The organism is Hymenobacter cheonanensis (assembly GCF_030581075.1).
Lineage (GTDB): Bacteria > Bacteroidota > Bacteroidia > Cytophagales > Hymenobacteraceae > Hymenobacter.
This window is the reverse complement of the sequence record NZ_JAUQSW010000001.1, coordinates 738,854-796,324: the sequence shown is the minus strand read 5'-3', so window position 1 is coordinate 796,324 and position 57,471 is coordinate 738,854. Positions and strand designations below refer to the sequence as shown.

Genomic DNA, 57,471 nt, shown 5'->3' with positions numbered 1-57,471 from the left:
GCCAATATGTGCTTAATGACCTTATGCAGATGCGGGAGTACCTGACTACGGCCAAGCCCGCGCAGGTGCCGCTTAAGTTCGAGCATAACATTACGTTTGATAACCTCTCCTTCACTTTCCCGGGTAGTGAAGAGCCAGTAGTTCGCGATATTTCTTTGCGTATAAAGCGAGGCGAAAAAGTAGGCTTTATCGGTACTTCGGGCTCGGGTAAAACGACGCTGATGAATTTGTTGCTGCGCTCGTATACCGAACAAAAAGGCGCCATTACGGTGGATGGAGTGCCCCTTACGCCGGAAAACGAAGATGCCTGGTTTAAATTGGTGGGCTACGTGAAGCAGGATACTTTTTTGATGGAAGCCTCCATCGGCGAAAATATTACGCTGCGCGATAAGCAGGTAGACCCCGAGCGAATGAAGTACGCGTTGGAGCAGGCTTCGCTGGCAGATTTTGTGGCTAGCCTGCCCGAGGGCCTGGATACGCCGATTGGCGAGCGCGGCTCGCGGCTATCGGGGGGGCAGCGCCAGCGCGTAGGCATTGCCCGCGCCCTCTACAAGCGGGCCGAGGTGCTGCTGCTGGACGAGGCCACCAGCGCCCTCGACAATGAGACAGAACGCGAAGTGAGTGAGGCGATTAATAAGCTTTCGCACACGAGTATCACCATCTTCATCATCGCGCACCGCCTGACTACGCTGCAAGACTGCGACCGGATATTTGAGTTGAAGGACGGCCGTATCTGGGCCGAGCACACGTATGAAAGCTTAATGCAACAGCACGCCTAAGGGCAGCGCACTGGCGGCGCTAGCCTGCCGACACATATCTCATGCACGACGCGAATAGCTCCTATTTAAAATTTTTGCAGGAAGAACTGGTGCAGACTCGCTTGCAGCGCCAGCAGCTGGAGGAAGAGCTGGAGCAGCATATGGGCTTTAGGAAATCGTTGCGCCATGCCTGGGCTTATGGCCTGGGCGCGCTTCGGCTTCGGGCCCAGCGGTTCTATCATCGGTTTTTCTCGGCCGAGCGCAAAGATATTCGGGCCCGGCAGCTGCCGGGGCGCGCCGATTACAAGCCTTACCAGATTGAGCTGCGCCCGCCGGCCGTGGCCCGGCGCAAGCGCGTGGTTCATGCCATAGCCTCGTTTGCGGTGGGGGGCTCGCAGCAATTAATAGTAGATATTATTGAGGGCAGCAGCGATTTGTATGAGCACCAGGTTATTTTGTATAACGACTACGAGTGGAAGTACTACGCCGGGGTGCCCATTACCGAGCTGGCGTACATGCGCCATACCGAGGAGGCCCTAGCCCTGTTTCGCGAGCTTAAGCCCGATATTGTGCACGTGCACTACTGGGGCAACCGGGTGAATGGCTATGAGCACTGGCGCTGGTACCACCAAATATTTGAGGCGGCATTTGCCTACGGGGCGCACGTAATCGAAAACTGCAACAACCCCATTGTGCCCTATTTGCACGAGAAGATTGAGCGGTACGCCTACGTAAGCAAGTATGCGCAGGACTATTTTGGCATTCCCTCGCCCAACAACCAGGTAGTGTACCCGGGGTCTAACTTTTCGGTGTTTACGCGCCCCGAGGAGCCGATGCCGCAGGACTGCATTGGCATGGTGTACCGGCTGGACCGCGACAAGCTGAATGCCGAGTCGATAGACGTCTTTATAAAAGTTATTCAGCGCCGGCCGCAAACCAGGGCCCTCATTGTAGGCAAAGGCTATTACGATGAGTTGTACCGCCAGAAAGTAGCCGAGGCGGGCCTCACGGATAGGATTGAGTTCACGGGCGTTATCCCGTACAAAGACCTGCCTGAGTACTACCGGCGCATGTCGGTATTTGTGGCGCCGGTGCACAAGGAGAGCTTTGGGCAGGTAACGCCGTTTGCCATGAACATGCGCATTCCGGTGGCGGCCTACGAGGTAGGTGCCCTGCGCGAAATACTGGTGAGCGACGACGTTTTTGCCCCGGCCGGCGATAGCGATGCCCTGGCCGATACCATTGTGCGGCTGCTTGACCAGCCCGCCCGCCTGAAAGAGCTGGGGCAGTTCAACCGCGAGCGGGCGCAACGCTTGTTTTCGCTCGAAGCAATGGTGGAGGCCTACCGGGAGATGTATGCCGAACTGCTAGGCCAGGCTAAAACCAACTAAGCGCCATGCCAAACGACCAGCCCCTTATCAGCGTTATTATTCCGTGCTACAATTATGCAGCCTACATCCGCGATGCCATTGAGAGCATTTTAGCCCAGACGCATGAAAACTGGGAAATGCTCATCATCGACGATGGCTCGAAGGATAATACGGCGCCCATTGCGCAGGAATATGCAGCCCGGGATGCCCGCATTGCCTACCACTACCAGGCCAACCAGGGCCTGTCGGCGGCACGCAACACCGGGCTAGGCCTTGCCAAGGGCGAATACGTGCAGCTGCTGGACGCCGACGACTACCTGGCGCCCAGCAAGCTGGCGCTTCACGCGGCGGTGCTGCGCGAGCGCCCGGAGGTAGCACTGGTGTTTGGCGACACGTATAATTTCCAGCACGCCGAGGTGGTAGCCGAGCGCACCATCGTGCCGTTGCACCTGCGAATGGGACCTGTTTCGGGGCAGGGCCAGGGGCTAGCTCTGCACATGGCCCACGACAACATGTTTTTGCCCGGCAATCCGGTTTTTCGTAAGTCGCTGGCCGACCAGATTGGCAAGTTCAGCGAACAGTTGTTTTCGCTCGAAGACTGGCATTTTTGGTACCGGGGCGTGCTGTTAGGAGCGGCTTATGCCTATGACAACCGCCCGGGCACCGAATTTTACGCCCGCACCCACGGCAATAATATGTCGGGCAATCGGTACAAGATGTGGAAGTATAAGATTCACGCCCGGCAACTACTTATCGACCAAATCCAAACGCAGCTAGATACCAAGGCGACTACCACCTTACAGCTGCAGCCGCTGCTGGCCAAGCACCTAATGCTGCTTTATGAAGAGCAGGCGCGCTTCAACCTGTTGTTTGAGAGCGTGGGCCAAGGGATAGCGAATACCTTTCGCTATTTTTTGAAGGGGGAAAAACCTGGCCATATCTGGTACGACAGTGCCTATTGGCTGAAGGAGCGCCTGCTGGGGCGCAACAAAATCAGCGCGTAAACGCAGTAGAACACGTAGTACCATTACGAATTGAACAGGCATGATTAACTGGCTGAAAAACCACTGGCTACTCGCCGACGGGGCCCTGTTTCGGCAGTTGCGCGTTGTGCCCGATTCGCTGGTGCTAACCGAGCACGGTCGCATCTGGCTGCACAACTGGAAGGGGCTGCTGCAAATTCGGCTGCGCTTCCAGAAAAAGCGCCTGCCCGCCGGCAAGCCCTACGTGCGGGTGCACACCTCGTACCGCGGCTATTACCACTGGCTGCTCGAAAGCGTGCCCAAGCTGCTGGAGGCCCAGCGCACCATCTCAGATTTTACGCTGCTGCTGCCCGCTTCCTACACCGATACGTTTTACGCCGATACGCTACGCCTGCTTCGGCTCACGGCAATAGAGCGCCTGCAGCCCCAGACTATGTACCGGGTGCCGGAGCTAGCCCTGCCGCTGCTGCCCGAGGCCCAGGGCAACTACTCGGCCCAGACCATGCGCGAGATAAAGACCGTGTTTCTGGCCGCTGCCGGGGTAGGCGCCGAGGCGGCGGCGCCGGCCACCCGCCTGTACATCAGCCGGCGCAAGGCGCCGCGCCGCAAAGTGCTGAACGAGGCCGAGGTAGAACAGCTGCTAGGCCGCTACGGCTTTCAATGCGTGTGCTTCGAAGACTTTGCGTTTGAGGAGCAGCTGCGCCTGTGCGCCAGTGCCAACGTGCTGGTGAGTATGCACGGCGCCGGCCTGGCAAACATGATATTTATGCCCGAGCAGTCGACGGTAGTAGAGTTTCGCAAGTTCGACGATGGTCAAAATTACTTTTTCACGCAGCTGGGCGAAACGCTGGGCTACCAGTATCACCTGCAATATTGCCCCGCAGCCGATGAGCAAAAATCGGTGCAGGATGCTGATTTATACGTAGATATTGCCGCGCTCGACGCCGTTTTGCAGCAGCTGCCTGCCTAGCTGCCCCATCCCCTCTGGCCATGACCCCGGTAAAAGTCTCCGTCTTAATCCCAGCCTACAACGCGGCGCCTTACATCGAGCAAACCCTGGATTCGGTGCTGGCCCAAACCTGGCCGCACCTGGAAGTGATAGTGGTCGACGACGGCTCGCGCGATGACACCCTGGCCAAAGCCCGGCGCTATGCCAGCGATAAGGTGCAAGTGGTGTCGCAGGCCAATGCGGGGGCTAGCGCGGCGCGCAACCGGGCCTTTGCCCTGGCCACCGGCGACTACATTCAATACCTTGATGCCGACGACCTGCTGCACCCCGACAAAATTCGGGCGCAGCTGGCCTGCCTGCGGCAGCACCCGGGCGCCCGGCTCGCGGCCTCGGCCTGGGCCATGTTTTACCACGAGCCCGACGAGCAGGCCCTGCGCCCCACCGTGCTGTGGCAAGACTACACTGACCCCGTGCAGTGGCTCGTAACGGCTTGGGAAAACAGCGTGTGGATGCAGCCCTCGGCCTGGCTCACGCATCGCACGCTCATTGAGGCAGCCGGCCCCTGGAACGAGCGCATCTCGCTGCACGACGATGGGGAGTTTTTCAGCCGGGTGCTGCTGAAAACCACCAACATCATCCCGTTTTGTGCGGCCGCCAAGTCGTTCTATCGCAAGGGCTTAAGCGACTCGCTGAGCAGCATTGTCAGCGAAAAAGCCGTGCAGTCGCACCTGGCCGTGTGCCAGTCGTATGAGGCCAGCCTGCTAGCCCAGCGCGACGATGCGCAAACCCGGCAGGCCTGCGCCAATAATTACCAACGCCTTATCTACGAGTACTATCCGCACTACCCGGCGGTGCGGCAGCTGGCCGCCGCCCGGGTGCGGGCGCTGGGTGGCAGCACCGCGCAGCCGTTTAGCACGCCCATGTTCCGGGTGCTCGATAAGCTGCTGGGGTGGCGCTTGTCCAAGCGCGCGAAAAATTTCGTTTACCAACAAGGGCTGAACCCTGCGGCGTGGTTGCGCCGCCGCTAAAGCAGCTTTCTCTTTATGCCCAGAGTTTCCGTCGTGCTACCCGTCTACAACGTGGCGGCCCATATTCAGCAAACCATTGAAAGCCTGCTGCGGCAAACTTTTACCGATTTTGAGCTGCTGGTGCTCGACGACTGCTCGACCGATGATACTGTGGGTAAGGTGAGCGCCCTCGCCGACCCGCGCCTGCGCCTCATCCGCAACCCGCGCAACCTGGGCCGCGCCGGCACCGATAACGCGGCCCTGCCGCACGTGCAGGGCGAGTACATTGCCAAGATGGACGGCGATGATATGTGCCACCCCGAGCGCCTGGCCCGGCAGGTCGCTTTCCTCGACCAGCACCCCGAGGTGAATATCGTGGGCAGCTTTATGCAGAATTTCGGGGCTAGCACGTTTCTCAACCGCTATCCTGCACAACCGGATGACAGCAAGGTGCTTACCTTGTTTACGCTGCCCACCGGCAACCCTTCGATGATGATGCGCGCCAGCCTCTTCAAGGAGCAAGGCATGCACTACGACGCCACGCTGCGCCAAACCGAGGACTACGATTTTTGCGCACGCTACATCCGGCAGCTGCGCATTGCCACCATCCAGGCGCCGCTGATTGAGTACCGCGTGCCGGCGCGCACCCAGAAGCACGCCATTCTGAGCGAGCGCGAGAGCGTGTCGGATGTGGTGCGCGAGCAGCTGCTGCGCGCCTGGGGCATTCCCTTTACCGCCCGCGAGCTGCACGTGTACAATACCATCGCCATGCTGGAGCGCCCTAGCGGCAGCGTAACCCTGGCCGAAGCCGCTGCCTGGCTGCAAAAGCTGGTGGCCTACAACGAGCAGCAGCCGCTCTTCGAGCCGGCGGCGCTGCGGCGCGGGGTGGGGGAGCGGTGGTTTGAAGTGTGCTTTACCTACCAGCAGCCGCGCCTGCGGGGCCTGGCCCAGTATTACCGCAGCCCGCTGGCCAGCTACTGGCAGCCCACGGCCAAGCAGCGGCTGAGCCTGGCCTTGCGCGCACTGCGCGGGTTCTGAGCCGGCTGCTAGCCCTCGCTACTATGAGCAAGCTTGGCGGGGTGCGCAACTAAAGGCTGACGCCTGCTTTGGGGCCGACGAGCGCTGGCCTGTTGGTAATAAGCTGATTATCAAAAAAGTGTAACAGCATTGCGGCACCCTGGGCCGCCAGATGAAGCAGGCTTGTTTATCTTTGAGGCCCACTACGGGCGAAAATTTTGTTTTGAGTGGCAACAGTGGCAACGCCTTTCGGGCGAATGGCTCAATTTGTGGTTGCCACAAGTCCTTTCAACGCTACCGGCCAATGCCCACATCACCTCGGAATATTATGCTGCTGATTCCAAACTTCGGGTTTGGAGGGGCTCAACAAGTATTCCACGACCACAGTGTGGAACTCACGCGTTTGGGCTACCACGTCACGGAGTGCGTTTTCAACCTCGACCAGGCCGATGCCTACCCTAGCGGCAACCCGGTAATCAACCTCGACGTGCCCGGCCACGGCTCGGCCCTCACCAAGATGCAGCACTTCTGGCAGCGCTGCACCCGCGCCCGCAGCGCTAAAAAGAAAACCCATACCGATGTATGCATCAGTCATTTGGAAGGGGGCGACTACGTAAATCTGCTTAGCCAGAGCGGCGAAAAAACGATTCTTTGCATTCACGGCTCCAAGGTGCACGATGGCGAGATACTGGGCTGGGTGGGCTGGTTCCGGCAGAAGGTATTTATGCCCTTCCTCTACCGGCGCCCCGACCATATTGTGACGGTGAGCCGTGACATCCGGCAGGAGCTTATCGAGCATTATCAGCTGGACCCCACGCGCATCACCACCATCAACAACTTCTTTCATCCGGCCAAGATTCTGCGCCGGGCTGCCGAAGCTATTGACCCCATCTACGAGCAGCTATTCAGCCACCCGCACCTGATGATTTCGTCGGGCCGGCTCGCCAAGCAAAAAAACCAAGCCCCACTGCTCGACGTGCTGGCCGAGCTGCTGAAAGTGCAGCCCGACGCCAAGCTGGTTATCCTGGGCGATGGCGAACTGCGCAACGACCTTGTGGCGCAGGCGCAAGCGCTAGGCCTGAAATTTTACCAGGCCTGGAACAACGACTCGCTGGCCGAGGAGTACAGCCTGTACTTCCTGGGCTACCAGGCCAACCCGTTTCCGTACATCCGGCGGGCCAAGCTATTTGTGTTTCCCTCGGGTTGGGAGGGCTTCCCGATGGCGCTGGGCGAGGCCATGATTTGTGGCCTGCCGGTGGTTTCTACCGATTGCCCCACCGGCCCGCGCGAGATGCTAGCCCCCGCCACGGCCGCCGGCACCCGCCTCGCGGCCGCCGAATACGGCGAATACGGCGTGCTCATGCCGCTGCTAAAAGACGATTACCGCCAGCACGTGCGCCAGGTGTGGGTAGAAACCCTGCAAAAAATGCTGCTTGATACTGCCTTGCGGGCTCACTACGCCCAACAAGCGCAGAAGCGCATGGAAGACTTCACGGCCGAGCGCATTTTTCAGCAGTGGGAGCAAGTCATTCAGCAGGTAGCGGCCCAATGAGCAACGCGCTAGCCCCCACCCGTGCCGGCCAGCCCAAGCGCGTGCTGGTCGTCGACAACTGCGTAGCCCTGACCGGAGCGCTGAAGGCTATTCTGAATTCGCTGCGCGATATCCGCGCTGAGTTTCCTGGCCTATTAGAGTTCGAGTTTGTGCTGCCGGTTGGCAGCACGGCCATCGAGCCCATCAGCCGCGAAGGCTACGTGGTGCACACCATTCCTTTTGTGGAAATAAGTAAGCGCCGCAAGGACTTGCTACGCTACGCGCCCATGCTGCTACGCAACAGCTGGCGGCTGCGCACGCTGGCCCGGCAGCGCCAGGCCGGCCTGGTGCACCTGAACGACTTTTTCAACATGGCCGGCATTGTGGGCAAATGGCTGGGCGGGCCCAAGCTGCTGACCCACGTGCGCCTGCTGCCGCAGAACTTTCCGGGCCCACTGCGCAAGCTGTGGGTGGGCGCCGACGTGCGTTTTGCCGACCAGGTTATCTGCGTATCGGAGGCCGTGCAGGCCAGTTTCCCGCAGGCCGCCAATGTGCAGGTAATTGCCGACCCCATCCCTCAGGGCGAAAAGCACCCGCTGCCCGCCCCCGACCACGCCGAGGGCCGTGCCCGCACCGGCCAGCTGCGGCTGCTGTACCTGGCCAATTACATCCAGGGCAAAGGCCACGACCATGCCGTGGCAGCCTTCATTGCGGCCCACCGCCAGAACCCGCGCCTGCAGCTAGCCTTCTTCGGCGGCGACATGGGCCTGGAAAAAAACCGCGCTTTTCGCCGCCAGCTCGAGGCCGAGGTGCAAGCGGCGGGCCTAGCCGAGGCCGTGCAGTTTGGCGATTTTGTGCAGGATGTGGAGCAGGAGATTAAGCGGGCCGACATCGTGCTCAATTTCTCCGAAACCGAGTCGTTTTCCCTCACCTGCCTCGATGCCCTGTACTACGGCACCGCGCTTGTGGCCTCCGATTGCGGCGGCCCCCGCGAGCTGTTCGAGCACGAGCGCTCGGGGCTGCTGGTGCCTAATAAAGACCGCCCGGCCATGACGGCTGCCATCCTGGAGCTAGCGGCTGATGCCGACAAGCGCGCCCGCTTCGCGGCGGCCGGCCGCACCTACGTGCGCCAAAAATTCAGCCCCGACCACACGTACCGCAAGCTTAAAGACGTCTACCTGACGCTCCTCTCCTCATGAGTACCCTAGCCGCACCGCTCCCGCCTGGCGAGGCCAACGTGTTCGTTTTCGACGTGTGCGACACGCTGTTTTATTCCAACACTACCTTCGATTTTCTGCAGTTCGTGTTGCAGCAGCAGGGTGCCGCCGGCAAGCAAACTATCCTGAAGGCCCTGACCACGCGCTGGTCGCCGCTCTTCGTGGGCCTGGCCGTGTGGCAAAAAGCGGTGGGCGGCGACCCCATCAAAGCCGTGGCCCTGCGCCTGCTGGCCGGCACGCCCAAAGCCGAGCTGTACGCCCTGGGCCGCCGCTTCGTGGCCGAGTTTCTGCCCACGCGGCGCATTGCGCGCTCGCACGAGCTGCTGGCGGGCCTGGCCGCTACCTCCACGCGCGTGCTGCTGCTATCGGCTAGCCTCGACCCGATTATTGCGGCCCTGGCCGAGGCGCTGGGGCCGGTAGAGTTTGTGTCGTCGCAGCTGGAGTATGATGCGCAGGACCGCGCCACGGGGCGCCTCCAGCGCGAGCTTACCGGCCAGAAGCAGCACGCCCTGCAAGAGTTGCTAGCCCACCAGACCGAACCCGTGCGCCTGGCCGTAGCCACCGACAATTTCACCGACCTCGAGCTCGTAACCCAGGCGCAGGTGCGCTACGTGGTGGTGCACAGTGCCGCCGCCAAACAGTTCTGGCAAAAGCTGAACCCGCAATTTATCGAGGCTTACCACTAACTATGAGCTTTTTACGCTTTCTGCTGCCCTATACCTATTTCTACGGAAGCCGGGTAAAGCAGTTCAAGTACAACCTGTACTACCTGATTATCGACTGGGCCGTGCCCTTCGCTCTGCTGACGTACTTTACCAACTACGACTGGCAGCGCGCCCTCGTGCACTTTGTGCTGGCTTACCTGGCGTTTATTTCCATCTACGAGATAGGCTACCTGGGCAACGATGTCTACAGCGTGCGCAAGGAAGACAAGCCCCGGCGGCGGGTAAAGGACTTTGACCCTTCCGATGCGGTCGTGCTCCTCTGGATTGGCGTGCGGCTGGCCGCCTTCGGCCTGATTAGCTGGTACCTGCAGGTGCTTACCAACTCCCTTTGGCTGACTTTTTATGCGGTGCTAGCCATTTTCTTTTACCTGCACAATGCGCTCAAGGACAAGGAATTAAAGGTAATGACGTTCGTCAACCTGGCCTTTATGCGCTACTTTGCCCCCGTCTTTATCTTCCTGACGCCGGCGCAGCTTATGCTGCTGGCCGCCCCCATCTTTCTAAACTACGTGTTTTATCGCACGCTGATGTACATGGACAGCAAAGACCTGCTGAATATGCCCAGCCGCCGCGCCCCGGCCTATAAGGTCAACTACTATTTGCTGGCGCTGGGCGTAAGCACCCTGCTCTCGCTGATGGGGCATTCGTGGGTACCCGTTGCCATTACGGCCTACTATTTGCTGTTCTGGACCGCCGTTAAAGTCGCCGGGTTTCAGCCCCCACAGGCAGATAACTAGGCCTTGCACTGGGGAAAGGCTGCGCAATACTGCTAGCAGGTATATCGCGGCCGTAGCCATTAGGAAAGTGTTAACGGACTTAACTTTGACGTTACTACTCCTGAATTTTCTATATGGCCCCATCTTCTACGCTAGCCTTACCCGCCACGCATCATAAGCTAGCGGTAGCCCCACTCACGTACCAGCAGCTCGATATTCTGCACTGCCTGCGGGGGTTCTGCGCCTTGTACGTGGTAATATTTCACGCCAAGTTCATTTTGTGGGCGGGGGGGCGGCAGTACCTGGAAGCTCATCCGCGTGCTACCTGGGGAGTGACTGATTACCTGGCCTTTGCCCTCGATTTGCTGAGCGGAGCGGGCTATGAGATGGTGATTTTTTTCTTTGTGCTGTCCGGATTTTTTATTCGCTACGCCCAGCACAAGAAACATCGGAAAGCGGCTGATTTTTATCAGAACCGGCTGGTGCGCATTTACCCGCCCTTTTTGGTATCGCTTGTCCTGGCCGGCCTTGCGCTTACGGTCGTAGCTACCCAGGCGCCGCAGGCACTCGATGCGGGCGTGGGGCGAGAGCTAAACGCTACGTTGGCGGTGGCCTGGGCTGAGCTATGCAGCCTCAACGTCGTTGGTGCGCTGCGCGCAATTACTTTTCTGCACCTCGACCAGCATTACCTGGGTGACAACGTCGTTTATTGGTCGCTGCTACCCGAGGCGTTGTTCTACTTATTGGTGCCACTAGCCCTCTGGCGTGTGCGGTGGTATTACCTGGCCTCCGCGCTACTATTTGGCCTCGGCATTTACTTCGATTGGCGCGGAATACCAATGAGCAGCATCACGCGCTACCTGCTTTCTTATAACGCGTATTTTGCGGCGGGCATCGGCCTGTATGATGCCGTGGTGTGCACCAACTGGCTAGGGCAGGTACGCCGCCTGCCCAAATGGATGGTCCTAGGTGCGCTATTAGTGCTGTTACTTTTGCTGATAGAAGTAAGCCTGCTGAAAGTCAAAATCTTACCTACTCTACTGGCTGGTGTTTTAGCGGTAATGGCCGTGTCGGTATTGCTGGCGGGCTACATATCACCCCGCAACTGGCTGGTGCGGCTGTTGCACAAGATTGGCGAGTTCAGCTTCTCGTTATACCTCTACCATTACCCCCTGCTTCTGCTGCTCTACGCGGGGCTGGTGAGCTACACGGGCAAGCTGTTTATTTATCAGCGCATGTACTGGCTGGCCATCCCCGTAGTAACGATAGCGTGCTACGGCCTGTACATGATTACGGAGCGCCGGAGCGTCCAGTACTTTAGAAAATAAGCCTGGCTGCTAGGGGCGCTGCGGCCAGTAGTGGACCTTTTGCCCAGCTAACTACCAGCCGCGGCTAGGCCGCCGTGGCCAGGCGGGCACGCTGCACCGCTTTCTTGGCCAGCGGCTGCCCCATAATGAAGAGGGCGCTCAGGTAAAAGGGCATCAGGGGTATTTTATAGCGTACCAGGGTGCCGAAGTTGCCGCTGTTGGTGCCTACGCCTATCGCGAAGATGATGCTGAACAGAAAGCAAAAGGTAAGTACTGGCTGATTGGCAATCTGCCGGAAGCTGCCTACTATGCCCCGGCTCCATAACAGCCTGGCGGTGAGCCATAAAAGCATAAGCGCCTCCAGGGCCGAGAGCATCATGATGGGGTTGCGGGCTTCCCACAAAAAGGGGCGGAACAGCGTCACGATGATGGCCTGCGGGGCCACCTTCACCATAGAGCCCAGCGAGCCGTCGAAGCTGCCGATGTTATAAGATGAGCCCTGGTCTTTGGTGAGGGCATAAAGAAATTCCTGGTTGATTTTGGTGCGCTCGCCAATTTTCTCTACGTCATACTTGTCGTCGCCGGCCGTGAGGTTGGTAGCCCCCAGGTAGCCGGCGGCCAGGCCAAGCGCCAAAAAGAAAGGCCGCAGCATATTGCGCACCACGGCAGATTTAATATTCTGGTTGTATTCGTTGAAGGCCCAAAGCAGGGCTGGGGGTAAAAAGGAAAGTAGAATATAAACCTTCACGGAAGACAGCACATATACCCCCAGCAGGCCAACGAGCGCACTCTTTAGCAAGGTGCGCCGGATAATGAGGGCGCGGTAAAACCCGTAGAATGTCCAGCCAATGGCGCCGATGCACAGCGAATCTTTCATGAGCCCCGAGCCCCAGAAAAAAACGGAAGGCAGGAAAAAAACAGCAAAAGCCAGTTCCTTGTACGAAGCCGGCGCAATGCGCAGAAAAGTGACGTAGAGGCACCAGATGCCGCTAAAGCTGATGATGGCAAACATCAGCCCGATAACTGTATAAGTACAAAAGCAGAAAAGCGCGCAAAATGCCCCTACCCTGATAACGAAGTACTCGGTTGGCGAGCCAAACCAGTGCATCTGAGACGCATACTTGCTGATTGCCCCCGAATAAGTGCCATCGTTGCCGCCCAGCAGGCTCAGGCCCACACTAAAGCTGTCGCCAAAAGCACCGTAAATTACCTTGCTTTCGGAAAAGTAATTAAACGTATCGCCGGCCCCGTAATAAAACTGATAAATGAGCCCTAGCGCAATGGCACCCACAAATTTTACCGTGAGGGCCGGAATAAAATAGGGCTTCGTGTATTTATTGGTGAAGGAAGGGCGTACAGCAAAAGCTATGGCGTAGAATATCCCTAGGTAAATCGGCGTTAGGAATAAATCCTTCAGTTCCATCATGGCCGTAGTGCTTATTTAGTGGGATTCTTTTTGAGCCACGCTTTGGCTTCCTTGTACTGGTCCGACTTGCGGTCGGCTTTGTCGGCCACCACCTCGTAGTAGCGGTGCGCGGTGGCTATATCGCGGTCGCGGTCGGCCAGGCGGGCCAGGTTGGCGTTGGCAAATAAATAAAAGCCCCCGTCGGTTTCGCCGTTGCTTTCGGCAAATACGATGCAGCGCTGATAATAGTCCTTGGCTTTCGTTAAATCGCGGTATTTGTACTGCATGAGGTAGCCCATGAAGTAGCTGGCGTAGCGCCCGCTACTGGCCTCATAGCCTGGCATTCCCACGTTTATTTTATCCAGAATGTCCCTGCTGACTCGCTCGCACTCGGCAAAATCGGCCTGGTCGAAGCAGAGCAGGGCGTAGAAGCGGGCGAAGTAGCCATTGTCGGGATATTTGAGGGCTAGCCCGCGGGCAATGGGCATGGCGGCGGCCGTCTGGTGCTCGTCGTTGTGCAACAGCTTCATCAAGAACACCTTGGCCTCGACGCCGGTGTAGAAGCCGGTATTGGCCACCGTGCGTAATTGTGCCAGGCCTAGCTGCTTGTTGCCTTTGGGAAAAAACAGCAGCACGGGCTTGAGCAGCGGATAATTATCGGGAATCCAGACGGCATAATAATTAAACAGCGCCTCCCCGAATAAAAACTCGGGGCTGAGCCCGTTAGCTTCACTACTCTTCTGCAAGTAGTTGAGAGCCTGCTTGCTGTCTACCGTAGCCTTACGCCAGTTGTGGCGCTCCGAGTTGAGGCGCGCCGAAAAGCCGTTGGCCGCCGACAAAAAGAAATAGCCCTCGTAATTGTGCGGGTCGGCCTTTACCAAGCGCTCGCTGTAGGTATTGGCCGTATCCATGTAGGCAAAAAACGTCTTATCGTACTGCTTCGAGTCGAAGTTGGTCGGCATGATTTTCCACCACGTGCTCAGGCCCAGCAAAAAGTAGGGCATGGGGTGGTGGGGATAGCGGCGGCGCAGCGAGCGAAATTGCTTTTCGGCCTTGTCGTACTTGAAATTGTAGAGGTTTTGCACGGCCCCATCCAGCTCCAGCTGGATGTCCTTGTCGAGCAGCAGCCAGCCTTTGGTATCGGCCGTAGGCATCACGTTTACCGTGTCGATGGCAATGGTGCGCATACCTCGCACTTCGCCCACGCGCAGGCGGGTGGTATCGGCGGGCGTTTTTTGGGCCTGGGCCAGCAGCCCTGGCCCTAGCAAAAACAGCAGCACGAACCGACCACGCAAAAACCAATGAAGAACGGACATACAGGGCATGAAGGCAGAAAAAGGCGGGCTAGCCACCCGGGCAGAGCGGGTTTCAGCCCTACGAAAGTACGGCAGCGACTTTAGCTTTACCGGCTTAACGCCGTTAGCCACTGCCCCATGCAACTCCTGAAAACTCTTTGCCAGCTGCCCGCGCCCTCGGGCGAGGAAGCGGGCCTGACGCGCTTTCTGCTCGACTACGTGCGGCAGCACGGCCCTGGCTGGCGGCAGCCGCCGCTGGTGGTGCACGACGAGGCCCGGTTTCAGGACTGTCTGCTGCTGGTGTTTGGGCAGCCGCGCACGGCCGTTTTTGCGCACCTCGACAGCATCGGCTTCACGGTGCGCTACGGGCGCGAGCTGGTGCCCATCGGCGGCCCCGAATGCGAGGCGGGCTACGAGTTGGTGGGACGGGATGCGCAAGGGGAAATAGCGTGTACGCTGACGGTGGGGGCAGCGGCCGATGACGAAGAAACCGAGGCCCTGGGCTATGAGTTCAGCCGCGATATAGCGCCCGGTACCAGCCTCACGTTTGCCTGCGACTTTCGCGAAACCGACACCACCGTGCAGAGCTGCTACCTCGATAACCGCCTCGGCGTGTGGGCTGCCCTGCGCCTGGCCGAAACCCTCGAAAATGGCATTATCGCCTTCTCGTGCTGGGAAGAGCACGGCGGCGGCTCGGTACCCTACCTGGCGCGGTTTATCTACGAAACCTACGGCGTGCGGCAAGCCCTCATCTGCGATATTACCTGGGTGACCGAGGGCGTGAAGGCCGGCCAGGGCTGCGTCATCTCGCTGCGCGACTCGCTCATTCCGCGTCGCGCCTACGTCGAGCGCATCCGGGCCATTGCGCGGGCCAGCGGCATTGCGCACCAGGTCGAGGTAGAGGGCATCGGGGGCTCCGATGCCAAAGACTTGCAGCGCGCCGATATTCCCTGGGACTGGTGCTTTGTGGGCGCCCCCGAAGACAACGTGCACACGCCCCACGAAATAGTGGCTAAAGCCGACATTGCCAGCATGGTAGCGCTTTATGAAGTGCTGCTGCGCGAACTGTAAGGGCAGTCGCCTACATTTGCCGGGCCACGCTCAGTATCATGGGCTTAGGGGCACTTTTTCTTCCCACCCTCTTTCCCCCGCGCTTATGCATTCAAGTGTTTACGCCGTACCCCTGTTGGGCTTGCTAGCCCTGCTTTACACGTGGCTGCGTGCGGGCTGGGTAGCCCGCCAGGACGCCGGCGATGAGAAGATGCGCACTATTGCCGGCTACATCGCCGACGGTGCCATTGCCTTCCTGCGGGCCGAGTACAAGGTGCTGGCACTGTTTGCGCTCATCGCCTCGCTCTTTCTGGGCTACCTGGGCTTTACGGGCGAGAAATCGAGCCCCATTATCATCATTGCCTTTATTATCGGGGCGGTGTTTTCGGCCACGGCCGGCTATATCGGCATGAAAATCGCCACCAAGGCCAATGTGCGCACCGCCCAGGCGGCCCGCACCTCGCTCAGCCAGGCGCTCAAAGTGTCGTTTGCCGGCGGCTCGGTTATGGGCATGGGCGTGGCTGGGCTGGCGGTGCTGGGGCTGGGGTCACTATTCATTGTTTTCTACAGGCTATTTGTATTCCACAATGATGGAACGCCAACCCGCCCAGAAGATATGGAGAAGGCGCTTGAAGTGCTCACGGGCTTTTCGCTAGGGGCCGAAAGCATCGCGCTATTTGCCCGCGTGGGCGGCGGCATCTACACCAAGGCGGCCGATGTGGGCGCCGACCTCGTGGGCAAGGTCGAGGCCGGCATTCCGGAAGACGACCCGCGCAACCCCGCCACTATTGCCGACAACGTGGGCGATAACGTGGGCGACGTGGCCGGCATGGGCGCCGACCTGTTTGGCTCCTACGTGGCCACCATCCTGGCCACGATGGTGCTGGGGCGCGAGGTGCACTTGGGCAACCCCGACAATTTCGGGGGCCTCTCGCCCCTGCTGCTGCCGATGGCGGTGGCCGGGCTAGGCATCCTGGCCTCACTGGCGGGCATTCTGGCGGTGCGGGTGCAGGAGGGCGGCAACGTGCAGAGCGCCCTCAACCGGGGCAACAATATCTCCATTATCGTATCGGCCATCTTTTCTTATGGCCTGATAAAGTGGCTGCTGCCGGCCGGCGACCTCACCGTGCGCGGGTTCACCTTCGATGCCAACCACGTGTTCTACGCCGTGCTGGTGGGGCTGGTAGTTGGGTTCTTGATGAGCACGATTACCGAGTATTACACGGCTATGGGCAAGCGCCCGGTGCTCAGCATTGTGCAGCAAAGCAGCACCGGCCACGCCACCACCGTTATCGGGGGGCTAGCCGTGGGCATGGAAAGCACCGTGGCGCCCATTCTGGTGCTGGCGGCCGGCATTGTGCTGAGCTACAAGGCGGCCGGGCTCTACGGCGTGGCCATTGCGGCGGCCGGCATGATGGCCACCACCGCCATGCAGCTGGCCATCGATGCCTTCGGTCCCATTGCCGACAACGCCGGCGGCATTGCCGAAATGAGCGAGCTGCCCAAGGAAGTGCGCGAGCGCACCGACATTCTCGACGCCGTGGGCAACACCACGGCCGCCACCGGCAAGGGCTTTGCCATCGCCTCGGCGGCGCTCACCTCGCTAGCCCTGTTCGCCGCCTTTATGGGCACGGCTCATATCGACGCCATCGACATTTCCAACGCCAACGTGCTGGCGGGCCTGTTTGTAGGCGCCATGATACCGTTTATTTTCTCGGCGCTAGCTATTACGGCGGTGGGGCAGGCAGCCATGGCCATGGTGCAGGAAGTGCGGCGGCAATTCCGCGAGATACCCGGCATTATGGAGGGCACCGGTCGGCCCGAATACGAGAAATGCGTGGCTATCAGCACCGAGGCCGCTATTCGCAAGATGGTGGCGCCCGGCGCTATTGCGCTGCTCACGCCCATTATTATCGGCTTTGCCTTTGGGCCTGAGGTGCTGGGCGGCACCCTGGCGGGCGTCACGGTAAGCGGCGTGCTCATGGCCATGTTCCAGAGCAACGCCGGCGGCGCCTGGGACAACGCCAAAAAGTCGTTTGAGAAGGGCGTGCTGGTGAATGGCAAAATGGAGTTCAAAGGCTCCGACGCCCACAAAGCCAGCGTGACCGGTGACACCGTGGGCGACCCTTTCAAAGACACCAGCGGCCCGAGCATGAACATCCTCATCAAGCTTATGAGCATCGTGTCGCTCGTTATTGCCCCGCACATTGCCCGCGTGGGCACCTCTGCCGCGCGGGCCGAGCACACCACGCACGTCGAGCACAGCCAGCTGGGCGTGCGCTTTGCCCACCGCATTGCCCCTAGCGCCAAAGTAGTGCTGCCAGCTGCCTGGCAGTGGTTCTAGCAACAGATTGGTAGTCAATAAATAAGGCCGGCCGGCTAGCCTTCTGGCCGTGCGCTCCCCCGGGCGTTGGGTTGGCGGCCTTACCTTTGCAGCCCGAAACGGCTACACCGGTCGTTCATCCTTGCATGGGTCAGCCCCTTATCACGCTTCACGACAAGGCTTTCCGGCCTTACCTCTCGGCTTCCGAGATTGCCACGGCCATCGACCAGGTAGCCGTTCGCCTCAATGCCGACTACGTGGGCCGCCGGCCCTTATTCGTAGTGGTGCTCACGGGCGGCTTCATGTTTGCCACCGATTTGCTCAAGCGCTTCGCGGGCGACTGCGAGATTGTCTTCATCCGCGTGGCCTCCTACGAGGGCACGGGCAGCACGGGCCAGGTGCAGGAAATACTCGGCCTGCGCGAAGACGTGCAGGGCCGCGATATCATCCTGGTCGAAGACATTGTGGACACCGGCACTACCCTCAACCACCTGCTGCCCACGCTGCAAGCCAACCACCCGGCTTCCATCGAGATTGCGGCCATGTTCTTCAAGCCCGCCAGCCTGCGCTACCCGCTGGCGCTCAAATACATTGCCCGCGAAATTCCTAACGATTTTGTAGTGGGCTACGGCCTCGACTACGATGGCCTGGGCCGCAACCTGCCCGATGTGTACGTAGCCGTCTAGCACGCGCTCTTCGTAAGTTTCACTTAGTTCCCGCTCCGGCGCCCCCGCCCCAATTCTGTTTTCTATGCATAACATCGTCCTCTTCGGCCCCCCCGGCGCGGGCAAAGGCACGCAAAGCCAGAAGCTCATTGCGAAGTACAACCTCGTACACCTGAGTACCGGCGACCTGCTGCGTGCCCAGATTGCCGAAGGCACCGAGCTTGGCCTGCAAGCCAAAAAGCTGATGGACCAAGGTTTTCTGGTGCCCGATGAAGTAGTTATCGGCATGATTGGCAGCGCTTTGCAATCAAATAAGCAAGCCGCCGGCTTTATCTTCGATGGCTTTCCGCGCACCACCGCCCAGGCCGAGAGCCTCGACCGGCTGCTGGCCGAGCACGGCACCAGCGTGGCCTGCATGATTGCCCTCGAAGTAGGGGAGGAGGAGCTGGTGAAGCGCCTGCTGGAGCGCGGCAAAACCAGTGGCCGCCCCGACGACCAGGACGAAACCAAAATCCGCCGGCGCGTCACGGTCTACAACACCGAAACGGCGCAAGTGGCTGGCTACTACGCTGCCCAAAGCAAGTTTCACTCGCTCAACGGCATTGGCGAGATTGAAGCCATCTTCGCCCAAATCAGCGACCTCATCGACCAGCACAAGCCAGCTGCTGCCGAAGCACCTACCGAAGCTACCCGCGAGGTGAAGGCCTAGCGGCCGCGAGCTGCCAGTTAGGAGTTAAAAGTTGTGAGTTATGAGTTTCGGGCGCTCGGCTCGAAACTCATAACTCATTTACGTTAAGCGCGTCTGGCATCGTTCGGCCAACTCATAACTCATAACTTTTAACTTATAACTCAATACCGTGGCTAACAATAACTTCATCGACTACGTCAAAATTACCTGCCGCTCGGGCAAGGGCGGCGCGGGCTCGCACCACTTCTTCCGGGCCAAAGGCCTGCCCAACGGCGGCCCCGACGGCGGCGACGGCGGCCGCGGCGGCCACATTATCCTCGAAGGCAGCTCGCAGCTCTGGACGCTCTTGCACCTGCAGTACCGCAAGCACCTATTTGCCCAGGACGGCGAGGGCGGTGGCCCCAACCTGCGCAGCGGTGCGCAGGGCGAAGACATTGTGATTCAGGTGCCGCTGGGCACCGTGGCCCGCGACGCCGAAACCGGCGAGGTGAAGCTGGAAATAACCCAGGACGGTGAGCGCCAAATCCTCACGCCCGGCGGGCGCGGCGGGCTGGGCAACGACCACTTCAAAACCTCCACCAATCAGGCGCCGCAGTACGCCCAGCCCGGCGAGCCCGCCATCGAGGAGCAGGTGATTCTGGAGCTGAAGCTACTGGCCGATGTGGGCCTCGTGGGCTTCCCCAACGCGGGCAAGAGCACGCTGCTCTCGGTGGTGAGCGCCGCCAAGCCCAAGATTGCCGACTATGCCTTCACCACCCTCGTGCCCAACCTGGGCGTGGTGGCCTACCGCGACTTCAAGTCGTTTGTGATGGCCGACATTCCCGGCATTATCGAGGGTGCGGCCGAGGGCAAGGGCCTGGGCACGCGCTTCCTGCGCCACATCGAGCGCAACTCCATGCTGCTCTTTATGATAGCCTGCGACAGCCTCGACGTAGCCGCCGAATACCGCATCCTGCTCAACGAGCTGGAGCAGCACAACCCCGAGCTGCTCGACAAAAAGCGCCTGCTAGCCATCACCAAAGCCGACATGCTCGACGACGAACTCGAAGCCGAGCTGCTAGCCTCCCTGCCGGCCGGGATGCCGCCCACCGTCTTCATCTCTAGCCTCACCAGCAAGAACATTCAGAAGCTGAAAGACATGATTTGGGGCGCGCTGCACGAATAATTGACTTGTATTTTTCTCTATGCAGTGACCAGATAGTATGTGGCAAGAAAAAGTGATGAATCCTCAACTCATCAAAAGCCTCTTCAAGGACGATTACCTGTCTCTGGAAAGGATTAAAGTGAGCGACATCCGATTCGTTATTAGGGGTACCTTGATATGCATACTGAATTACGACCTAGAAAATTACCTGACAAGCCCACCAGCTAAATGGGTTGCTAAAGGTTATAATACAGTGCAGATGCAGTTGTCACTTATTCAAGCTACTGTCAGTATAGCAGAGCTTAGCGGTTCAAGTGCAGCGGGTACATTAAGTATCGAATGTGTAGAAGATGGGTTTGATGTTGCTTACGTAAACCACGAGAATGATAACAAGCTAGTGCTACATTGTAGCTGGATTCACGTTGACAAAGTGGAAGGTTACGCACAAAGCATCTGATTGTGACAGAATAAATATTGCGGCTAAACTTGAGGTGCCAACTTGGCAGCCTCGCCAGCTTTGGCAAACTCCTTGCGCCCGCCCCGGTACCCGTATGGGAAAGCCTTTCACTAGCCGATTCCGCCATTTTTTCCAGAAAATGACCGACGATAAAACCATGAATCCCGACGACCAGCCGCTAACCGACAATACCGCCGAGCATACCGCCGGCGAGCAGGATTTTGCCGCCGTGGGCGCTACCCCCGAAGCCGGCGCCAGCGAAGGGGCTAGCCGCACCGAAACCGAGCTGGCCGACCTCAAAGACAAGTACTTGCGCCTGGCTGCCGAGTTTGAGAACTACAAGCGCCGCACCGCCAAGGAGCGCGCCGACCTCTTCAAAACCGCCAACCAGGAGTTGATGGTGGCCTTGCTACCCGTGCTCGATGACTTCGACCGCGCTCGCCAGCACACCCAGGGCACGCAAGACCCGGCCGCACTGCAAAACGCGCTGGATATCACCTACAACAAGCTCAGCAAAACCCTGCAGCAGAAGGGCCTGGCCCCGATGGATACCAAGGGCGGCGCCTTCGATGCCGAGCTGCACGAGGCCATCACCCAGATTCCGGCGCCTAGCGACGAGCTACGCGGCAAGATTGTTGATGAGATTGAAAAAGGCTACTATCTGGGCGACAAGGTTATCCGCCACGCCAAAGTGGTACTAGGGCAATAGCAGCGTCCGTATTAAACCAGAACGGTTGTGCTGAACAAAGTGAAGCATCTTGCCCGGGAGCGTTGGGTAGTGAACCAACGAACCTGCCGAGGTGCTTCCCTTTGTTCAGCATGACGGATTAGATATCACCAAGCAATGGCAACTGTAAAGCGCGATTATTACGAAGTATTAGGGATAGCGAAAAATGCGGAAGGCGACGTCATAAAGTCAGCCTACCGCAAAATGGCTATTAAATATCACCCCGATAAAAACCCCGATGACCCCACGGCCGAGGACAAGTTTAAGGAGGCCGCCGAGGCCTACGAGGTGCTGAGCAACGCCGACAAGCGGGCGCGCTACGACCGCTTTGGCCACCAGGCTAGCGGCGGGGGCGGCGCGGCGCCCAACATGGAAGATATTTTCTCGCAGTTCGGCGATATTTTCGGCGGCGGCGGGGGCTTCGAAGGCTTCTTCGGCGGCGGGCGTGGCCAGGGCCGCCGCGTGAAGAAGGGCTCCAACCTGCGCATCAAGCTGAAGCTTGACCTGGAGGAGGTTGCCAACGGCGTGGAGAAGAAAATCAAGGTGAAGCGCTACGTGGCCTGCCAGCCGTGCAGCGGCACCGGCGCCAAAAACGGCACCGAGCTTAAAACCTGCGCCACCTGCCAGGGCAGCGGCCAAACCAAGCGCGTGGTGAATACGATGCTCGGCCAGATGGTGAGCGCCAGCACCTGCCCCACCTGCCACGGCGAGGGCAAAACTATTTCTACGACCTGCGACGTGTGCAAGGGCGAAGGCCGCCAGCTGAATGAGGAAGTAATTCCGATTAACATTCCGGCCGGCGTAGCCAACGATATGCAGCTGAGCATGAGCGGAAAAGGTAACTTCCCGGAGCGCGGCGGCGTGCCCGGCGACCTGCTCATTCAGATTGAGGAGGAGCCGCACGAATTCCTTAAGCGTGATGGCAACAACATCATGTTTGAGCAGTACATCAGCTTTGTGGACGCCGCGCTGGGGGCTAGCCTGGAGGTGCCGACCATTGAGGGCAAGGTGAAAATAAAGGTGGACCCCGGCACGCAGCCCGGCAAAATCCTGCGCCTGCGCGGCAAGGGTATCAAAGATTTGAACGGCTACGGCCGCGGCGACCAACTCATTCACCTGAATGTGTGGACGCCCAAGAACGTGAGCAACCAGGAGCGCGAGCTGTTGGAAAAGCTGCGCGACTCGGACAATTTTACGCCGCATCCCGGCAAGAATGAGAAAGGCTTCTTTGAGAAAGTAAAAGAGTATTTCCAATAGCAAGCCCCGCTTACCGAAGAGCCCGCCGGATATTTCTGGCGGGCTTTTTTGTGCCCGTACCCAGCGGCCGTTTTGCCGCAGCCGTGGTGAAAACAGCAGCCCGCCTGTAATGCTCCGCCGCCCCTCGCGATAGACCTTCCCGAAACCGCTACCCCAACCATGAGCGCTGCCCCGTCTGCCGATTTTCTGGCTGCCTTGCACGAGTACCAGCCGCTGGTACGGCGCGTGTGCCGGCTCTACTGCCAGGATGCCGACGACCGGCAGGACTTATTCCAGGAAATAGTGGTGCAGCTGTGGCGGGCGTGGCCGCGCTACGTGCCCCAGCCCGATGCCAAGCTCAGCACCTGGCTCTACCGCATTGCCCTGAACGTAGCTATTTCCAACCTGCGCCAGCGCACGCGCCGCCCGGCCGTGGTAGATGTAGAAGGTGAGGCCTGGCACCTGGCCCAGCCCGTGGAGGCTAGCGCCTACGAGCCCGAAGAAACCGCCGCCCTCTACCGCGCCATCGACCGGCTTTCGGACGTGGACAAGGCCTTCGTGCTGCTTTATCTCGAAGACCGGCCTTACGACGAAATGGCCGAAATCCTGGGGATTACTCAAAACAATGTGCGCGTGAAAATGCACCGCGTGCAGGAAAAGCTGCGTCGCCAACTAGTTCATAAATAACAGCTAAGCGCATCAGATTATGGAGCTTGATGATTTGCGCCGCCAGTGGCGGCAGCCCGGGCCAGCGGCGGAGCCGACGGCCCTGAGCACAGGAAAGCTACGTGAGATGCTAGCCCGGCAATCGGGCAGCATTGTGGCGAAGCTGCGGCGCAATGCGCGACTGGAGATGGCGCTCAATTACGCGCTGCTGCCCATTTCGCTGGCGGTGGCCTGGCTGGCGCCGGTGCTGTGGGTGCGCCTGTGGGGCGGGCTGCTGGGGCTGATAGCGCTGGTTTGCATCTTCTACTTTCACCAAAAGCTAGGGCTGTTGCGGCGCATGAGCGACCCGGCCAGCGACCTGCGGGCCCACCTGCTGCGCCTGACTACCGGCCTGCGGGCCCTCATCCGCTTCTACTACCGCCTTACGCTGGCAATGGTGCCGCTGGTGTGCCTGCTGATGGGCATTATGGCCCTCTCCACCACCACCAAGGCGGTTACCGCGTCCAAAGTCTGGCTTATTGCAGCGTTGCTGGCGGTATTATGCGTGGTGCTCTACCTACCTACGGCGCACACTACCAAGCGATATCTGCACTGGCTCTACGGCCAGCACCTCGACCGGCTCGAAAACCAGCTGCGCGAGCTTGATGACGTGCCGGAGGCCTAGCGCCCCGGCATCTCGGGGGCTTTTTTTACCGCTCGGGCGGCCTGTTTTGCGGTTTGGCGCGCGGCGGGTGGCTGGCAATACCGGCCGCGCCTACATTTACGCCACCTTCTACTCTTTCACCTTTTTCGCATGCAACAGTCTACTTCGAGGCCCATTCTGGAGGCCCGCGATGTGCGCAAGCAGTATGCCGCGCACACGGCCCTGAGCGGCGTGAGCCTGGCCGTGCCCGAAGGCAGCATCTTCGGCCTGCTCGGGCCCAACGGCGCGGGCAAAACCTCGCTCATCCGCATCATCACCCAAATAACAGGGGCCGACTCGGGCGAGATTCTGTTCCGGGGCGAGCGGCTGAACCCCAGCCACATCGGCCAGATTGGCTACCTGCCCGAGGAGCGCGGCCTCTACAAAAAGATGAAGGTGGGCGAGCAGTTGCTTTACTTAGCGCAATTGCGCGGCATGCCGCGCGCCGAGGCTGTGCAGCGCATCAAGGGCTGGCTCGAGCGGCTGGATTTAAAGCCCTGGGCCCAGAAAAACGTGGAGGACCTCAGCAAAGGCATGCAGCAAAAGGTGCAGTTTATTGCCACGGTGCTGCACCAGCCCAGCCTGATTATCCTCGACGAGCCGTTTTCGGGCTTCGACCCGATTAATGCTAACCTTATCAAGGACGAGATTTTGCGACTGCGCGACGAAGGCGCGACTATCATTTTCTCGACCCACCGCATGGAGTCGGTAGAGGAAATGTGCGACAGCATTGCCCTCATCAACCGCTCGCGAAAAGTACTCGATGGGCCGGTGTCGCAGATTAAAGACCAGTTTAAAACCAATACCTACGAGGTCGAGGGGCAGGGCCGCCTGCTGGTAGTGCACCCCGATTTTGAGGTGGTGGAGCAGAAAGAGCGCGCCAACGACCACTTCTACGCGCGCATTCAGTTGCACGCGGGTACCACGCCCAATGACCTGCTGCGCTTCCTCATCGGCCAAGTGCAGGTGCAGGCTTTCCGCGAACGCATCCCGAGCATCAACGAGATATTCATTCAGCGGGTGCGCGAAACCATGCCCGAGTCTTTAGTCGAAGAAGTAACCGCTAGCTAGCCCCCGCATCATGGATAAAATCTGGCTCATTCTCCAGCGCGAATACCTGACCCGCGTTCGCAAAAAAAGCTTCCTCGTCATTTCGTTGCTTGCGCCGCTGCTGCTGGGCGGCACCACCATTGCCGTAAGCAAGCTCAACTCGGCCTCGGGCCCTGATGTAGTGGCCGTGCACGACGCTAGCGGTCAACAAGTGGCTAGCCACTTGGTCGATACCGACGAAATTCATTTCGTGCCCGCTGCCCCCGGCTCGCTAACCGAAGCCCGGGCAGCCTTCGAAAAAGCCAAGCCCAAGCAGGCCGCGCTACTCAGCTTCCCGGCCAGCTTTGGGCTCGATAGCACTAAGGGCATTCAGATTCTGGCCAAGGGCAACGTGTCGCTGAAGCGCCGCGAAACTATTCGCAAGGCGGTGAACAAGGCCATTGGGGAGCTAAAAATGGCGCGCTCGGGCCTCAAGCAAGAAACCATCGATAATCTCCAGGCCAAAGTAGACCTAGCCGCCATCAACCTCGATGAAGTGGGCGGCAAGCGCAACGATGTGGGCACTACCACGGCAATGGCCTATTTCCTGTCCATCCTGGTGTATATGTTCATCTTCATTTATGGTGTGCAGGTGATGCGCGGCGTGAGCGAGGAAAAATCGAACCGCATCATGGAAGTCATGATTTCATCGGTGAAGCCGTTTCAGCTCATGATGGGCAAGATTTTGGGCATTGCGGGCGTCGTGCTCACGCAATTTGCGCTGTGGCTGGTGCTCTCGTGGGGCATCACCACCGTCGTAATGCCGATGCTGCTAAAAGCCGATAAGCCGGTGGCTGGCGCAGTCGCCACCCCAACGACGACGACCTCTGGCACCGCTACCGCTAGCCCGGCAGCCCCGGCCAGCAGCCCGGCCGTAGCCACCGCTAGCCCTACTCGCAACGACCAGGCGGCCACCGCGCCGCAGCCGGGCCAGCCGTTCAGCATTTGGAGCGTACTCGAAGGGTTGCCCATTGGCAGCATCATTGGCGGCTTCCTGTTTTATTTCCTGGGTGGGTACCTGCTGTACTCGGCCATGTTTGCGGCCATCGGCTCGGCTGTGGACGACCAGACCGATGCGCAGCAATTCATGTTTCCGGTAACTATCCCGCTCATTTTGAGCTATATCGTGAGTATTAACGTCATCATCAACGGTGACCCCAATGGCCCGCTAGCCTTCTGGCTGTCAATGATTCCGTTTACTTCGCCCATTGCCATGGTCATGCGCCTGCCTTTCGGCGTGCCTACCTGGCAGCTACTGCTGTCGGGCACGTTGCTCATCGCCGGTTTTGTGGGTGTAACGTGGGTGGCGGCCCGCATCTACCGTGTGGGCATCCTTATGTATGGTAAGAAAGTGACCTACGGCGAGCTGTCGAAGTGGATGTTTTATAAGGGCTAGCCCGGTACAAGAAAAAAGAACGTCAGGCACCACAATGTGGAGCATCTTGGCCGCTTCGTTGGTTATTTACCCAACGGCGCGAGCGAATTGCTCCACGTTGTGGCGCCTGACGTTCTTTTGTATGATGCTTATCCGTTTTCCGTACCGGTTCCTGTTGTTGCTTATGTTGCCGCTGCTGGCCTTCGCGCCGGCCGGCGAGCGGCCGGCCTACCGACTTTTCACCGCCCAGGGCCAGCCCGCCGACTACGACCAGATGCTAGTCCAGCTGGCCCAGGCCGACGTGGTGCTCTTTGGTGAGCAGCACAACGACCCCATTGCTCACTGGCTCGAAGTACAGCTGGCCAAAGACTTGGCCCAGGCTAAAGGGCCTGGCAAGCTTGTGCTCGGCCTCGAAATGTTTGAGCGCGATGTGCAGCCGCTAGTGGCCCAGTACGCCGCCGGCACGCTGCCCGACTCGGCCTTCGAGCGCCAGAGCCGGCCCTGGCCCAACTACGCCACCGACTACCGGCCGCTGCTACAGTTTGCCCGCAATCAGCACATTGCGGTGGTGGGTACGAATGCGCCTCGTCGCTACGCCCAGCAGGTGGCACGCGGCTCGCTGGCCGCCCTCGACAAGCTGCCTGCGGCTGATAAGGCTTACCTAGCGCCGCTGCCCCTGGCCGTAGATTATGAATTGCCGGGCTACAAAAACATGGCCGCCATGTTTGGGGGCATGACCTCGGCCCACGGCGGCGGGGCGCGCAATGTTATTCAGGCGCAGGCACTGAAGGATGCCACGATGGCCGCCACCATTCGGCGCAGCCTGGCGCCCGGCCAGCTGGTGCTGCACCTCAACGGCTCGTACCACTCCGACCACCACGATGGCATTGTGGCCTACCTGCGCGCCGGCCAGCCGGCATTGCGCATCCAAACGCTGAGCGTAGTGACACAAGCCCAGCTGCAACAGCTCGATAAAGAGAATGTTAGCCTGGCCGATTACGTCATCGTTGTGCCCGAAGACATGACCAAGACGTATTAAAAGGGCCATCGGGCGCTAGCGCCCGGCAAAGCGGCGCAGCCGCAGCGAGTTGCTGAGTACCGATACCGAGCTAAGCGCCATAGCCCCCGCCGCGAGCATGGGCGATAGCCGAATGCCCCAAATGGGGTACAGCAGCCCCGCCGCGATGGGAATGCCGAGCAGGTTGTAAATGAAGGCAAAAAACAGGTTTTGCCGAATGGTGCGCATGGTTTGGCGCGAGAGGTCGAGGGCCGTGGCCACGCTGCGCAGGTCGGCACGCATGAGCGTAATGCCGGCGGCCTCCATGGCTACATCGGTGCCGGAACCCATGGCTAGGCCCACATCGGCCTGTGCCAGAGCCGGGGCATCGTTGATGCCATCGCCCACCATGGCCACGGTGCGGCCTTCGGCCTGCAATTGCTTTACTTGCTGCGCCTTGTCCTGGGGCAATACGTCGGAGAAATAGCGCTTGATACCCACCTGCCCGGCCACCTGGGCGGCAGTTTGGGCGTTGTCGCCGGTCATCATCACCACTTCCAGTCCTAGCCGCTGCAGCTGGGCAACGGCGGCCGCTGAGGTAGCGCGCACCGTGTCGGCCACCCCTAGCAGGCCGGCAGCCTGGCCCGCCACCGCCACATAGAGCACGGTTTTGGCCTGCGCTAGCAGCGCCTCGGCTTGCGTAGCTAGCTCAGGCGGCAAACTGATAGTATGGGCCGCCAGCAAACCGCGATTGCCGACCAGTAGTATCTCGCCTCCTACAGTAGCTGCTGCACCCTGGCCAGCCAGCGCCCGAAAATCGCTCACTGTCAGTGGCTTAATTGGCTGGCTAGCCTCGGCGTAGCGCACCACGGCCGCTGCCAGCGGGTGTTCGGAAAGCCGCTCTACGGCTGCCACCAGGGGCAATAATTGCGCCGCGGAATACCCCGGAAAAGCGATGAAATCTGTCACGGCCGGTTCGCCCTGCGTGATGGTGCCCGTTTTGTCAAGCAGCACGGTATCAACCTGGTAGGCTTTTTCCAGGGCCTCGGCGTTGCGAATAAGCACGCCGTGCTCGGCACCCTTGCCCGTGCCCACCATAATGGCCGTGGGGGTGGCTAGCCCCAATGCGCATGGGCAGGCAATAATGAGCACCGCCACAAAGCTGACTAGCGCCAGCGGCAGCCGCGACTCGGTCGGCGAGAAGCTGAACCACAGCACAAACGTGAGCAGCGCCACGCCCACCACGGCGGGCACAAACACGGCGCTCACCCGGTCGGCCAGCCGCTGAATGGGGGCGCGGCTGCCCTGGGCGTCTTCCACCAGCTGCACAATCTGGGCCAGCAGCGTATCGGCGCCCACCTTCTGCACGCGGAAGCGGAAGGCGCCGGTTTTGTTGATGGTCGCGCCAAAAACCGGGTCGCCGGGGTGCTTGTCTACAGGCAGGCTTTCGCCGGTAAGCATGGCCTCATCCACGGCCGAGTGGCCGGTTTCGACGGTGCCATCGGTGGCGATTTTTTCGCCGGGGCGCACGGCCACCAAGTCGCCGGGCCGCACTTGTTCAATGGGCACATCCAGCTCCTGGCCGTCGGGCCGCACCACGCGGGCGGTGCGCGCCTGCAGGCCCAGCAGCGCGCGCATGGCTGCCGAGGTCTGCGTTTTAGCTCTCATCTCCAGTACCTTGCCTAGCAGAATGAGCGCGATAATCGTGGCCGTGGTATCGTAGTAAACTTCGGGCGGCACGCCGTGGCGGGCAAAGTAGCCGGGCACCACCGTGGCCGCCAGGCTATACAAAAACGCGGCGCCGGTGCCCAGCGCAATCAGGGTGTCCATGCTGGCCGAGCGGTGGCGCAGGCCATTCCAGGCCGAGGCGTAAAATTCGCGCCCGCTGTATAGCAGCACCGGCAGCGTAAGCGCCAGTAGCCCGTAGTTGAGCCACTGCGCATTCAAGCGCATCATCAGGGTAGGCCATAGCATGCTCATGCTCAAGAGCATAATGATGGCCGCTAGCCCGGCCGCCACGCCAAAGCGCCGTTTCAGCGCCTGGTAGGCCGCGGCTTTCTGGCGGTCGGTTTCGGCCTGGCGGTCGGCGGCGGTGGTGTCGGGCAGGCGCTCGGCCACGGCGTAGCCGGCGTTTTCGACGGCGGCGCGCAGCGCGGCCGGGCTAGCCTGGGCCGGGGCGTAGGTAATGGTGGCTTTTTCGGTGGCGTAGTTAACCAGGGCGCTCTCCACGCCGGGCGTGCGGCGCAGCGATTTTTCCACCGCCGCGGCACAGGCCGCGCAGCTCATACCCTCAATGTCGAGCGTCGTGGTTTCGGAGGAAGGAGACATAATAACAGGTTATAAATCAACGCGGTGCTTATTGATAAAAGGCGTGCTCATTGCTAGGATAGCTCCTGCAAAATAACGGGCAAAGGCAGCCCGCGCAGGTACGGAATCCGGCGGCATACTTGCATAATTTGCCCCTGGCCAGGCCGCTCAGATATCCCTAATTACGCAAGTGTAAAGCCGAATTTTAGCGTGAAAAGGAAGCAAATCTGCTCGAATTTTGTAATAGAAAAGGGCGAGAGCTGCCGCTGGCGACGCCCTTACTCATCTACTCGCCAAAAACCCGATTATGTCACCCCTTCGCTTTAAAACCACCATCAACTGCGGCGGCTGCATCAAAGCCGTTACGCCCACGCTCAACAAGGAAGTAGGTCCCGATAACTGGCAGGTCGACACGGCTAATCCCGATAAAATTCTGACCGTTACCTCGGGCCAGGTTTCGGTGGCGCAGGTGCTGGCCGCCGTGGAGCAGGCCGGCTTCGAGATTACGCCGCTCAACTAAGCGCCCGGGAAGCGCATCCGCACTAAAAAAGCCCGGCTAGCCGGGCTTTTTTAGTGTCTGGGCAGTAGTGCTTTACCAACTTAGTCTTCCGAGTCGTCGCGCTTCACTTTTTGGAGCGCGGTGGCCAGCTCCTGGCGCAGCTGCTTGCCCGAGTCGGCGGCGGGCTGCTCGCCTATGTTATACTGCTTTTGCAAGCGCTCCCACTCTTCGATGGGAATAAAAACCCCGGTGATATTGCCCTTGGCGTCGGATAAGTACTTGATGTCCATGGCTGAGCGTGGCAATAAGTGGGAGAAAGCCGGGGCTAGGGCTAGGCCGAAAACGACGAGCCGCAGCCGCAGGTGCTCTTGGCCTGGGGGTTGTTGAAGGTGAAACCGCGGGCGTTGAGGCCATCCTGAAAATCGACTTCCATGCCCAGCACGTACATGGCGTGCTTTTTATCCATGATGAGCTGCACGCCGTCGAGGTCGTACACTTCATCCTGGTCCTTGGCCTTGTCGAAGCCCAGCAGGTAGCTCATGCCCGAGCAGCCGCCGCCCTGCACGCCAATGCGCAGGCCGTAGTCGGCGGGCACATTTTTTTCCTGAATGATATTTTTAACCTCCACCAGCGCCCGGGCCGTGAGGCCGATGGGCGGGGCTTGCGTGGTAGTAGCCATACTAGGGTTAAGTTTAGAATGAATGTAGATAAGGCAAATATACGCCGGCCCACGGGTGGGCCGCGCTTCTAAACAGGGTAGGGCAGGCGGCGGTTCACGGTGTAAGTTTGCGGCAGTTCTAAATAATGCTTCGGCGGGCACTTAGCGGCCCGCGCCAGCCCTTTCTAGTTAATGGATACTACCACTTATCTCTTCGACCTGCTTAAGACCATCTTGCCCGCCATTATCGTGGCGGGAGCCATCTTTTTTCTGTTTCGCCAATACCTGGAGAAGGAGCAGCAGCGCCGCCTCATCGAGCTGCGGCTCGATAGCAGCAAAACCACGCTGCCGCTGCGCCTGCAGGCCTACGAGCGCGTAACGCTGCTGCTCGAGCGCATCTCGCCCAGCAACCTGCTGGTGCGCCTGAGCAGCGCCGGCCAAAACGCGGCCGAGTACCACCGCCTGCTGCAGCAGGAAATCAGGGGCGAGTTTGAGCACAATTTTTCGCAGCAGCTCTACATGAGCCCCGAGGCCTGGGCCCAAGTAAAACAGGCTAAGGAAGATGTGCTCACGATGGTGAACCGCGCCTTTCACGGCCTGCAAAACCCTACCCAGCTGCGCGGCACCGAGCTGGCCAAGCGCATTCTGGAAGGCCTGATGACCGACGCGGCCGACCCCACCGCCCAGGCCCTGGCCGTGGTGAAGCGCGAGGCGGCGGGGCTTTTTTAGGCACTGCCAGCAAACCAGGGGCTAGCCAAGTAGTTGATAGTTGCGATGATGACCAAACAACGCATTGCCGTGGATATGGACGAGGTAATGGCCAATGCCATTGCCCGGTTTCAGGAGTGGTACGGCCGCGATTTTCAACTGGAGCTAACCCTGGAGGCACTGCGCGGCAAGCACCCGCACGAGGTGGTAGCTCCCGAGCACCAGCCCGCATTACGGGCCTACCCCAACGCCGAAGGTTTTTTCCGCGACTTGCCAGTAATAGCAGATAGCCAGCGCGTTATTGAAGAGCTGGCCCGGAAATACGACGTATTTATTGCCACCGCCGCCATGGAGTTTCCCAATTCCTTCCTCGACAAATACCAGTGGCTACAGCGGCATTTTCCGTTTATTCACTGGCGCAACTTCGTGTTTTGCGGCGATAAAAGTATTCTCAACGTCGATTATCTCATCGACGACAATGCCTATAATTTTGACGGCCTGCGGGGCGAAGGGCTATTATTCGACGCGCCGCACAATGCGCTCGAAACCCGCTACCGCCGCGTGCGCGGCTGGCAGGAAGTGGCGGATATTTTATTATAACTAATAACTTGTAAAACAAAACGGTCGTCATGCTGAGCTTGCCGAAGCATCTTGGTCGCATCACCCAACGGTGCGACCAAGATGCTTCGGCAAGCTCAGCATGACGACCGTTTTTCAGGCGTATTATGTAGCCTAGCGGGGTTGCAGCGCGGCTAGGGCCGCGCGCTCGTAGCACTGCTCGTAGAGCGGCACAATGTTGGCAACGGCAAACTCCTCGGCGCGGGCGCGGGCGGCGGCTTTAAAGCGGGGCAGGTTTGCATCATCAAGCACGTAGAGGGCGTTTTTGACCATGTCCTCCACGTCGCCGATGTTGCTGAGCATGCCGGTTACGTTGTGCACATTCAGCTCGGGAATACCGCCGGCGTTGGTGCTCACCACGGGTACTTCGCAGGCCATTGCCTCCAGGGCAGCGAGGCCAAAGCTCTCATTCTCAGAAGGCATCAGGAAAAGGTCACCCACGCTGAGGACTTCTTCCACGGCTTCGAGCTTGCCTAGAAAGCGCACATCGCGCTGGCAGTCGAGGTCGCGGGCCAGCTTCTCCATGCGCGAGCGGTCGGGGCCATCGCCCACGAGTAGCAGCTTGGCCGGAATGTGCTGGCGCACCCCGCAAAAAATACGCAGCACATCCTCAACCCGCTTCACAGTGCGGAAATTACTGGTGTGGATGAGCAGCTTCTCGCCTTCGGGCGCAATGGCGGCCCGGAAGTGGTTCTTTTCCTGCTTCTTAAAGCGGTTGAGGTCGATGAAGTTGGGAATTACTTCAATCTTGTGCTCGACCGGGAAATACTCATAGGTTTCGCGGCGCAGGTCGGCCGAAACGGCCGTGACGCCGTCGCTCTCGTTGATGCTGAACGTCACCACCGGCTCGTAGCTGGCATCCTTGCCCACTAGGGTAATATCAGTGCCGTGCAGCGTTGTTACCACGGGCGCCGTGATGCCCCGCGAGCGCAGAATCTGCTTGGCCAGGTAGGCCGCCGAGGCGTGCGGAATGGCGTAGTGCACGTGCAGCACGTCGAGCTTCTCATTTTGCACGATATCCACCATCTTGCTGGCCAGGGCCGACTCGTAGGGCGGAAACTGGAAAAGCGGGTAGGTGGGCACATACACCTCGTGGTAGAAGACGTTCTCGTTGAAGAAATCGAGCCGCACCGGCTGGCTGTACGTGATGAAATGGACTTTGTGGCCGCGCTGGGCCAGGGCTTTGCCCAACTCGGTGGCTACCACGCCGGAGCCGCCAAACGTGGGATAACAGACGATGCCGATATTCATTAAGGAAAGATAGAGGAGGCGAGGGGCTAACCGGAATCGGCGGCGGAGGTTTGGCCGCAACCTCGGCCCGGCTACTGCCGACTTTGCGCCGGCGCCCGGCAATAAGGACGCGCTAGGCCGGCGGCGGGCTGCCGCGTAGCTTTGAGTTGCTATTTATTCTTGATTTCTTAATGAGGCATTTCTTACTGGCCGCCGGCTTGCTGGCCGGGCTGGCGGCTCCGGCGCAGGCCCAACCCACGCGCGCTAACTCGCCCAAGGCCCGGTTGGCGGGCTCGGCGCCGCTGGCCGCGCTGTTTACCAACTACTGGGAAGAGCAGGCGCGGCTATACCCGCTGCAGGCCACCAGCCAGGGCGATAACCGCTACAACGACCAGCTGCCCAACTCGGGCACCCGCGATTTTCGCCAGCAGCAGCGCCGCCTGTATGAGCGCTACCGCGACCAGCTAGCCCGCCTCGACCGCAGCAAGCTGACGCCCGCCGACCAGACGAGCTACGACGTATTTCAGTACGAGATGACGAGCCGGCTGGCCAGCCTCGCCCAGCCTACCTGGACGATGCCCTTCACGCAGTTCAGCGGCCTGCCCCTGGAGCTGGCGCAGCTAGGGGCCGGCACCGGCGCGCAGCCCTTCAAAACGGTGCCGGACTACGACAACTGGCTGGCCCGCGTGCGGCAGTTTCCGGTGTGGGCCGATACGGCCGTGGCCGATTTTCGGCACGGTATGCGCACCGGCGTGGTGCTGCCCAAGGTATTGGTGCAAAAAATGATACCGCAGCTGGAGGCGCTGGCCGTGGCCGACCCTAGCCAGAGCGTATTCTACGGGCCCATCAAGCAGCTGCCGGCCACGTTTTCGGCTGCCGACAAACAGCGCCTGACGGCCGCGTATGAGCAGGCTATCCGCACCCAACTCGTGCCCACTTACCAGCGGCTGGCAACGTTTTTGAAGAACGACTACCTGCCGGCGGCCCGCACCAGCACCGGCATTGCGGCCGTGCCGGGGGGCGCCGATATGTACACCACCGCCGTGGCGTACTGGACCACGACCACCCGCACGCCGGAAGAAATTTACCAGACCGGCCAAGCCGAAGTAGCCCGCATCAGGGGCGAGATGGAGAAAGTGCGCCAGCAGCTAGGCTACCAGGGCGACCTGAAAGAGCTACTGGCTTCGCTGAGTACTGACCCCAAATTCCGGCCCTATAAAACGCCGGAGGACGTGCTCAACGGCTTCCGCGCCATTCAGGGGCGGGTGGCGCCGGGGCTGCCGCGCCTGTTTGGGCGCATGCCCAAAACGGCGTTTGAGATTCGGCAAACGGAGGCGTTTCGCGCTGCCTCGGCCAGCGCGCAGTACAACCGGGGCGCGGCCGATGGCTCGCGGCCGGGCATTTTCTACGTGCCCATCCTGGATGCTACCAAGTTTAAGACGCCGGGCATGGAATCGCTGTTTTTGCACGAGGCCATTCCGGGCCACCACTTCCAGGTGTCGTTGCAGCAGGAAAACACCAACCTGCCCAAGTTTCAACGGTTTGCCTTTTACTCGGCTTTCAGCGAGGGCTGGGCGCTCTATACCGAAAGCCTGGGCAAGGAGCTGGGCATGTACACCGACCCCTACCAATACCTGGGCGCGCTGAGCGCTGAAATGCACCGCGCCATCCGCTTGGTGGTCGATGTAGGTATGCACGCCAAGGGCCTCACCCGCGAGCAAGCTATCGACTACATGCTAGCCAACGAAGCCACGACCGAACAGGGTGCCACTTCTGAGATAGAGCGCTACATGGCCTGGCCCGGCCAGGCGCTGGCCTACAAAACCGGCCAGCTCAAAATAAGAGAATTGCGCACCCGCTACGAAAAGCAGCTAGGGCCGAAGTTCTCGCTCAAGGCCTTCCACGACGAACTATTGCTGGATGGGGCCATGCCGCTGGCCGTGCTGGAGCGGCGCATGGATGCCTGGGCGGCCCGGCAGAAATAAAAAATACAGAAACGGCCGTCATGCTGAGCTTGCCGAAGCATCTTGCTTGCGCCGCTGGATTGCTACCTAGCGACGCGACCAAGATGCTTCGGCAAGCTCAGCATGACGACTGTTTACTTGGTAATACCTATTTAATTCCTTTTCTAATGAAACATAAATTCCACCTGCTGGCCGCCTTGGCGCTGGCCGCGCCCCTGGCGGGCCAGGCCCAAAAAAAGGCCGTGCCCGCCCCAACGGCCAACGCCGAAAGCGCCATCAAGGAAGCCGACATCAAGCGTGACCTGTTTGCGCTGGGCGGCAACCACTACCGCGGCCGCGAAGCCGGCACCCTCGATGAGCTGAAGGCCTCCGTGTGGCTGGCCGACCAGATGCGGGCCATCGGGGCGCTGCCCGCCGGCGACGATGGCACGTACTTCCAGTGGTTTACGATGCAGCGTACGCGCCTCACCAAGGGCAGCACGCTCAGCATCGGCAGCCACGCGCTCAAGCTTAATCACGACGCGATTCTCTTCGCCCCGGTGAGCGCCAGCGTGAACGCGCCCATGGTGTGGGTGGGCAGCGCTAGCCCCGCCGAGCTGGCCAAGGTCGATGTGAAAGGCAAGGCCGTGGCCATGCAGTTTGGCGGCGAGGTCACGCCCGGCCTCAGCTTCCGGCGCTACCAGATGGCTACCATGCGCGACCGCTCGGCCGAGCTGATGAAGGCCGGCGCGGTGGCCGTGGTGATTGTGGGCGACGCCCGCGCCCAGGCCGTGTTCGAGCACTGGGGCCACACCTACGAGCGCGGCCGCTACGGCCTGCCCGGCGACCCCAACGTGAAAATGGCCACCGGCGCGCCCACCATCTGGCTGCCCGCCAGCGCCGCTAGCTGGGCTCAGCAGCCCGGCCAGCAGTTTGTGGCCAATCTGCAATTGGAAAGCTTCGGCTACCCGTCGGTGAACATCGTGGCCAAAATTCCCGGCACCGATGCCCAGCTCAAGAGCCAGAACGTGCTCTTCAGCACCCACCAGGACCACGACGGCGTGCGCGAGGCCGTGGCCGGCGACTCGATTTATAACGGCGCCGACGACAACGCCACCGGCTGCTCGGCGCTGCTCGCCATCATGCGCGCCTTCAAGCAGAAGCCGGCGCGGCGCACCGCGCTCTTCGTGTACCACGGCGCTGAGGAGCGCGGGCTCATCGGCTCGCGCTACTACTCGGCCAACCCCACGGTGCCGCAGTCGTCCATCGTGGCGGTGCTCAATGCCGAGATGATGGGCCGCAACGCCCCCGACAGCGCCGCCCTGCTGGGCCGCCAGCGCCCGCACCGCAACTCGGCCGACCTGGTGAACATCGCCCTGGCCGCCAACCAGGCCGGCCCCAAGTTCAAGCTCGACACGCTTTGGGACCGCGCCGACCACCCCGAGGGCTGGTATTTCCGCTCCGACCACCTGCCGTATGCCCGCCTGGGTATTCCGTCGGTGATGTACACTTCGCTGCTGCACCCCGACTACCACACGCCCCGCGACGAGCCCGAGCGCATCAACTACCCCAAGCTCACCAACATGACCCGCTGGATGTACCTCACCGGCTGGGCTGTGGCCAACCGTACTGCGCCGCCCGCCCGCGACCCCGGCTTCAAGCTGGAGCGCTAGGCCCGTTGGTAAGCGCAACGGCGTCGGCCCTCGCTAGCTAGCAAGGCCGGCGCCGTTATGGCGTAATTTTAAGACGTATAGTTTTCCTTTTCTCGCACTTGCATGTCGTTTTCTTCCCCCCACCGCCGCCTGGCTGGCAGCCTCGCGCTGCTAGGCCTCGCGGTGGCCCAACCCTATTGTAGTATGGCCCAGGCTACTAGCCCGGTGGTAACGGTGGCCGGCCGCGCCAACCAGGCGCCATTGCTAGCCCCCTGGGGTGGCCCCCACGGCGGCGTGCCCGCTTTTGATAAAGTCAACGTAGCTGATTTCAAGCCGGCCCTCGAAGCGGCGATGGCCGAAAACCTGGCCGAAATCGCGGCCATTGCCAACAACCCGGCCGCGCCCACGTTCGACAATACCATTGCGGCGATGGAGCGCAGCGGCACGGCCCTCGACCGCGTGCAGGCCGTGTATGGTGTTTGGAAATCGACGCTGAACGACAAGGCCTTCAGCGCTGTCGAAACGGAGATGGCGCCTAAAATGGCCGCCTTTGCCGACCAGATTTCGCAGAATACGGCCCTGTTCAAGCGCATTGAGGCGGTGTATAAGTCGCCCGCCACCAAGAAGCTCACGCCCGAGCAGCAGCGGCTGGTGGAGGTCAACTACAAGCAGTTTGTGCGCGCCGGCGCCAAGCTCGATGCGCCGGCCAAGGCCCGGCTCTCGCAAATCAATCAGCAACTGGCGGGGCTGTTCACGCACTTCTCGCAGAATGTGCTGGCCGATGAAGCCGACTCGGTTTTGGTACTGAAGACCGATAAGGACCTGGGCGGGCTGCCGCCGTCGCTGCGCGACGCGGCCACCGCGGCGGCTACTGGGCGCAAGGCGAATGGGGTAGGCGTAATCACGAACACGCGCTCCAGTATCGACCCGTTTCTGACGTACTCGGACCAGCGACCGCTGCGCGAGAAGGCCTGGCGCATGTTCACCAACCGTGGCGACAACGGGGGCGCGCACGACAACAACGCCATCATCACCCAGATTTTGCAGCTGCGCGCCGAGCGGGCCAAGCTGCTAGGGTACCCCACCCACGCCCACCTGCGCCTCGACAACACGATGGCCAAAACCCCCGAGGCCGCCATGCAGCTGATGCTGGAAGTGTGGAAGCCCGCCGTGGCCCGCGTGCACGAAGAGGTGGCCGATATGCAAGCCCTAGCCAGGAAAGAGGGCGCCCCGGCCGGCTTCAAAATCGAGCCCTGGGACTACCGCTACTACGCCGAGAAGGTGCGCAAGGCCCGCTACGACCTCGACCAGAACGAGGTGAAGCCCTACTTGCAGCTCGATAAGATGCGCGAGGGCATGTTTTGGGTGGCCGGCGAACTGTTCAATTTCACCTTCGTGCCCGTAACGGACGTGCCCGTGTACCACCCCGACGTGCGGGTGTGGCAGGTAAACGACAAAACCACCGGCAAGCAGGTGGGCCTGTGGTATTTTGACCCCTACGCCCGCCCCGGCAAAAACTCGGGCGCCTGGATGAATGCCTACCGTAACCAGGAGCGCATGGATGGCAAGGAGGTAACGACCATTGTGTCCAATAACTCAAACTTCGTGAAGGGCAAGGAGGGCGAGCCGGTGCTCATTTCCTGGACCGACGCCACCACGCTGTTTCACGAGTTTGGCCACGCCCTGCACGGGCTGTCGAGCAACGTGACTTACCCCGGCCTGGCGGGCACCAGCGTGGTGCGCGACTACGTGGAGTTTCCGTCGCAGCTGCTCGAAAACTGGCTGCCCACGCCCGAGGTGCTCAACCGCTTTGCCCTGCACTACCAGACCGGCCAGCCCATTCCGCAGGTATTGGTTGACCGCATCAACAAGGCCAGCACCTTCAACGAAGGCTTTGCCACGACCGAGTTCCTGGCCAGCGCCCTCATCGACATGAAGCTGCACCTGGCGGGCTCGCAAAAGATTGACCCCGATAAGTTTGAGCGCGAAACCCTGGCCGAGCTGGGCATGCCCCACGAGCTGGTGATGCGCCACCGCACGCCGCAGTTCAGCCACGTGTTCTCAAGCGATGGCTACTCGGCGGGCTACTATTCCTACCTGTGGTCGGTGGTGCTGGCCGCCGATGCCTTCAGCGCCTTCACCGAAGCCGGCGGCCCCTACGACAAAGCCGTGGCGGCCCGCCTGCGGGCGCACGTATTTACAGTAGGCAACACCGTGGACCCGGCCGCCGGCTACCGCGCCTTCCGCGGCCGCGACCCCAAAATCGATGCCCTGATGAAGCACCGCGGCTTCCCGATGACGCCGGCCAAGGCGCTGCCCAAGCCGGGCAAAGCGGCTGGGGTGAAGGCCACCGGAACCGCCCGGTAGGCGTACCTGGTGCCAGCTAAGCATAAACCGGCAGGCTGGCCCGGCGTTCGTCGGGCCAGCCTGCCGGTTTAGCTATTTTTGCGGGCTGGCTTGCAGCAGTAGGGTAGTTTTTGCGTTAGTAGCGAGCGGGTAGGTTTTCGATGGCAAAGGCCCTCACGATTCCCTGACGCTCCATTTTCAGTTTTTCTGGTTGAAAAAGATTCTCGGTTTTTCTCGATTGGCGCTCGTCGCGCTGCTGGCCTTTTCATATTCGGCTAGCCTGGCCCAGGCGCCGCTGCCCATGCCCCGCAACCTGCGGGCTACCTACGACCGGGGCACCCGCTCGCCCAGCGGCCAGCCCGGCCCCAAGTACTGGCAGAACACGGCCGACTACACCATCAAGGTCAATTTTGACCCGGCCACGCGCCTGCTAGCGGGCACTGTTGCTATTAAGTATCAGAATAATAGCCCCGATTCGCTGCGCCAGCTCTGGTTCAAGCTCTACCCGAATCTGTACCAGAAGGGGGCCCCGCGCTCGGGCAAGTTTGCCCCCGAGGACTTGAGCGACGGCGTAAAAATCGAGCAGCTGAGCGTGAATGGCCAGGCCATCGACCCCGGCCAGCTGCAGATTGACAATACCAATATGCTGGTGCCGCTGCGCCGCGCCATCGGCGCCCGGCAGGCGGCGCAGGTTACCATTACGTATTCGTACACCCTCAATAAAGGCTCGCATCAGCGCACGGGCGAGGTGGCGCCGGGAGCCGATTTTGTGGCGTATTTCTTCCCGCGCGTTGCCGTGTACGACGATGTTGACGGCTGGAACCGAATAGCGTACACCGGCGGGCCGGAGTTTTACAACGACTTCTGTCACTTCGCGGCCGACATCACGGTGCCGCGCAACTTCCTGGTGTGGGCCACCGGCGACCTGACGAATGCCGACAAGGTGCTCGCCAAAAAGTACCTGGCGCGCCTGCGCGCTGCCGAAAAAAAGGACGGCATTACCAGCATTATCGACAGCGCCGAGGCGCGGCTGCACGATGCCACCGCACCCAACGCCTACAATACCTGGCACTTCGACGCGCGCGACGTGACGGACTTTGCCTTTGCCACCGCCGACCACTACGTGTGGGAGGCCACCAGCCTCGTGGTAGACCCCGCCACCAAGCGCCGCACCCGCGTCGATGCCGTGTACAACCCCAGCCACGACGATTTTGAGGAGGTTGCCAGGTTTGGCCGTAAAACGGTGGAAGCCATGAGCTATACCTTCCCCCAATGGCCCTACCCCTACAGCCACGAAACGGTGTTCGACGGCCTCGACCAGATGGAGTATCCCATGATGGTGAACGACAGCCCGACCCGCACCCGCGAGGAGGGCATCACGCTCACCGACCACGAGATTTTTCACACGATGTTCCCGTTTTACATGGGCATCAACGAGACGAAATACGGCTGGATGGACGAGGGCTGGGCCACTATCGGCGAGTGGATTATCTCGCCCCTCATCCAGCCCGGCCTCATCGACGACTACGGCATGGCGGCCTACGCCCGCGCCGCCGACACCGAGGACGACCTGCCCATCGTGACGCTCACCACGCAGCAAACCGGCGCGCCGTTCTTCCTCAACTCGTATCCCAAGCCGGGGCTAGGGTACCTCTACGTAAAGGATATGCTCGGCGATGAGCTGTTTATCAAGGCCTTGCATACGTACATTCGCACCTGGCACGGCAAGCACCCCATGCCCTACGATTTCTTTTACTCGATGAACGCCGGGGCCGGCCAGAACCTCGACTGGTTCTGGCAGCGCTGGTTCTTTGAGGGCGGCTACCCCGACCTGGCCATCACCACCGTGGTGCGCCCCGCCGATAAGCCCGCCCAAATCACCGTTACCGCCAAAGGCAGCAAGCCCGTGCCCGTAGACCTGACCGTGACCTTCGATAATGGTGACACGGAGCAAATCCACCGCAGCATTGCCGTTTGGAAAGAGGGCGCCAAAACCGTGACGGTGCCCGTGCGCAACGGCCGCACCATCAAAAAAGTCACGCTAGGCAGCCTCTACGTGCCCGACAGCTATCCGGCCGACAACGTATGGCTGGCGGCGGAGTAGCTTAAATAGCTTAAGCAGCAGTGACTTGGCCGTGTGCTTGGCTGAAGAAACCTAACTGGCGCGAGTTTAGCGCAGCGTAACTCGTGCCAGTTGATAAGTGGAGGTTATACCTCCACTGCCGCGCTAGCGGCCGGATAGCTCGCATAGATTAATACATACCCTGGCGACCCTCTACTGCTGGCGCGGCAGATGAGGCACAGCCTCATCACATAATCAGGCGCGAGTTACGCTGCGCTAAACTCGCGCCAGCGTCCTCCGGCTACTGCCCGCCGGCTGCGCCACCTACGCGCTCCGGCTTATTCTGGGCCATCGCCTTATAAATCACCTCCTGAATGCGGGTGCGGATATTATACGTGCGCAGCTTCACGTTGCCCGCGTCGGGGTACACGCGGTTGGAGAGGAAGACGTAGAGAATCTGATTGTCGGGGTCGAGCCACACGCAGGTGCCCGTGAAGCCCGTGTGGCCGAAGGTGCTGGCCGGGGCTAGCCGGCTGGTGGGGCCCTCGGGCTTGCTGGGGTCGCCGCGGTCCCAACCCAAGCCGCGCTTGTTGCCGGCCACCTGCGGGCGCGAAAATTCGCTCACCACCGAATTCTGAAAGTATTGGTTGCCACCGTACTTGCCGTTCTGCAGGTTCATCTGCATGAGTACTGCCAGGTCATTCGCGGTGGCGAAGAGGCCGGCGTGGCCGCCCACGCCGCCCACGAGGGCAGCAGTTTGGTCGTGCACGGTGCCTTGCAGCTGCTCGCGGCGGTAGTAGGTATCCTTTTCGGTAGGCGCGATGCAGCTCTTGGGAAAGCGCGTGAGCGGGTTGTACGTCATGGTCGCTAGCCCCAGCGGCTTGTAGAACTCCTTGGGTAGGAATTCCGCCAGCGACTGGCCTAGTAGCTTCTCGCTCAGGCGCTTCATGATGATGAAGCTGAGGTCAGAATACTCCACCGGGTATTTGCCGCGCACCTTGGGCAGCAGCGTCGAGCGCAGCGTCCAGGCCCACACCGAGTCGTCGGCGGCTTTGATGGAGTACTCGCCGGGCGCTACCTCATTCGGAAAATCATCGGAGCGGGTGCTCGAATAATAAGCCGGCTTGAGGGCGCCATCGCGCACGGTGCGCTCCCAGGTCGGAATGCCGGGCTTGAGGCCCGCTTGGTGCAGCAAAATATCGCGCACGGTAGCATCGCGCTTGTTGGTGCGCTGCATTTCGGGCAGGTAGCTGCTCACTTTCTCGTCCAGGTTCAGGCGGCCCTGGTCCTTGAGGTACATCACGGCCTGCAAGGTGCCGGCCACTTTCGTTACCGAAGCCAGGTCGTAGAGCGTGCTGTTGGTCACGGGCTGGCTCTGGTCGTAGGTGCCATAGCCGTAGCTCTGGTCAAATACCACCGTGCCGTTTTTGGCGATGAGCACCTGGCAGCCGGGGGTGGCGGCCGTCACAATGCTCTCAAGCGCAATATGGTCTATCTGACTCATAATGTGCGAGTCGAGGCCCTCGCGCTCGGGGGCAGCGTAGCGCAGCCGGTGCAGGTCGGCAGTGGCCAGCCCAGTGCCCGCCTTCAGCGTTTCCGACACCGTAACGGGCAGCTTGCCCCGCGCCGGCAGCGCGCCAAACAGCACCTGCGGCACCACCAGCTGCGCCGCGTAGTGGTCCTCGTAGCCGCACACCAGCGTGCGGGCCGATTCCAGAAACTTGAGGCCGTAGGCGTTGCCCATCGCTACCACCACGGTTTTGCGGCGCTTATCGGCCTCCAGGTTCTTGAGGAATTTCAGCGCGCCCTCGCCCAGACCGTAGCTGTGGCTAGGGGTGTTGTTCATCTGATGCAGGCTCACTACCACCACGTTGGCATCGCCGAGGCTGGCCTGAATGCGGCTGAAAGTAGAGTCGGGCGCGTAGCGGTCAGACACGGCGTACACCGGGCCGGGCTGGTATTTGTTGAAAATGGTGGCGTAGGGCCCTTCCGGCTGGGTGCCGATAGTAATGGCCGCAATGCGCAGCGTATCAAGGCGTTGGAAGGGAAGAAGCTTGTCCTCATTCTTCACCACCGTCACGGCGTGCTCAAAAATCGTTTGGGCCAGCACCCGCGAAGCGGGCAGGTTGAGGCTGTCGCGCAGGGCTAGCGCATTGGCGGGCTTGTACTTATTAAGCCCGGCCCAGTACTTGGCGCGCAGTATTTTCCTGACCCGCGCATCGAGGTCGGCCTGGTTGAGGTGGCCTGCCGCCACGGCTTCCTTGATGCGGATAAGGGCGGCCGGCACGTCTTCCGAAAACAGCAGCACGTCGTTGCCGGCGGCCAGGGCCATCGCATCAAGCTCGCCCGATTTGTAGAGCTTGCTCACGCTGCGCATGTTCAGTGCATCGGTGAAAATCAAGCCCTTAAAGCCCATGCGCTCTTGCAGCAGCCCGGTCACGAGCGCCTTCGAGAGCGTGGTAGTTTTAGCGTTGGTTGTGTCGAACAAAGGCATGTAGAGGTGGGCCACCATCACGCCCAGCGCCCCGGCCTCAAACGACTTCTGAAAGGGCACCAAATCCACCTTTTCGAGCCTGGCCAGGTCGGTGTTGATGACCGGCAGGGCCACATGCGAGTCAGTATCGGTATCGCCGTGGCCCGGGAAGTGCTTGGCTACGGCAATCACGTGCTGGCCCTGCAAGCCTTTGATATACTGCACCCCTAGCGCGGCTACGCGGTCCTGGTTTTCGCCGAATGAGCGGTTGCCAATCACGGGGTTGCCGGGGTTGGAGTTGACATCGACCACCGGCGCAAAGTTGATGTGCACACCCAGCGCCCGCAGCTTGCGGGCCAGGTCGCGGCCCATCTGGTACACCAGCTGGTCGTCGTCCATGGCGCCCAGGGTCATTTCCTTGGCGAAGTGCGCCGTGGAGTCGAGGCGCATATCGAGGCCCCACTCGGCATCGGTAGCGATGAGCAGCGGCACCTTGGCGGCAGCCTGCAAGCGGTTGGTTAGGATGACCTGGCGCTTGGGGCCGCCCTGCAAAAACATCACGCCCCCAATGCCCTGGTTGCGTACCAGGCGCTCGATGCGGTCGGCGTGGGCTTTTTCGCGGTTGGAGTAGGCGGCCACCATAAAAAACTGGCCGAGCCGCTGGTCGGGCGTAAGCGAGTTAAACACGCTATCGACCCACTGCGTTTCGGCGGGGCCGCTGGGCAGCGGGTCGGGCAGGGGCTTGCGGGGCTCCGAAAAGCCTAGCAGCAACCCGGCAACCCCCAGCAGCAACCCCAGAAACAAAAACCGCAAATCGACGCGCATCAGCCCAGGGCGGGAAGTTTTAAAGAGGTAGAAAAGGCGGTCCGGCCGGCCTACTTTTGCCAGCGGATGCTGCCGGAACCCCCGGCTGCCCCTAGCGGTTCCATACAAGCCAGAACCCTTGGCAGCCCAAAGTAACCCGGGCAGCTAGCCCAAAATTGGCCGCAAAGGTAGGCACCAAGCTAGTAGCGGCCGATGAAAAACGCCTGTGCTGCTGGCTAATTGCCCGCCCCGGCCGCCAAAAAATGGTAGTGCCCCTGGCCTACCCCCGTCCCTATGCCCGACATCATTCAACTTCTGCCCGAATACCTTGCCAACCAGATTGCGGCGGGCGAGGTGGTGCAGCGCCCGGCTTCGGTGGTGAAGGAACTGCTCGAAAACGCCGTCGATGCCGGCGCCACCAGCATTCAACTAATTGTGAAAGAAGCGGGTAAGCAGCTCGTGCAGGTAGTCGACGACGGCGCCGGCATGTCGGCCACCGACGCGCGCATGAGCCTGGAGCGCCACGCCACCAGCAAAATCCGCTCGACCGAGGACCTGTTTCGCATTCGCACGCTGGGCTTCCGGGGCGAGGCGCTGGCTAGCATCGCGGCCGTGGCCCAGGTCGAGATTCGGACCAAGCAGCGCGGCCAGGAAACCGGCTCGCTGCTGCTCGTGGAGGGCTCGGCGGTGACCAGCCAAACGCCCACGGCCTGCCCCGACGGCACGAGCATCGCGGTGAAGAACCTGTTTTTTAACGTGCCCGCCCGGCGCAACTTCTTGAAAAGCAACGCGGTGGAGATGCGCCACATCCTGGACGAGTTTCAGCACGTGGCGTTGGCTAATCCGCAGATTGCCTTCTCGCTGTACCAGAATGACCTGGAGGTATTTGGCCTGCCCGCCGGTAAGCTGAGCCAGCGTATTGTGGCGCTGCTGGGCAATAACTACAAAGAGCAACTAGCTAGCTGCGAAGAAGTAACGCCGTTTATTACGGTGAAGGGTTACATCGGTAAGCCGGAGTCGGCGAAGAAAAGCCGGGGCGACCAGTTTTTTTTCGTCAATAACCGCTTTATCCGCTCGGCCTACCTCAACCACGCGGTGCTGGCCGCCTACGAAGGGCTGCTGGCCCGCGACACGCACCCGTTCTACGTGCTGTTTCTGGAGCTTGACCCCAAGGCGATTGACATCAACGTGCACCCCACGAAGACGGAAATAAAATTTGAGGACGAAAAAACGGTGTACGCCGTGGTGCGCGCCGCCGTGCGGCAGGCGCTGGGCGTGCACAGCCTCACACCCTCGCTCGACTTTGAGGGCGACGTGAATTTTGCGCCCATCCGGCCGCTGCGCACCTCGGCGGGGGCTAGCGGCTTTGGTGGCGAGAGCGCCGCGCTGCCCATGCCCACCCGCGCTGTCGAATTCAACCCCGATGCGCTGGCCTCGTCGGTGTCGGCGGCGGCACGGGGCAGCCGGCCTGCCGCCGAACGCGCCGCCCCGGCGCGCCCCACCGAGCAGGCCAAGCGCGACCTCGAAGCTTTTTACCGCGAGCTAGGCCAGCCCGTGCGCCCGGCTGCCGATGAGGCCGCCCCAACTGGAGCCGTTACGATGGTGTCCCCGGTAGCGCCGCTGCCCGAGCTGCCCTTTACCCACCCGGCGCCGCCCGACCAACCCCGGCCGCAGCACGCCAGCTCGGTTAGCCCCAGTGGCGGCGGTAGCGGAGCCCCGCACAACCCGCGCGCCACCCAAGTGCTGAACCGCTACGTGCTGCTGCCCGTGAAGTCGGGCCTGATGCTGATTGACCAAGAGGCGGCCCGCGAGCGCATCCTCTACGAGCAGTACGCGGCGGGGCAGGAGCGGGGCGCGGTGCACTCGCAGGCGCTGCTGTTTCCGCGCCCGCTCACGTTTTCGCCCGCCGACTATGCCGTGCTGGGCGAGCTGACGCCCTCGCTGCACCTGCTAGGGTTCCGCTTCGCGGAGTTTGGGCCCAATACCATTGCCATCGAGGCCGTGCCTGCCGACCTGCCCGCCCAAGGCGAGAAGGAGCTGCTCGAAGGCTTGATTGAGCAGTTCAGAAGCGGTGCGGCCCCGCTGCGCCTCGACCGGCGCGAGGCCCTGGCCCGGGCGCTGGCCCGGCGCGTGGCCCAGGCCACCAGCCAGCCCCGCCTGCCCGATGTGGAGCTGAATGCCTTGGTAGATAAGCTTTTCGCCTGCCAGGTGCCCAACTATACCCCCGACGGCCGCCCCACCGTAGTGCTGCTCGATGGCGAGCAGCTGGCGGCCTATTTCCGCAAGGCTGGCGCGTAAGCGGCCCGGTGCGACCTTTGCGCCGCGCCGCTGTTCTCTTGTTTCAATCGCCAGGCCTACGCCTGGCGTTCCTGCATGTTCAATCTCACGCCTACCGTCCGCAACCTGCTCCTGATTAACCTGGCCGTATTTCTGGCCCAGGAAAATCTACGCAACATTCCTATCACGCAGCTTGGCAGCTTGTACGTGCCGGGCTCACCGTACTTCCATTTCTGGCAGTTTTTCACTTATATGTTCTTGCACGGTAGCTGGGGGCATATTTTCTCCAATATGTTTGGCCTCATCTCGTTTGGGCCGCTGCTGGAGCAGCGCTGGGGCGGGCAGCGCTTTCTGGCCTTTTGGCTGATGTGCGGCGTGGGGGCTGGCGTGCTTTACCAAGGCGTGCGCATCTATGAAATGCGCCAGCTCGACGCGGTGTATACCGAAGTGGTGCGCAGCCCTAATGCCGGCGACTACGACCAATTTATGCGCCAAAGTGGCTTTAAGCAGGCCGAAGATGAAGCAGCAGCGGCAGCCCTGGAGCGCAACCCCAACGACCAGAACCTGCAGCAGGCTATTGTGCAGCACGTGCAGGAAATATATCACGTCATTCACGATTCGCCGCGCGGCGGTATGCTAGGGGCGTCGGGCGCACTGTTTGGTATCCTCTTCGCCTTCGCCTACCTGTTTCCGAATACAGAGCTGTTTTTGCTTTTTTTCCCGTTTCCCATCAAGGCCAAGTATTTTGTGTTCTTTTATGGTGCTTACGAGTTGTACAATGGCGTGCACCAAGCGCCCGGCGACAACGTTGCCCACTTTGCCCACATCGGCGGGCTGCTGATTGGGTTTATTATTCTTAAATTCTGGGAAAGCGGCCGCGCCCGCTTCTACTAAATCTTCGCTTTCTATGAGTTTGACCCAGGATATCCGCGATGCCTTTTCGCGCCGCGATAATGCGCTTAATCAGCTCATTATCCTCAACGCGCTGGTATTTGCCGTCCTTATCATTCTGCGGGCAATATTTTTCATTGCCCAGTCCAGCGGCACGTACACGCTCATCATGCGCCAGCTAGCCCTGTCGTCGGATGGCTGGGTGCTGCTGCGCCACCCCTGGACGCTACTCACCTATGCCTTTGTGCACGAAGGTTTTCTGCATATCCTGTTTAATATGCTGAACCTCTACTGGTTCGGGCAAATTATTCGGGAGTACCTGGGCGACCGGCGGCTGGTGAGTCTCTATGTGCTGGGCGCGCTGGCCGGGGCAGTGTTCTTTCTGCTAGCCTACAATTTTATTCCGGTGCTGCAGCCCGGGCTGGGCTTGCCCGTTATCGGGGCCTCGGCCTCGGTCACGGCTATTATCGTGGCGGCGGCTACGCTGCTGCCCGATTATACCTTCATGCTCTTTATTCTGGGCGCGGTCAAAATCAAGTGGATAGCCGTAGCCGTGGTGCTGATTTCGCTGGCCGGCATCAACGGCGGTAATCCCGGTGGCGAGATTACGCACCTGGGCGGGGCTTTGCTAGGCTTCGTTTTTGTGAAGCAGCTCAAAGCCGGCCGCGATATGGGCCGGCCGGTAGTGGCAGTAGGCAACTGGTTTAGCAGCCTTTTCCAGGCGCGGCCGGCTATGAAGGTGACGCACCGCAGCCCCGTATCGGTGGGCCGCACCACGGCCACGGCCAGCAAAGCGGCCCCTAGCACAACACCGCCCGAAGAAGTGGACCTTATTCTGGATAAAATCTCGCGCTCGGGCTACGAAAGCCTCTCGAAGGACGAAAAGCAAAAGCTCTTCCGCGCCAGCCAGCAGTAAGGCGTCGCAAGCTTCGCGAATCCGCATCTCGGTTGAGTTAGAAAAGAAAAAGCCCGTCGAAACGACGGGCTTTTTGCTGGACAAATGGATAAGAAAAAACGTTAAGCTGCGGGCGCGGCCGGCGCTTCAGTGCTGGTGGCCGGGCGGCCCCAGGAGCCGGCACAGCGGCTGCGCATCTGCTGGCGAAACCGCTCGCGGTCGGCCGGCGAAAAGGCTTCCATGCGCTGCTGCATCTGGCGTTTCCAGGCGCGGCCCCGGGCCCAGCCGCCCTGGCCGCCGCGTCCAAAGCCGCCCGTGAGAATGCGGCTAAGCACCAGCAGCCCGAGCGCCTGCCAGAAATTAAGCAGTGGCAGGTGGAAAATCATTGGCATGAGCCAGTTCCAGAGACTCATGGTGGCAAACCCGGCCAAGCCCACAAACAGGGTGGCGAAGAAGACAAATTTGAAGGCTTTTTTCAGCCAAAAAGAGCGGTTCATATCTAAAATAACAGCAAGTAGGTGGGAGGGGCGATGGCAGGCTAGTCGGTAAACAGTTCGTCGTAGAGCGTGCGCAGGCGCTTGCGCAAGTGCTTCACGGCGTAGTGCTTGCGCGAGATAAGGGTTTTGAGCGGCACGCCGGTTTCAGTAACCATGTCGTTGAACGACTTGTCTTCCAGCTCGTGCCACACAAATACCTGGCGCTGCTCGGCCGGCAGCTCGGCCAGGGCATCGGTAAGGGCGTCCATGATGGTTTCGCGCAGCAGGCGGTTTTCGGGCGAGTCGTCGGGGGCGGGCAGCACGTCTTGCAGCAGGCGGGCGGGCTCGTCGCCGTCGGTGCCGGCCCCCAGCGGCGCATCGAGCGACACCGTGCGCTGGGCCGGCACGCGCCGGTAGCGGTCAATAATGCGGTTGCGGGCCACCCGGAAGAGCCAGGCTGCCGCCTGCTCCACGGGCTTCAGCAGCCGGTAGCTTTCGACAAGCTCGGCAAAGACATCCTGCAGAATGTCCTCGGCCTCGTCGGGGTCGGGCACGCGCCGCTCAATAAACCGCAGCAAGCGGCCGCGCTGCTCGCGCACCGCCGTTTGTATCTGCTGGTCTTGGCCGGCGGCGGTCGTCATAAGAGCGGAAAGGGGGAGGGCTAGTGCTTCCATCGTGCCTAAGCAGACGCAGAGCCCTAGCCAATATTTTATGGAAAAGTAGCGCGGACTCTGCGAGCCCGCGCCGACCAACTTTTGAAACATCTACGCGCGGGTTCGCAGAGTCCGCGCTACGGCCCTAACTTTGCCCGCTAGGTCGGCCGCAGGCCGGCCGCGCTTTCCCGCAGCTTTCTTGCCATGACCAACGCTTCTATCGTTCCCGCCGTCATTCACGAAGTGCCGTTGCAGTACTACGTGTTTTTCGCCACCGCGCTCTTCTGCATCGGCGTTACGGGGGTGCTTATCCGGCGCAATGCCATCATCATCTTCATGTGCATCGAGCTGATGCTCAACGCCGTGAATATTCTGCTGACGGCTTTTGCCGCTTACCGCGCCGACCCCAACGGGCAGGTGTTCGTGTTCTTCATCATGGCCGTAGCCGCCGCCGAAGTTTCGGTAGGCCTGGGCATTATTGTCATGATTTACCGCAACTTCCAGAATACCGACGTCAACCTGCTCAGCCGGTTGAAAGGGTAAAAACCGGTTGTTAGTGCCCGGCAGCGCCCGGCATTCGCACTCGCTCAGTCGCTAGTTATCTTATGCAAGAAACTGTTCTCCCCGGTGCCACGGCGCCTTTTTCGACCCTGCTGTACGTCCTCATTCCGGGGTTGCCTTTTCTGGGTTTTCTGCTCAATGGACTGCTAAACAGAAAATTATCGGGCACGGTGGCCGGCGCCATTGGCACACTTGCCGTGCTAGGGTCGTTTCTGCTGTCGGTATTCCTGTTCGTCAATTTTCAGTACCAGTACACCGTCAACCTGTTCGACTGGATTTCGGTGGGCTCGCTGCAAATTCCCTTCAGCTACCAGATTGACCAACTGAGCCTGCTCATGCTGCTGCTGATTACGGGCGTGGGTACCCTTATCCACATCTACAGCATCGGCTACATGCACCACGACGAGAACGTGGGGAAGTTTTTTAGCTTCCTCAACCTGTTCGTGTTCAGCATGTTGATATTGGTGCTGGGGGCCAACTTCGTCATTCTTTTCATTGGTTGGGAAGGCGTGGGGCTGTGCTCGTACCTGCTCATTGGCTTCTGGAATAAAAATACCAGCTACAACAACGCCGCCAAAAAAGCCTTCATCATCAACCGTGTGGGCGACCTGGGCTTTCTGCTCGGTATCTTCCTGATGTACCTGACCTTCAACTCGGTGCAATACGCCGAGGTATTTCAGAAGGCTAGCCTGGGGCAGTTTGGCAACTATGGCGTGGGCGTATGCACCTTCATTACGCTGTTGCTCTTCGTGGGCGCCATGGGTAAATCGGCGCAGCTGCCTCTCTACACCTGGCTACCCGACGCAATGGCCGGCCCGACGCCGGTTTCGGCCCTTATCCACGCCGCTACCATGGTTACGGCTGGTATCTACCTCGTGCTGCGCTCCAACGTACTCTTCACGCTAGCCCCGCATACGCTCGAAGTGGTGGGCATTATTGGCCTGGCCACGGCGCTCTTCGCCGCTACTATCGGCTTGGCCCAGAACGACATAAAGAAAGTACTGGCTTACTCCACCGTGTCGCAGCTAGGGTATATGTTCCTGGCCTTGGGCGTGATGGGCTATACTTCGTCGTTTTTCCATGTGCTCACGCACGCGTTCTTCAAGGCGCTGCTCTTCCTGGGGGCCGGCTCAGTTATCCACGCCATGAGCAACGAGCAGGACATGCGCCGCATGGGTGGCCTGCGCAAGGCTTTGCCCATCACGTTCTTAACGATGCTGATTGGCTGTCTGGCTATCTCGGGCATCCCGCCGTTTGCCGGCTTCTTCTCGAAAGATGAGATTCTGAGCCACGTGTACGAGCACAGCAAGGTGATGTGGGCCATCGGCGTGTTTACTTCGTTTCTGACGGCTTTTTACATGTTCCGTTTGCTGTTTCTCACCTTCTTCGGCGAGTTCCGGGGCACCGAGCATCAGCGCGAACACTTGCACGAGTCGCCGGCCAGCATGACGCTGCCGCTAATTGTGCTAGCCATTCTCTCGGCTGTGGGCGGCTTCATGGGCGCGCCCATGTTTGTGGGCAAGCACTACCTGGCCGATTACCTGGCCCCGATTTTCACTTACTCGAAGCAGATTCTGCCGGCCGCGTTTACTACCGAGCCTGAGCACAGCACCGAGCTGATGCTGATGGGTATTTCCGTATTAGTGGCCGTGGTTGGTATCGTGCTGGCCTACGTGCAGTACGTAGCCCGCGCCCAGCGCCCCGCCGAAGACGACGCCCAGCGCTCGGCCCCCGAGAACCTGGTATACCACAAATACTATGTGGATGAGCTTTACAATAGCCTCATCGTGAAGCCGATAATGGCGCTCTCTACCGGCCTCTACAAGTTTGTCGAAAATGGCATCATCGACCCCATTGCCAACGGCGTGGGCCGCGTGACCCTGGCCGGCGGCCAACTGCTGCGCAACGTGCAAACCGGCTCGGTGGAGACGTATTTGATTCTCATGGTGATTGGCATTGTGCTGATTTTAGGCTTGAATTTTGGACGCTTATAAGCGATAAATCAAGCAGTTTGGCGTACTATTGAACGTCGGGCTGAGCTAGCGGAGCAGCTTGCTTTCATTGATTGGGTCATTGGCCCGTCGGTGTGCGCAAGCTGCTTCGCCAGCTCAGCTTGACGTTCGTTCGTTTCTAGCCCTACTGTCTCATGAAAAAAATCTTACCCGCCCTGCTTTTGTTAGCAGGCCCGGCCATGGCCCAGGAAACCCAGTACCACGAGCCGCCGGCCGCCATCCGCGACCTGCTGCTGGCGCCGCCTACGCCCCGCGTGAGCCTCGCGGGCGATGGCAGCGTACTGGCCATTCTGGCTGTGCAGGATTTCCCAACCATCGCCGAGCTTTCGCAGCCCGAGCTGCGGCTGGCCGGGCTGCGCCTCAACCCGCGTACCAATGGCCCTAGCCGCGTGAGCTACGCGGTGGGTATGCAGTTCAAGAAGCTGCCCGGTGGGGCCGAAACGCCAGTGCAGGGCCTGCCGGCCCAGGCGCGCATCAGCAGCCCTAGCTGGTCGCCCGATAATCAGCATCTGGCCTTTGCGCTCACCGTGCCGGCCGCCGATGGCAGCCCCGGCCGCGTAGAGCTGTGGGTGGCCGAAGTAGCTACCAACACCGCCCGACGCCTGCTGGCCACGCCGCTCAATGACGCGTTTGGCAATGCGTTTGAGTGGGTGTCGGATAGCCAGACGCTGCTGGCCAAAGTAGTGCCGGCTGGCCGCGGCGCGGCCCCGGCCGCCGATGCCACGCCCACCGGCCCGGCCGTGCAGGAAACCGGCGGCGGCAAGAAATCGGGCGCCCGCACCTACCAGGACTTGCTGAAAAACCCCGCCGACGAGCGCATTTTCGACTATTACGCCACCTCGCAGCTCGTGAAGGTGAAGCTGGCCGACGGCTCGGCGCAGCCGCTGGGCCAGCCGGGCGTGCTGCGCACGGCCTCGCCCTCGCCCGATGGGCGCTACGTGCTGGTGCGCACCGCCCACCGGCCGTATTCGTACACGCTGCCCATCAGCAGCTTCCCGCAGCGCATCGACGTGCTCGACCTGGGTAGCGGCGCGGTCGTGAAAAACATTGCCGACCTGCCGCTGGCCGACAACGTGCCTACTAACTTCGACGCTGTGCCCACCGGCCCGCGCGACCACGGCTGGCGCACCGACGTGCCGGCCACCCTCAGCTACGCCGAGGCGCAGGATGGCGGCGACCCCAAGGTGAAGGCGAACGTGCGCGACAAAGTATTTCTGCTGGCCGCGCCCTTCACCGCTCCGCAGGAACTGGCCGCGCTGCCGCTGCGCTACGCGGGCCTTACCTGGGGCACCGACCACCTGGCGCTGGTAGATGGCTACCGCTGGGCCGACCGCCACGAAACTACGTGGCAGCTAGACCCTAGCCAGCCCGGCCAGGCGCTGAAAGTGCTGTTCGACGGCTCGTCGCAGGACACTTACCACAACCCCGGCACGCCCGCCACGCGCCGCAATGCCCAGGGCCGCCCGGTGCTGCGCCTGGCCCAGGGCGGGCAGGCCATCTACCTGTCGGGCCAGGGCGCCTCGCCCGAGGGCGACCGGCCGTTTGTGGATGAGCTGAACCTGACCACCAAGAAAAGCACGCGCCTGTGGCAATCGGCAGCGCCGTACTACGAAGTGCCAGTGGCCATTTTCGATGGCAAGAAAGGACAGGCCGAGCTGCTGACCCGCCGCGAGGCCGCCGACCAGAGCCCCAACTACTACCTGCGCGAGCTGGGCAAAAAAGGCCAGCCGCTAGCCCTCACGCACTTTTCCAACCCCTACGCCAAGTTTGGCGGCAGCTTCCGCAAGCAGGTGCTGCACTACAAGCGCGCCGATGGCGTAGCCCTCACGGCCAACCTCTACCTGCCGCCCAACTACAAGAAAACCGACGGCCCGCTGCCCACCTTAATGGAGGCCTATCCGGTCGAGTTCAAGGATAAAGCCAATGCCGGGCAGGTGAGCGGCTCGCCCTACACCTTCACGCGTATCAGCTGGGCCTCGCCGGTTTATTGGGTTACGCAGGGCTACGCGGTGCTCGAAAACGCCACCGTGCCTATTGTGGGTGAAGGCAGCGCCGAGCCCAACGACACCTACACCGAGCAGCTGGTGAGCAGCGCCAAGGCCGCCATCGACGAAGGCCAGCGCCTGGGCGTAGTCGACCCCAACCGCGTGGCCGTGATGGGCCACAGCTACGGCGCCTTCATGACGGCCAACCTGCTAGCCCATTCCAACCTGTTTAAGGCCGGTATTGCGCGCAGCGGGGCCTACAACCGCACCCTCACGCCCTACGGCTTCCAGGGCGAGGAGCGCACCTACTGGCAGGCCAAGGGCGTCTACGATGCCATGTCGCCCTTCAATTTTGCCGATAAAATCAAGACGCCTATCCTGCTCATTCACGGCGAGGCTGATAATAATTCGGGCACGTTTCCCATCCAGAGCGAGCGTTTTTACGCCGCCCTCAAGGGCCAGGGCGCCACGGCCCGCTACGTGGTGCTACCCGCCGAAGCCCACAGCTACGCCGCCCGCGAAAACCTGATGCATATGCTGTGGGAAATGGATTCGTGGCTAGCAAAATACGTGAAAGCCCCGGCGCCCACCGTCGCTAATTAACCTCCGCACTACGGGGCGTAACCTAAAAGGCCCGGACGCAAGTCCGGGCCTTTTTTGGCGCTTGGCTCGGCGGCGGCTAGTGGCATTTGAACTACCGGGCTTAGCTGCGTAAGTACGTAACTCATAGGTTGGCCAATACGTTAAGCTAATACTTTCATCCTTTCCAACTCTCCTTTTCCACGCGCGCTAATGCAAACCATTCCCACCAAAGCCTACGGGGCCAGCGGCTCCATCTTCAACGGTCTTAAGCCAATGGACATCGAGCGCGAGGCGCCCAAAGCCGATGAGGTCCACATCGACATCCTGTACTGCGGCGTATGCCACTCCGACCTGCACCAGGTCAAAAACGACTGGAAAAACACGATTTATCCCTGCGTGCCGGGGCACGAAATAGTAGGCCGCATTGAGGAGGTCGGCAGCGGCGTTACGAAGTTTAGCGTGGGCGATATCGTGGGCGTGGGCTGCATGATTGACTCGTGCGGCGTGTGCCCGGCCTGCCGCGAAAAGGAGGAGAACTACTGCGAAGGCCCCGTGAGCTGGACGGCCACATACAATGGCTACATGAAGCCCGAAAATGAGGAGTTCAATACCTTCGGCGGCTACTCCACCAACATCACGGTGAAAGAAGACTTTGTGCTGCGCATCCCCAATGGGCTGGAGGTCAGCGCTGCCGCGCCCATTCTGTGCGCCGGGGTTACTACCTATGCACCGCTGAAACACTGGGGCGCGGGCCCCGGCAAGAGCGTGGCTATTGTAGGCATCGGCGGGCTAGGGCACATGGCCGTGCAGTTGGCACGGGCAATGGGTGCCACCGTCACGGCCATCACCCGCGATAAAGACAAGCGCGAGGCGGCCGAGCAGCTAGGCGCCCACGAGGTGCTTATCTCGACTGACTCGGACTCGATGAAGGCACACGAGCTGAAGTACGATTTTATCCTCATCACCATTCCCGATGCCTTCGAGGTGAACGACTACGTGAAGCTGGCCAAGCGCAACGGCGTCATCACCACCGTGGGTTTGCTAGGGCCCTACAAGGCGCCGCTCAATAACATGGAAATAGCCATGCACCGCCGCTCGGTAGCCGGCTCCATCATTGGCAGCATCGCCGAAACTCAGGAAGTGCTGGACTTTTGCGCCGAGCACAACATCTTGCCCGAGGTGCAGATGATTGACATGCAAGATATTAACGATGCCTACGATAAGATGATGGATGAGGAAGTGCGCTTCCGCTACGTCATCGACATGGCGTCGCTCAAAGACGAGGAGTAGCCTCTGGCTGCTACGTTTGGCCACTACAAAGAGCTGTCATGCTGAACGCAGTGAAGCATCTCTACCGATTCATCCAACGATGCGGTAGAGATGCTTCACTGCGTTCAGCATGACAGCTTTTATCTGCTGCCAGTAGCTGGTAACTTACTGCGCCAGCGTGAAGCTAGCCATCTGCACATCGCGCGAGTTGCCGCCCACCATCACCTGAAACTCGCCGGGCTCGGCCACAAACTTGAGGTCGTCGTTGTAGAACTTCAGGTCGTCAGCCGATAGGTGAAAGGTCAGCTGGCGGCTTTCACCCTTTTTGAGGGTTATTTTCTGGAAGCCTTTCAGCTCCTTCACCGGGCGGGTGCTGCTGCCCACCATATCGCGCAAGTAAAGCTGGGCTACTTCGGCGCCGTCGTACTGGCCGGTGTTCTGCACCGTCACGGCCACATCGAGGCCCTGGCCCTGGCGAATGCTGGCCTGGCTCACGGTAGGCTTGGAGTAGGTAAAGGAGGTGTAGCTCAGGCCAAAGCCGAACGGATACAGCGGGTCATTGGGCACGTCGAGGTAGCGCGACTTGTACTTGTCGAGCAGTACGCCGGCGTAGGGGCGGCCGGTGTTTTTATGGTTGTAATAAATCGGCACCTGGCCCACCGACTGCGGAAACGTCATCGTCAGCTTGCCGCTAGGGTTATACACGCCGAACAGTGCGTCGGCCACCGCATTGCCGGCCTGCGTGCCCCCAAACCACGTTTCGAGGATGGCGTCGGCATTCTGGCTTTCCCAAGGCAGGGTGAGCGGGCGGCCATTCACGAGCACTACTACCAGCGGCTTGCCGGTGGCTTTCAGGGCTTTGAGCAGGTCGAGCTGGCGGCCGGGCAGGCCAATGTCGGCGCGGCTGGCGGCTTCGCCGGTCATGCCCTGGCTTTCGCCCACCACGGCCACCACCACGTCGGCGCCCTGGGCGGCCTGCACAGCCTCGGCGATGGTGGTTTCGGCCGGGCGCGCATCCAGCTTCAGCTCGCCGCCGTGCTCGTTGAGGCGCTTAATCATCTGGTCGTCGTCGGTCACGTTCACGCCCTGGGCGTAGGTCACGCGCACGCCGGCCCCGCCCACATTCTTGATTCCCTGCAAGATGGATACGGCCTGCTTGCCGTCGCCGGCGCCGCTCCAGTTGCCAATCAT

At 60.7% G+C, this 57,471-nt stretch carries 48 protein-coding genes (2 of these 48 only partly in view); 38 read left to right on the top strand and 10 right to left on the bottom strand.

The features are described 5' to 3' along the window. The 11 genes from Q5H89_RS03420 to Q5H89_RS03370 form a co-directional block, all read left to right on the top strand. Nucleotides 1-779, top strand: partial view of an ABC transporter ATP-binding protein gene (locus Q5H89_RS03420; protein WP_305017891.1) — the final stretch only. The gene continues 985 nt to the left of window position 1, outside the view; only the last 779 of its 1,764 coding nucleotides appear in the window; the start codon falls outside the window, past its left edge; it ends in the stop codon at nucleotides 777-779. A 41-nt stretch (nucleotides 780-820) separates the two neighbouring features. Next, entirely contained in the window at nucleotides 821-2,149 is a 1,329-nt protein-coding gene (locus Q5H89_RS03415; RefSeq protein ID WP_305017890.1) for a glycosyltransferase family 4 protein, read from the top strand. Nucleotides 2,150-2,154: 5 nt separating this feature from the next. Further along, nucleotides 2,155-3,132: a glycosyltransferase family 2 protein gene (locus Q5H89_RS03410; RefSeq protein WP_305017889.1), complete on the top strand. Its 978-nt coding sequence runs from the start codon at nucleotides 2,155-2,157 to the stop codon at nucleotides 3,130-3,132. A 40-nt stretch (nucleotides 3,133-3,172) separates the two neighbouring features. After that, a complete protein-coding gene (locus tag Q5H89_RS03405; RefSeq protein ID WP_305017888.1) occupies nucleotides 3,173-4,081 on the top strand; it encodes a glycosyltransferase family 61 protein in 909 nt (302 codons plus the stop codon). Between the two features lie 20 nt (nucleotides 4,082-4,101). Then, nucleotides 4,102-5,088, top strand: coding sequence for a glycosyltransferase family A protein (locus Q5H89_RS03400; protein WP_305017887.1), 987 nt, complete (start codon nucleotides 4,102-4,104; stop codon nucleotides 5,086-5,088). A 15-nt stretch (nucleotides 5,089-5,103) separates the two neighbouring features. Continuing rightward, nucleotides 5,104-6,105: a glycosyltransferase family 2 protein gene (locus Q5H89_RS03395; protein ID WP_305017886.1), complete on the top strand. Its 1,002-nt coding sequence runs from the start codon at nucleotides 5,104-5,106 to the stop codon at nucleotides 6,103-6,105. A 307-nt stretch (nucleotides 6,106-6,412) separates the two neighbouring features. Continuing rightward, nucleotides 6,413-7,636 carry a glycosyltransferase gene (locus tag Q5H89_RS03390; protein WP_305017885.1) on the top strand — a complete coding sequence of 408 codons (1,224 nt, stop codon included), beginning with the start codon at nucleotides 6,413-6,415 and terminating at the stop codon, nucleotides 7,634-7,636. Next, nucleotides 7,633-8,814 carry a glycosyltransferase family 4 protein gene (locus Q5H89_RS03385; RefSeq protein WP_305017884.1) on the top strand — a complete coding sequence of 394 codons (1,182 nt, stop codon included), beginning with the start codon at nucleotides 7,633-7,635 and terminating at the stop codon, nucleotides 8,812-8,814. The genes Q5H89_RS03390 and Q5H89_RS03385 overlap by 4 nt, the downstream gene beginning before the upstream one ends. Beyond that, on the top strand, nucleotides 8,811-9,518 hold the full coding sequence (locus tag Q5H89_RS03380) for a haloacid dehalogenase-like hydrolase (protein WP_305017883.1): 708 nt from the start codon (nucleotides 8,811-8,813) through the stop codon (nucleotides 9,516-9,518). The genes Q5H89_RS03385 and Q5H89_RS03380 overlap by 4 nt, the downstream gene beginning before the upstream one ends. 2 nt (nucleotides 9,519-9,520) lie before the next feature. Next, on the top strand, nucleotides 9,521-10,294 hold the full coding sequence (locus Q5H89_RS03375) for a hypothetical protein (protein WP_305017882.1): 774 nt from the start codon (nucleotides 9,521-9,523) through the stop codon (nucleotides 10,292-10,294). A 113-nt stretch (nucleotides 10,295-10,407) separates the two neighbouring features. Beyond that, nucleotides 10,408-11,601, top strand: coding sequence for an acyltransferase family protein (locus tag Q5H89_RS03370; protein ID WP_305017881.1), 1,194 nt, complete (start codon nucleotides 10,408-10,410; stop codon nucleotides 11,599-11,601). Between the two features lie 64 nt (nucleotides 11,602-11,665). On the opposite strand, the gene Q5H89_RS03365 is transcribed toward Q5H89_RS03370, so the two are convergent. Further along, on the bottom strand, nucleotides 11,666-13,006 hold the full coding sequence (locus Q5H89_RS03365; RefSeq protein WP_305017880.1) for a hypothetical protein: 1,341 nt from the start codon (nucleotides 13,004-13,006) through the stop codon (nucleotides 11,666-11,668). Nucleotides 13,007-13,017: 11 nt separating this feature from the next. Next, a complete protein-coding gene (locus Q5H89_RS03360) occupies nucleotides 13,018-14,301 on the bottom strand; it encodes a tol-pal system protein YbgF (RefSeq protein WP_305017879.1) in 1,284 nt (427 codons plus the stop codon). 117 nt (nucleotides 14,302-14,418) lie between these two features. Here Q5H89_RS03360 and Q5H89_RS03355 point away from each other — a divergent pair, with 117 nt between their 5' ends. The 13 genes from Q5H89_RS03355 (at nucleotide 14,419) to Q5H89_RS03300 (ending at nucleotide 27,421) form a co-directional block, all read left to right on the top strand. Further along, nucleotides 14,419-15,351 carry a M20/M25/M40 family metallo-hydrolase gene (locus Q5H89_RS03355; protein ID WP_305017878.1) on the top strand — a complete coding sequence of 311 codons (933 nt, stop codon included), beginning with the start codon at nucleotides 14,419-14,421 and terminating at the stop codon, nucleotides 15,349-15,351. 85 nt (nucleotides 15,352-15,436) lie between these two features. Further along, nucleotides 15,437-17,674 (top strand): sodium-translocating pyrophosphatase, encoded by a 2,238-nt coding sequence (locus Q5H89_RS03350; RefSeq protein WP_305017877.1) that lies wholly within the window; start codon nucleotides 15,437-15,439, stop codon nucleotides 17,672-17,674. 125 nt (nucleotides 17,675-17,799) lie between these two features. Further along, nucleotides 17,800-18,339 (top strand): phosphoribosyltransferase, encoded by a 540-nt coding sequence (locus Q5H89_RS03345; RefSeq protein WP_305017876.1) that lies wholly within the window; start codon nucleotides 17,800-17,802, stop codon nucleotides 18,337-18,339. A gap of 64 nt (nucleotides 18,340-18,403) precedes the next feature. Further along, complete coding sequence (locus Q5H89_RS03340; RefSeq protein ID WP_305017875.1) at nucleotides 18,404-19,027, top strand: adenylate kinase; 624 nt, start codon at nucleotides 18,404-18,406, stop codon at nucleotides 19,025-19,027. Between the two features lie 148 nt (nucleotides 19,028-19,175). Next, nucleotides 19,176-20,171, top strand: a complete 996-nt coding sequence (obgE, locus tag Q5H89_RS03335) for a GTPase ObgE (RefSeq protein WP_305017874.1) — start codon at nucleotides 19,176-19,178, stop codon at nucleotides 20,169-20,171. 37 nt (nucleotides 20,172-20,208) lie between these two features. After that, complete coding sequence (locus tag Q5H89_RS23220) at nucleotides 20,209-20,607, top strand: Imm50 family immunity protein (RefSeq protein ID WP_369810634.1); 399 nt, start codon at nucleotides 20,209-20,211, stop codon at nucleotides 20,605-20,607. Between the two features lie 139 nt (nucleotides 20,608-20,746). After that, nucleotides 20,747-21,316, top strand: coding sequence for a nucleotide exchange factor GrpE (locus tag Q5H89_RS03330; RefSeq protein WP_305017873.1), 570 nt, complete (start codon nucleotides 20,747-20,749; stop codon nucleotides 21,314-21,316). A 135-nt stretch (nucleotides 21,317-21,451) separates the two neighbouring features. Next, a complete protein-coding gene (gene dnaJ, locus Q5H89_RS03325; RefSeq protein ID WP_305017872.1) occupies nucleotides 21,452-22,591 on the top strand; it encodes a molecular chaperone DnaJ in 1,140 nt (379 codons plus the stop codon). A gap of 159 nt (nucleotides 22,592-22,750) precedes the next feature. Further along, nucleotides 22,751-23,257 carry an RNA polymerase sigma factor gene (locus tag Q5H89_RS03320; protein WP_305017871.1) on the top strand — a complete coding sequence of 169 codons (507 nt, stop codon included), beginning with the start codon at nucleotides 22,751-22,753 and terminating at the stop codon, nucleotides 23,255-23,257. A 19-nt stretch (nucleotides 23,258-23,276) separates the two neighbouring features. Next, nucleotides 23,277-23,900 carry a hypothetical protein gene (locus Q5H89_RS03315; protein WP_305017869.1) on the top strand — a complete coding sequence of 208 codons (624 nt, stop codon included), beginning with the start codon at nucleotides 23,277-23,279 and terminating at the stop codon, nucleotides 23,898-23,900. A 129-nt stretch (nucleotides 23,901-24,029) separates the two neighbouring features. Further along, nucleotides 24,030-24,989: an ABC transporter ATP-binding protein gene (locus tag Q5H89_RS03310; protein WP_305017868.1), complete on the top strand. Its 960-nt coding sequence runs from the start codon at nucleotides 24,030-24,032 to the stop codon at nucleotides 24,987-24,989. Between the two features lie 10 nt (nucleotides 24,990-24,999). Then, nucleotides 25,000-26,403, top strand: a complete 1,404-nt coding sequence (locus Q5H89_RS03305) for an ABC transporter permease (RefSeq protein ID WP_305017867.1) — start codon at nucleotides 25,000-25,002, stop codon at nucleotides 26,401-26,403. A 121-nt stretch (nucleotides 26,404-26,524) separates the two neighbouring features. Then, complete coding sequence (locus tag Q5H89_RS03300; protein ID WP_305017866.1) at nucleotides 26,525-27,421, top strand: ChaN family lipoprotein; 897 nt, start codon at nucleotides 26,525-26,527, stop codon at nucleotides 27,419-27,421. A 15-nt stretch (nucleotides 27,422-27,436) separates the two neighbouring features. Here the strand turns inward: Q5H89_RS03300 and Q5H89_RS03295 are convergent, their stop codons facing one another. Next, the gene (locus Q5H89_RS03295) at nucleotides 27,437-29,707 is read right to left on the bottom strand and encodes a heavy metal translocating P-type ATPase (protein WP_305017865.1); all 2,271 of its coding nucleotides are present in this window, start codon (nucleotides 29,705-29,707) and stop codon (nucleotides 27,437-27,439) included. Nucleotides 29,708-29,993: 286 nt separating this feature from the next. On the opposite strand from Q5H89_RS03295, the gene Q5H89_RS03290 reads away from it, so the two are divergent. Next, nucleotides 29,994-30,206, top strand: coding sequence for a heavy-metal-associated domain-containing protein (locus tag Q5H89_RS03290; protein WP_305017864.1), 213 nt, complete (start codon nucleotides 29,994-29,996; stop codon nucleotides 30,204-30,206). Nucleotides 30,207-30,286: 80 nt separating this feature from the next. On the opposite strand, the gene Q5H89_RS03285 is transcribed toward Q5H89_RS03290, so the two are convergent. Together Q5H89_RS03285 and Q5H89_RS03280 are read right to left on the bottom strand one after the other, a co-directional pair. Further along, nucleotides 30,287-30,490 carry a hypothetical protein gene (locus tag Q5H89_RS03285; RefSeq protein WP_305017863.1) on the bottom strand — a complete coding sequence of 68 codons (204 nt, stop codon included), beginning with the start codon at nucleotides 30,488-30,490 and terminating at the stop codon, nucleotides 30,287-30,289. A 26-nt stretch (nucleotides 30,491-30,516) separates the two neighbouring features. Continuing rightward, nucleotides 30,517-30,864, bottom strand: a complete 348-nt coding sequence (locus tag Q5H89_RS03280; RefSeq protein WP_305017862.1) for a HesB/IscA family protein — start codon at nucleotides 30,862-30,864, stop codon at nucleotides 30,517-30,519. Nucleotides 30,865-31,035: 171 nt separating this feature from the next. Here Q5H89_RS03280 and Q5H89_RS03275 point away from each other — a divergent pair, with 171 nt between their 5' ends. After that, nucleotides 31,036-31,572, top strand: a complete 537-nt coding sequence (locus tag Q5H89_RS03275; RefSeq protein WP_305017861.1) for a DUF7935 family protein — start codon at nucleotides 31,036-31,038, stop codon at nucleotides 31,570-31,572. Nucleotides 31,573-31,620: 48 nt separating this feature from the next. After that, the gene (locus tag Q5H89_RS03270; protein ID WP_305017860.1) at nucleotides 31,621-32,151 is read left to right on the top strand and encodes a 5' nucleotidase, NT5C type; all 531 of its coding nucleotides are present in this window, start codon (nucleotides 31,621-31,623) and stop codon (nucleotides 32,149-32,151) included. 132 nt (nucleotides 32,152-32,283) lie between these two features. On the opposite strand, the gene bshA is transcribed toward Q5H89_RS03270, so the two are convergent. Beyond that, nucleotides 32,284-33,420 (bottom strand): N-acetyl-alpha-D-glucosaminyl L-malate synthase BshA, encoded by a 1,137-nt coding sequence (gene bshA, locus Q5H89_RS03265; RefSeq protein ID WP_305017859.1) that lies wholly within the window; start codon nucleotides 33,418-33,420, stop codon nucleotides 32,284-32,286. Nucleotides 33,421-33,590: 170 nt separating this feature from the next. On the opposite strand from bshA, the gene Q5H89_RS03260 reads away from it, so the two are divergent. The 4 genes from Q5H89_RS03260 to Q5H89_RS03245 all read left to right on the top strand — a co-directional run bounded on the left by Q5H89_RS03260 (nucleotide 33,591) and on the right by Q5H89_RS03245 (nucleotide 41,444). Next, nucleotides 33,591-35,384 carry a DUF885 domain-containing protein gene (locus tag Q5H89_RS03260; protein WP_305017858.1) on the top strand — a complete coding sequence of 598 codons (1,794 nt, stop codon included), beginning with the start codon at nucleotides 33,591-33,593 and terminating at the stop codon, nucleotides 35,382-35,384. A 146-nt stretch (nucleotides 35,385-35,530) separates the two neighbouring features. Continuing rightward, nucleotides 35,531-37,015, top strand: a complete 1,485-nt coding sequence (locus tag Q5H89_RS03255) for a M28 family peptidase (protein ID WP_305017857.1) — start codon at nucleotides 35,531-35,533, stop codon at nucleotides 37,013-37,015. A gap of 102 nt (nucleotides 37,016-37,117) precedes the next feature. After that, a complete protein-coding gene (locus Q5H89_RS03250; RefSeq protein ID WP_305017856.1) occupies nucleotides 37,118-39,361 on the top strand; it encodes a M3 family metallopeptidase in 2,244 nt (747 codons plus the stop codon). 190 nt (nucleotides 39,362-39,551) lie between these two features. After that, complete coding sequence (locus tag Q5H89_RS03245; protein WP_305017855.1) at nucleotides 39,552-41,444, top strand: M1 family metallopeptidase; 1,893 nt, start codon at nucleotides 39,552-39,554, stop codon at nucleotides 41,442-41,444. A 259-nt stretch (nucleotides 41,445-41,703) separates the two neighbouring features. Here the strand turns inward: Q5H89_RS03245 and Q5H89_RS03240 are convergent, their stop codons facing one another. Next, nucleotides 41,704-44,700: a glycoside hydrolase family 3 N-terminal domain-containing protein gene (locus tag Q5H89_RS03240; protein ID WP_305017854.1), complete on the bottom strand. Its 2,997-nt coding sequence runs from the start codon at nucleotides 44,698-44,700 to the stop codon at nucleotides 41,704-41,706. A gap of 273 nt (nucleotides 44,701-44,973) precedes the next feature. Here Q5H89_RS03240 and mutL point away from each other — a divergent pair, with 273 nt between their 5' ends. The 3 genes from mutL (at nucleotide 44,974) to Q5H89_RS03225 (ending at nucleotide 48,763) form a co-directional block, all read left to right on the top strand. Next, entirely contained in the window at nucleotides 44,974-46,977 is a 2,004-nt protein-coding gene (mutL, locus tag Q5H89_RS03235) for a DNA mismatch repair endonuclease MutL (RefSeq protein ID WP_305017853.1), read from the top strand. Nucleotides 46,978-47,052: 75 nt separating this feature from the next. After that, a complete protein-coding gene (locus Q5H89_RS03230; RefSeq protein ID WP_305017852.1) occupies nucleotides 47,053-47,850 on the top strand; it encodes a rhomboid family intramembrane serine protease in 798 nt (265 codons plus the stop codon). Between the two features lie 13 nt (nucleotides 47,851-47,863). Beyond that, entirely contained in the window at nucleotides 47,864-48,763 is a 900-nt protein-coding gene (locus Q5H89_RS03225; RefSeq protein WP_305017851.1) for a rhomboid family protein, read from the top strand. 101 nt (nucleotides 48,764-48,864) lie between these two features. Here Q5H89_RS03225 and Q5H89_RS03220 read toward each other — a convergent pair whose 3' ends face one another. After that, nucleotides 48,865-49,239: a hypothetical protein gene (locus Q5H89_RS03220; protein ID WP_305017850.1), complete on the bottom strand. Its 375-nt coding sequence runs from the start codon at nucleotides 49,237-49,239 to the stop codon at nucleotides 48,865-48,867. 41 nt (nucleotides 49,240-49,280) lie between these two features. Further along, nucleotides 49,281-49,859: an RNA polymerase sigma factor gene (locus Q5H89_RS03215; protein WP_305017849.1), complete on the bottom strand. Its 579-nt coding sequence runs from the start codon at nucleotides 49,857-49,859 to the stop codon at nucleotides 49,281-49,283. Nucleotides 49,860-50,075: 216 nt separating this feature from the next. On the opposite strand from Q5H89_RS03215, the gene nuoK reads away from it, so the two are divergent. The 4 genes from nuoK to Q5H89_RS03195 all read left to right on the top strand — a co-directional run bounded on the left by nuoK (nucleotide 50,076) and on the right by Q5H89_RS03195 (nucleotide 56,301). Next, nucleotides 50,076-50,414 carry an NADH-quinone oxidoreductase subunit NuoK gene (gene nuoK / locus Q5H89_RS03210; RefSeq protein ID WP_133660117.1) on the top strand — a complete coding sequence of 113 codons (339 nt, stop codon included), beginning with the start codon at nucleotides 50,076-50,078 and terminating at the stop codon, nucleotides 50,412-50,414. A 62-nt stretch (nucleotides 50,415-50,476) separates the two neighbouring features. After that, complete coding sequence (gene nuoL / locus Q5H89_RS03205; RefSeq protein WP_305017848.1) at nucleotides 50,477-52,426, top strand: NADH-quinone oxidoreductase subunit L; 1,950 nt, start codon at nucleotides 50,477-50,479, stop codon at nucleotides 52,424-52,426. A 152-nt stretch (nucleotides 52,427-52,578) separates the two neighbouring features. Continuing rightward, complete coding sequence (locus Q5H89_RS03200) at nucleotides 52,579-55,032, top strand: S9 family peptidase (RefSeq protein WP_305017847.1); 2,454 nt, start codon at nucleotides 52,579-52,581, stop codon at nucleotides 55,030-55,032. Nucleotides 55,033-55,221: 189 nt separating this feature from the next. Then, nucleotides 55,222-56,301, top strand: a complete 1,080-nt coding sequence (locus Q5H89_RS03195; RefSeq protein ID WP_305017846.1) for an NAD(P)-dependent alcohol dehydrogenase — start codon at nucleotides 55,222-55,224, stop codon at nucleotides 56,299-56,301. Between the two features lie 144 nt (nucleotides 56,302-56,445). Here Q5H89_RS03195 and bglX read toward each other — a convergent pair whose 3' ends face one another. Continuing rightward, nucleotides 56,446-57,471: the final stretch of a beta-glucosidase BglX gene (bglX, locus tag Q5H89_RS03190; RefSeq protein ID WP_305017845.1), read on the bottom strand. The gene runs 1,323 nt beyond the window's last position; only the last 1,026 of its 2,349 coding nucleotides appear in the window; the start codon falls outside the window, past its right edge; the stop codon is at nucleotides 56,446-56,448.

Excerpts from the sequence above, each read along its gene's own strand:
- Q5H89_RS03410 (WP_305017889.1), top strand. The coding sequence starts at position 2,155 with ATGCCAAACGACCAGCCCCTTATCAGCGTTATTATTCCGTGCTACAAT.
- Q5H89_RS03345 (WP_305017876.1), top strand. The coding sequence starts at position 17,800 with ATGGGTCAGCCCCTTATCACGCTTCACGACAAGGCTTTCCGGCCTTAC.
- Q5H89_RS03340 (WP_305017875.1), top strand. The coding sequence starts at position 18,404 with ATGCATAACATCGTCCTCTTCGGCCCCCCCGGCGCGGGCAAAGGCACG.
- bshA (WP_305017859.1), bottom strand. The coding sequence starts at position 33,420 with ATGAATATCGGCATCGTCTGTTATCCCACGTTTGGCGGCTCCGGCGTG.
- Q5H89_RS03225 (WP_305017851.1), top strand. The coding sequence starts at position 47,864 with ATGAGTTTGACCCAGGATATCCGCGATGCCTTTTCGCGCCGCGATAAT.
- Q5H89_RS03280 (WP_305017862.1), bottom strand. The coding sequence starts at position 30,864 with ATGGCTACTACCACGCAAGCCCCGCCCATCGGCCTCACGGCCCGGGCG.
- Q5H89_RS03200 (WP_305017847.1), top strand. The coding sequence starts at position 52,579 with ATGAAAAAAATCTTACCCGCCCTGCTTTTGTTAGCAGGCCCGGCCATG.
- Q5H89_RS03370 (WP_305017881.1), top strand. The coding sequence starts at position 10,408 with ATGGCCCCATCTTCTACGCTAGCCTTACCCGCCACGCATCATAAGCTA.
- dnaJ (WP_305017872.1), top strand. The coding sequence starts at position 21,452 with ATGGCAACTGTAAAGCGCGATTATTACGAAGTATTAGGGATAGCGAAA.
- Q5H89_RS03315 (WP_305017869.1), top strand. The coding sequence starts at position 23,277 with ATGGAGCTTGATGATTTGCGCCGCCAGTGGCGGCAGCCCGGGCCAGCG.
- Q5H89_RS03215 (WP_305017849.1), bottom strand. The coding sequence starts at position 49,859 with ATGACGACCGCCGCCGGCCAAGACCAGCAGATACAAACGGCGGTGCGC.
- Q5H89_RS03290 (WP_305017864.1), top strand. The coding sequence starts at position 29,994 with ATGTCACCCCTTCGCTTTAAAACCACCATCAACTGCGGCGGCTGCATC.
- Q5H89_RS03320 (WP_305017871.1), top strand. The coding sequence starts at position 22,751 with ATGAGCGCTGCCCCGTCTGCCGATTTTCTGGCTGCCTTGCACGAGTAC.
- mutL (WP_305017853.1), top strand. The coding sequence starts at position 44,974 with ATGCCCGACATCATTCAACTTCTGCCCGAATACCTTGCCAACCAGATT.
- Q5H89_RS03295 (WP_305017865.1), bottom strand. The coding sequence starts at position 29,707 with ATGTCTCCTTCCTCCGAAACCACGACGCTCGACATTGAGGGTATGAGC.
- Q5H89_RS03230 (WP_305017852.1), top strand. The coding sequence starts at position 47,053 with ATGTTCAATCTCACGCCTACCGTCCGCAACCTGCTCCTGATTAACCTG.
- Q5H89_RS03310 (WP_305017868.1), top strand. The coding sequence starts at position 24,030 with ATGCAACAGTCTACTTCGAGGCCCATTCTGGAGGCCCGCGATGTGCGC.
- Q5H89_RS03375 (WP_305017882.1), top strand. The coding sequence starts at position 9,521 with ATGAGCTTTTTACGCTTTCTGCTGCCCTATACCTATTTCTACGGAAGC.
- Q5H89_RS03330 (WP_305017873.1), top strand. The coding sequence starts at position 20,747 with ATGACCGACGATAAAACCATGAATCCCGACGACCAGCCGCTAACCGAC.
- Q5H89_RS03385 (WP_305017884.1), top strand. The coding sequence starts at position 7,633 with ATGAGCAACGCGCTAGCCCCCACCCGTGCCGGCCAGCCCAAGCGCGTG.
- Q5H89_RS03250 (WP_305017856.1), top strand. The coding sequence starts at position 37,118 with ATGTCGTTTTCTTCCCCCCACCGCCGCCTGGCTGGCAGCCTCGCGCTG.
- Q5H89_RS03240 (WP_305017854.1), bottom strand. The coding sequence starts at position 44,700 with ATGCGCGTCGATTTGCGGTTTTTGTTTCTGGGGTTGCTGCTGGGGGTT.
- Q5H89_RS03400 (WP_305017887.1), top strand. The coding sequence starts at position 4,102 with ATGACCCCGGTAAAAGTCTCCGTCTTAATCCCAGCCTACAACGCGGCG.
- Q5H89_RS23220 (WP_369810634.1), top strand. The coding sequence starts at position 20,209 with ATGTGGCAAGAAAAAGTGATGAATCCTCAACTCATCAAAAGCCTCTTC.
- nuoL (WP_305017848.1), top strand. The coding sequence starts at position 50,477 with ATGCAAGAAACTGTTCTCCCCGGTGCCACGGCGCCTTTTTCGACCCTG.
- Q5H89_RS03365 (WP_305017880.1), bottom strand. The coding sequence starts at position 13,006 with ATGATGGAACTGAAGGATTTATTCCTAACGCCGATTTACCTAGGGATA.
- Q5H89_RS03380 (WP_305017883.1), top strand. The coding sequence starts at position 8,811 with ATGAGTACCCTAGCCGCACCGCTCCCGCCTGGCGAGGCCAACGTGTTC.
- Q5H89_RS03260 (WP_305017858.1), top strand. The coding sequence starts at position 33,591 with ATGAGGCATTTCTTACTGGCCGCCGGCTTGCTGGCCGGGCTGGCGGCT.
- Q5H89_RS03220 (WP_305017850.1), bottom strand. The coding sequence starts at position 49,239 with ATGAACCGCTCTTTTTGGCTGAAAAAAGCCTTCAAATTTGTCTTCTTC.
- Q5H89_RS03405 (WP_305017888.1), top strand. The coding sequence starts at position 3,173 with ATGATTAACTGGCTGAAAAACCACTGGCTACTCGCCGACGGGGCCCTG.
- nuoK (WP_133660117.1), top strand. The coding sequence starts at position 50,076 with ATGACCAACGCTTCTATCGTTCCCGCCGTCATTCACGAAGTGCCGTTG.
- Q5H89_RS03305 (WP_305017867.1), top strand. The coding sequence starts at position 25,000 with ATGGATAAAATCTGGCTCATTCTCCAGCGCGAATACCTGACCCGCGTT.
- Q5H89_RS03350 (WP_305017877.1), top strand. The coding sequence starts at position 15,437 with ATGCATTCAAGTGTTTACGCCGTACCCCTGTTGGGCTTGCTAGCCCTG.
- Q5H89_RS03360 (WP_305017879.1), bottom strand. The coding sequence starts at position 14,301 with ATGTCCGTTCTTCATTGGTTTTTGCGTGGTCGGTTCGTGCTGCTGTTT.
- Q5H89_RS03300 (WP_305017866.1), top strand. The coding sequence starts at position 26,525 with ATGATGCTTATCCGTTTTCCGTACCGGTTCCTGTTGTTGCTTATGTTG.
- Q5H89_RS03255 (WP_305017857.1), top strand. The coding sequence starts at position 35,531 with ATGAAACATAAATTCCACCTGCTGGCCGCCTTGGCGCTGGCCGCGCCC.
- Q5H89_RS03390 (WP_305017885.1), top strand. The coding sequence starts at position 6,413 with ATGCTGCTGATTCCAAACTTCGGGTTTGGAGGGGCTCAACAAGTATTC.
- Q5H89_RS03270 (WP_305017860.1), top strand. The coding sequence starts at position 31,621 with ATGACCAAACAACGCATTGCCGTGGATATGGACGAGGTAATGGCCAAT.
- Q5H89_RS03275 (WP_305017861.1), top strand. The coding sequence starts at position 31,036 with ATGGATACTACCACTTATCTCTTCGACCTGCTTAAGACCATCTTGCCC.
- Q5H89_RS03195 (WP_305017846.1), top strand. The coding sequence starts at position 55,222 with ATGCAAACCATTCCCACCAAAGCCTACGGGGCCAGCGGCTCCATCTTC.
- Q5H89_RS03415 (WP_305017890.1), top strand. The coding sequence starts at position 821 with ATGCACGACGCGAATAGCTCCTATTTAAAATTTTTGCAGGAAGAACTG.
- Q5H89_RS03355 (WP_305017878.1), top strand. The coding sequence starts at position 14,419 with ATGCAACTCCTGAAAACTCTTTGCCAGCTGCCCGCGCCCTCGGGCGAG.
- Q5H89_RS03395 (WP_305017886.1), top strand. The coding sequence starts at position 5,104 with ATGCCCAGAGTTTCCGTCGTGCTACCCGTCTACAACGTGGCGGCCCAT.